This window comes from Scandinavium sp., assembly GCF_032012665.1.
GTDB lineage: Bacteria > Pseudomonadota > Gammaproteobacteria > Enterobacterales > Enterobacteriaceae > Scandinavium.
This window is the reverse complement of sequence record NZ_DALZVG010000004.1, coordinates 192,148-248,552: the sequence shown is the minus strand read 5'-3', so window position 1 is coordinate 248,552 and position 56,405 is coordinate 192,148. Positions and strand designations below refer to the sequence as shown.

The following is a 56,405-nucleotide window of genomic DNA, read 5'->3' as shown; positions in this document are numbered from 1 at the left end:
GGTGTACCGGTGCTGATCCGTGAACTGCTGAAAGGCGGCCTGCTGCATGAAGATGTTGAAACCGTTGCCGGTCATGGCCTGAAGCGTTACACCATGGAGCCGTGGCTCAACAACGGCGAGCTGGACTGGCGCGAAGGCGCTCAGGCCTCCCTGGATGAGGCGGTAATCGCCTGCATCGACAAACCTTTTTCCCATCACGGTGGCACAAAAGTGCTGAGCGGCAACCTGGGCCGCGCGGTGATGAAAACCTCTGCCGTACCGGTGGAAAACCAGATTATCGAAGCGCCTGCGGTGGTGTTTGAGAGCCAGCACGACGTCCTGCCTGCATTTGAGGCGGGCCTGCTGGACAAGGATTGTGTTGTGGTGGTGCGCCTTCAGGGGCCAAAAGCGAACGGCATGCCAGAATTGCATAAACTTATGCCGCCATTAGGTGTATTATTGGACCGTTGTTTCAAAATTGCGTTAGTGACCGATGGTCGTCTCTCTGGCGCATCCGGTAAAGTGCCGTCAGCAATCCACGTCACGCCTGAAGCTTACGACGGTGGGCTGCTGGCAAAAGTTCACGATGGCGACATGATTCGCGTCAACGGCCAGACCGGCGAGCTGACGCTGCTGGTGGATGAAGCCGAACTGGCTGCACGTAAGCCGCATCTGCCGAATCTGAGCGCATCACGGGTTGGAACCGGGCGCGAGCTGTTCAGCGCACTGCGCGAGAAACTCTCCGGTGCAGAGCAGGGCGCGACCTGCATCACTTTTTAATACGACAAGATTACTCATTCTGGCGAGAGAAAAACTCTGATGAAAAACTGGAAAACAAGTGCAGAAGCAATCCTGACCAACGGCCCGGTAGTGCCGGTAATTGTGGTGAACAAACTGGAACACGCAGTGCCAATGGCAAAAGCGCTGGTTGCCGGCGGCGTACGCGTGCTGGAAGTGACCCTGCGTACCGCCTGTGCAATGGACGCTATCCGCGCTATCGCCAAAGAAGTGCCTGAAGCCATTGTCGGTGCAGGCACCGTGACCAACGTTCAGCAGCTGAAAGAAGTCACCGAAGCTGGCGCGCAGTTCGCTATCAGCCCTGGACTGACCGAGCCTCTGCTGAAAGCAGCCACCGAAGGTACCATTCCGCTGATCCCGGGTATCAGCACCGTCTCTGAACTGATGCTTGGCATGGACTACGGTCTGAAAGAGTTCAAATTCTTCCCGGCTGAAGCCAACGGTGGCACCAAAGCGCTGCAGGCGATTGCAGGTCCGTTTGCACACATCCGTTTCTGCCCGACTGGCGGCATCTCTCCGGCCAACTACCGTGACTACCTGGCGCTGAAAAGCGTGCTGTGCATCGGTGGCTCCTGGCTGGTGCCAGCGGATGCGCTGGAATCCGGTGATTACGAACGCATTACTAAAATCGCTCGTGAAGCGGTGGAAGGCGCGAAGTAATATCCGTACTTATGCGCGGCTGCCTGATGGCGGCTGCGCCTAATCAGGCCTACAAACCCCGTAGGCCTGATAAGCGAAGCGCCATCCGGCGCTTTTTTTATGCCCTAACGCTCACGGCACCAGCCGCAGCTTTCGCCCGTTCCACCGCCGTTACTACCTCTTCTGCTGTAGCTAATGCCACGCCAAGACGACGCGTGCCGTTGATATCTGGCTTACCAAATAAGCGAATCTGAACGCCCGCGCCCACGGCGGCATCAAGGTTGCCGAAACGGACATTGCTGCTGGTCAGCTGTGGCAAGATTACCGCCGAATCGGAAGGGCCATACTGGCGAATTGCGCCAATGGGCAGCCCCAGGAAAGCGCGGACGTGCAGCGCGAACTCTGACAAATCCTGTGAAATCATTGTTACCATGCCGGTGTCGTGCGGGCGAGGAGAGACTTCGCTGAAGATGACCTCATCGCCGCAGACAAACAGCTCTACGCCAAACAGGCCATAGCCGCCGAGCGCCAGCACCACCTCACGGGCAATGGCTTCGGCACGCTCCTGCGCCAGCGCGCTCATCCGCTGGGGTTGCCAGGATTCGCGGTAGTCGCCATCTTCCTGCCGATGACCAATCGGAGCGCAGAAATGGACGCCGTCTACAGCGTTGACGGTCAGCAGCGTGATTTCGAAATCAAAGTTAACTACGCCTTCAACAATCACACGGCCTGCGCCTGCCCGACCGCCCTGTTGAGCATAATCCCAGGCGGCGGAGAGCTGCGCTTCGCTACGAATAAAGCTCTGCCCTTTGCCGGAGGAGCTCATAACCGGTTTGATGATGCAGGGCAGGCCGACTTCCTTTACCGCCTTGCGAAAACTCTGCTCGCTGTCGGCGAAACGGTAGCTGGAGGTTGGCAAGCCAAGCTCTTCCGCTGCCAGGCGACGAATGCCTTCGCGGTTCATGGTGAGTTTTGCTGCGCGTGCGCAGGGCACAACATGTTGGCCAGACTGCTCCAGCTCAATCAGCATATCAGTGGCGATAGCTTCAATTTCTGGCACGATAAAGTCAGGTTTTTCCTGCTCAACCAGGGTTTTCAGCGCTTGCCCGTCGAGCATGTTGATCACGTGGCAGCGGTGCGCTACTTGCATCGCTGGCGCATCTGCATAGCGATCGACGGCAATCACCTCCATGCCCAAACGCTGGCATTCAATAGCCACTTCCTTACCCAGCTCGCCAGAGCCCAGTAACATGACGCGAGTTGCTGCCGGACGCAGCGCGGTGCCTAGTTGAGTCATAACGCATTTCCACAGTAAAAAGAGGGTCGCAGTATACACGAAAACGTTTGCGTGTGTCTTCTGAGGGCGTACGTCCGATACTTTGCGCATCTTTAGTTGTCACAGACATTTCCTGACATCGCCTCGCTTAGTCTGAGAGAATTCTTTGCAATGCCGGGAGGGCAATATGGCAAACTGGCTCAATCAACTTCAGTCTCTGCTTGGACAATCTTCTGCTAAATCGCCGGGTGATTCGGGGCTTAACAAACTGCTGGTGCCTGGCGCGCTTGGTGGGCTTGCCGGGCTGCTGGTCGCCAGTAAATCCTCACGTAAGCTGCTGGCAAAATACGGCACCGGCGCGCTGCTTGTTGGCGGCGGTGCCGTTGCTGGCAGCGTGTTATGGAACAAATACAAAGAGAAAGTTCGCGCTGCGCATCAGAGCGAACCTGAGTATGGTCTGCATACCAGCCCCGTGGATCTGCGGACAGAGCGTCTGATCCTGGCATTGGTTTTTGCGGCCAAAAGCGACGGCCATATCGACGACAAGGAGCGGGCCATTATCGATCGGCAGCTGCGTGAGGCCGGTGTGGAAGCGCAGGGGCGAGAGCTGGTGGAAAAAGCGATTGCTCAACCGCTGGATCCTCAGCGACTTGCAAAGGATGTTCGCAACGAGGAGGAAGCGCTTGAGCTCTATTTCCTGAGCTGTGCAGCCATCGACGTTGACCACTTTATGGAGCGTAGCTATCTGAACGCGCTGGGTGACGCGCTGGCGATCCCGCAGGAGGTACGCGACGGCATCGAAACGGACTTAAGGGCGCAAAAACAGGCACTTTAATCCTTTCTGAGCATGTTTCGCTTGCATCGCACTGCACTTTTGCCACCCTTAGAGGAGGTAATTTGCAGAAGAACAACGACATGCCACCAAAAGCAAAACGAATTCCACACGCCATGACGCTTCATGGCGATACCCGCATCGACAACTACTACTGGCTGCGCGACGACGACCGCGTGCAGCCCGCCGTGCTCGACTACCTTAAGCAGGAAAATGACTACGGGCACGAGGTAATGACCTCGCAGCGCAGCTTGCAGGATAAAGTGCTCAAGGAGATTGTCGATCGCATTCCTGAACGTGAAGTCTCCGCGCCCTATAGCAGAAACGGCTACCGTTACCGACGCGTTTACGAACCCGGATGCGAATACGCTATTTTTCAACGCCAGTCGGTGCTGAAAGAAGTATGGGACGATTGGGACGTGCTGCTCGATGGCAATCAGCGAGCGGCTCATAGCGAGTTTTATACGCTTGGCGGGATCCTGGTTTCACCGGACAATACGCTGCTCGCAATCACCGAAGATTTTCTCTCCCGCCGCCAGTACGGCTTACGCATTCGCAATCTGGAAAACGGGAACTGGTATCCGGAAACGCTGGAAAACGTGGAGCCGGATTTTGTCTGGGGTAACGACTCGCAAACGCTGTATTACGTGCGTAAGCATCCGACTACGCTGCTGCCTTTCCAGGTCTGGCGGCATACCGTCGGGATGCCGATGTCGGCAGATGAGCTGGTGTATGAGGAGCAGGACGACATGTTTTACGTCAGCCTGCACAAAACCAGTTCAAAACATTACGTGATCGTTCATCTTGCCAGTGCGACGACCAGCGAAGTGCTGCTGCTGGATGCGGAGCTGCCGGATGCGCAGCCGCTGTGCTTCCTTCCTCGCCGTAAAGATCATGAATACAGCCTTGACCATTTCCAGCATCACTTTTATCTGCGCTCGAACCGCGAGGGAAAAAACTTCGGTCTTTATCGATCGTCAGTCCGCGACGAAAGTCGCTGGGAGGCGCTTATCCCTCCGCGTGAGGAGGTGATGCTCGAAGGCTTTACGCTGTTTACCGACTGGCTGGTGGTGGAAGAGCGTCAGCACGGCTTAACCAGCCTGCGCCAAATCAACCGCAAAACCCGGGAGTCGTTCGGAATTGCCTTCGACGATCCGGCGTACGTTACCTGGCTTGCCTATAACCCCGAACCGGATACACCACGGCTTCGCTACGGCTATTCGTCGATGACGACGCCGGACACGCTGTTTGAGCTGAACATGGATACCGGCGAACGTACGGTGCTTAAGCAGCAGGAGGTGAAAGGGTTCGATGCCAGCCGCTATCGTAGTGAGCATCTGTGGGTTAAAGCCCGCGACGGCGTTGAGGTGCCGGTCTCACTGGTGTATCACCGCGAGCATTTTCGTCAGGGCAATAATCCGCTGCTGGTCTACGGCTATGGCTCCTATGGTGCCAGCATGGATGCCGACTTTAGCAGTAGCCGCCTGAGTCTCCTCGATCGCGGCTTTGTCTTCGCCATTGCCCACGTTCGCGGCGGCGGGGAGCTTGGGCAGCAGTGGTATGAAGACGGCAAGTTCTTGTTGAAAAATAATACCTTTAACGACTATCTCGACGTCTGCGATGCGCTGCTGGCGCAGGGCTATGGCAACCCGTCGCTCTGCTACGGCATGGGCGGCAGTGCGGGTGGTATGCTGATGGGCGTGGCGATTAATCAACGACCGGAGCTGTTCCATGGTGTCATTGCCCAGGTGCCGTTTGTGGACGTGGTGACAACCATGCTGGATGAGTCTATCCCGCTCACGACCGGAGAATTCGAGGAGTGGGGCAATCCGCAGGATCCGGAGTATTACGAGTATATGAAAGGTTACAGTCCCTACGATAACGTCGGACCGAAAGCCTATCCGCATCTGCTGGTGACCACCGGGCTGCATGACTCACAGGTACAATACTGGGAGCCGGCAAAGTGGGTGGCGAAACTAAGGGAGCTGAAAACCGACGATAACCTGCTGTTGCTTTGTACCGATATGGATTCCGGGCACGGCGGGAAATCGGGGCGCTTTAAAAGCTATGAAGGTGTGGCGCTCGAGTACACGTTCCTGATCGCGCTGGCCCAGGGGACGCTGCCGGGCCAGGCGCCGCGCTAGCTATTCTCCCAGCCAGTGTTTCAGCGTCAGGCGGAGCTCCGGGCTCATTGAGTTGAGATTATTGAACAGCCAGCGGAGGTAGCCGGGATCTTTCTTAGCAATCTCCGCCACCGGTTTACCGCGGTACTTGCCGAAGGTGAAGGTCGTCATTAATGCAGGTCGTCCGGTGATATCGACCATTTGATCCGCGTTCCAGCCGGAGACGTTCATAATATCAATCAGCAGCGCTGCCGTGATATAGCAGTCATACAGGGCGCGGTGATGATGCAGGCCCGGCGGTGTGGAGACGCTTAGCTTGCGGGATTTGTACAGCGCCATATTGCTGTACTTGATGCCTGGCCACAGGCGACGAGCGAGCTTCATGGTGCAAATCCACTCCCCGTTCATTTCCGGCAACACGCGGCGATCGAAACTGGCGTTATGTGCCACGTACCACGCACTGCCCTGGTAATGCGGCACCACATCCTCAATCCACGGCTTATCGGCGACCATCTCCTCAGTAATGCGATGGATTGCCATCGCCTGCGGGCTGATGGGTCTGTCCGGTCGCACAAGATGGCTCATGGGGTTGGTTATCTTACCGTCAACAATGTCTACCGAGGCAATTTCAACGACGCCTCCCTGTAAATCACAGGTTTCCGTATCGATAACGCGTAACATGGTGCTCTCCCGGCTAAAAAGAGGCAGGTTATGCGTCGCAGCGGCTTTCGTCAATGGCGTAAAGGCTTTCCCGCATGGGAATGATCTCTCCTTCCCATCCACCCTCGTATTTGCGTCCGGTCAGCAGCAGTTCACCGCTATCGGCGCGTACGATGAGCTGACCGTGTTCATCCCATAGGGCACTTCCGCCGGCAAAATTAGATTTCAGCACGGCGATGGCGTATTTGTGTGCCAGCCGTTGCAGCTGCTGAACTGATTGCTGTTGCTGAAACTCCCGGGTGCAGGTGCCTGCAGCAAGCAGGGAGGCCAGCGGATCCAGTTCGTTGTCTTCGGCCTCTGGGGCAAGAATACTGATGTGGCGCGCCTGCGGCGTCTGGCAGGTGCCCTGACACAGCATGAGAGGGGCGGTATTTCCGGGGACAAACACGGCCACGCCTTTATGCCGTTCACCGTTTTGTTCCACCGGGAGGCCGGCGAAAATCGTTATGCCGTGGCGAGAGGCGGCATAGCTCAATGGCTCAAGCAGTTCTCTGTCGGGCGGAGGGGGAAGGGGCGACGAGGTATCCGGGCCAGTCAGCGACAGCTCCGGAAAGACGATAAGCTGGCAGGTGAGTTTTGCTGCCGCTTCGATAAACCGTAAATGATGGGCAATATTTTCCGCAACGTTCCTGTTGCAGGCCGTGTACTGTGCAGCGGCAATAGTCCATGCAGGCATAGTGGCTTCCTTAACACTTTCCTGACTCAGCGTCCGTGAGTCGCACTTAAGAATTTTCCATTGAAGTGTAGCAGGGTAAATGTAAGGAAGTGTAACTCTCAGTAAGGCTTATTTGGCTTTGGGCTCGTACGGCAGGCGAGAGAGGTTGACCGACGCCAGACGATGGGCGATCAGGCGCTCGCGAAACCAGTCGCGCAGATGGGCAGGCTGTTCACGTTCAACCACTTCGGCGACGATCGGCATATTGTAGCGCTCTTTAAAAGCGACCCCGGCAGCGGCCAAATCGACATTCACTTTGTCCATTTCGTCCTGGGGGATTTTTGCCAGATTGGTGTGCATCATGGTCTCCTTCTGTTATCGCGGCTGAAAGTACTAAGCGTGTCGGGAAAAAGCAAGTACGACGGCGTGGAATCTCGACGTAAACATTATACAGCGTTATCCTTTGGGCCAGATAAATAACAAAAGGGAATGAAGAGAATGAACCTGACCGCTTCCCGTGCCTTGCGCGCTGGTGTGTTACTGACTTGCCTTTTCTCCACAACTGCCGCATTCGCTCACGCACATCTCAAACAGCAATCTCCTGCTGCTAATGCGCTGGTGACAACGGTCCCACAGGCGCTGACGCTCAGCTTCTCCGAAGGCATTGAGGTGAAATTCAGCGGCGTCACCGTCACTGGCCCACAGCAGATCAAAGTCCCATTAGGAGCCGTGAAGCTCAACGAGAAAGACAGTAAGCAGCTGATTGTCCCGGTAGAGCAATCTCTTAAGCCAGGTGATTACACCGTCGACTGGCATGTGGTGTCCGTCGACGGGCATAAAACTCAGGGCCAGTATCACTTCAGCGTGAAATAAGCGTGCTGGCCGCTGCGTATGTCGGGCTGAGAGGCCTGCATTTTATCGCCGTGATGCTGGCGTTTGGCGTCGTGTTGTACGGTGCCTGGTGGGCCATGCCGTCATTACGTCGCCTCATTATGCAGCGTTTCAGCATGGTTCTCCGCTGGGCTCTGCTGGTGAATGCCGTTTCTGTCACGCTGATACTGATGGTGCAGGGCGGCCTGATGGGTAACGGCTGGCGTGATGTGGTGCGCCCGGATATCTGGCTGGCGGTGCTGGAGACGCGTTTTGGCAGCGTCTGGCTGTGGCAAATTCTGCTGACGTGGGTTGCGTTGCTGGTGGCGCTGATTCGGCCTGCGAAACTGGCTCCGTTGCTGCTTATCCTTTGCGTCGCTCAGTTTTTACTGATGGCGGGCACAGGACATGCCGCGATGCATGATGGTATTGTCGGCGCGTTGCAGCGCACCAATCATGCGCTGCATCTGCTCTGCGCCGGGGCCTGGTTTGGTGGGCTGCTGCCGTTCCTGTACTGCCTGCGATTGACTCGGGGGCACTGGCGAGCGTCGGCAATACACACCATGATGCGCTATTCGCGCTACGGCCATGTGGCTGTCGCGGGCGTCGTACTGAGCGGGATTACCAACGCCTTGCTGATTCAGGGGCAGCTTATTGCCGATACCGCTTATGGACGGCTGCTGTTGGTGAAATGTGCGTTAGTGGCGCTGATGGTGGTAATCGCGCTGGCGAACAGGTATGTTCTGGTGCCGCGGCTGAAGGCCGATGGGGCGTACATGCAGGCGCTATTTTTGCGCACCACTCAGGCTGAAATGATCTTAGGGGCTCTGGTATTAGCGGCGGTTAGTCTGTTTGCAACCTGGGAACCGTTTTGAAAAAAGTGGCTTTATTATGAAAAAACTCGTTCTTTCTATGCTGTTATTGGCAACTTCTGGAGCTGCTCTCGCGGCACCGCAGATTATCACCGTCAGCCGCTTTGAAATCGGCAAAGCGCAATGGGCGTTTAATCGTGAGGAAGTCATGCTGACCTGCCGCCCAGGCAACGCGCTGTATGCCATTAACCCGAGTACGCTGGTGCAGTATCCGCTGAATACCGTTGCCGAGCAGGAAGTGAAAGCAGGTAAAACCACGGCTCAGCCCATTTCGGTGATTCAGAATGACGATCCGGCAAAACCGGGTCAAAAGATGAGCCTGGTGCCGTTTATCGCCCGCGCAGAGAAGCTCTGCTGACCGAAGCGCTAACCGTTTGACTGGCAATAAAAAACCGCAACGTTTTCAGCTGAAAACCTGCGGTTTTTGTGTTTTGTGACGCTTTGCTCACGGTTTTTTTCTGACCACTTTCGTCGCGGACTGGAAAACCTGGCATGGTCATCTATTCTTAAAGGGCAAGGCGACTTTAGCCTGCATTAATGCCAACTTTTAGCGCACGGCTCTCTCCCAAGAGCCATTTCCCTGGACCGAATACAGGAATCGTATTCGGTCTTTTTTTATTTGTAAGTCATATCAGCAACTTACAAAGACCGTATCGAAATTTTATCGAAATCCCGTATTCGGTCTTTTTCCGTTATACCACAACAAAATCGGCCTTAACATTTTTTTTACACGAAAAATTCAGATCGTCACGCATTGGTTGTGGCCTATGAAAGGTACATTTATGTATGCCATTTTCAGGGTTTGTGGCCGAAGAGTTGGTGGGGGATCGTTTGCGGTAGGCAACTTCATAAAGTCGCGCTGTGAGTTGATAGTTTGCTTAATGGTAGGATAAAAACTGGGTTCCAGCCCTTACGTACAAAAAGTTAATGCAGTTCATAATGCGGAGTTACATAAAAATAGACTGCTAAACAAAGCAATTCAGCAGATTGATGTGCTGCAGGATACCGTAGAACTCGGTGGCAACTGATTAAGAAGTTTCAAATTGAAGTTATGGAAGTAATGTAGGGTACTATTGAATCGAATTGACACTAATAGCCCCCGATGTTAATCAACGTGCATTAAATTTTTGAACGTGAAACTATCTCGTTAACCTTTTTTGTATATACCGTGCAGTTATCGGGGATGTCTTTATTAATAAAGCTCATTGCACCAATAATTACATTATCGCCAATGGTAAGGTTATCTCCGATAACGCAGCTATTAGAGCCAAGATAAAAATTATCGCCAATTTTTATGATACCATCAAGTCCATTTCCAGAGCTGCCAATTACACAGTTTTGCGTTAGTTTCATGTTCTTACCGGCAACAACTCGTTTCGTAACTACTACGCCAACATGATGGGCAATTGTTAGGCCTGGGCCGATTGTTGCACCTAACATAAGGTCGCAAGTAAATTTTTGTTTAATTTTTGAGTGTATTTTATACGCGATTCGTTTATGTCCTTTTCTGAATAAATAATCTGCGAGGCGCCACCAGAAAACAAATTTTAAACCGGGTTTATTCCTCAGTCTTGAAAATATTCTTAGGTATGAGAATTTTTTACTTTCTCCGATGACTTCAATATGCCAGTATTTTTTTAATTCAGAGTATGAATACATTTCACAGCGTTCCTGTTTTTTTTGATGCTCCAGTGTCGCACGTTTTTTTGAGCGCTCGATTCAGTTCCTCTTCCTCAGGGCCGGTTATACAGCCATAAAAAGGATATAAGGTGAAATAGCACGCGGTAATACTTCGCCGTTGTACTTTCACTACTGATTGTTACATGCAACACTGACTGAATCTGCAAGTTGGGTGCCAGTGTTGCCAGAACTGTACTTTAAAGTTTCCGGCTCTTCCGGCGTTGATGGCGAGTCCTTGTCAATCGGCTGCATTATGCCACAATAAAATCGGGTTTAATATTTTTTACAGGAAAATTCGCGGGTGGTGGCGCAGATGTTGCGTGGCTATCTGACGTTGAGGCAAAAAAATCCCCTTCACTTAGCAGGGGAAAGGGGACAAAGCTTGCAATGAATATTATATCGGATTCACTTTGGCGATTTCAGAGGGATATGCAGTGCCGCCAGTGCCTGGTCTGAACATCTCTCATCAAGGGGATGGATTCAGACTGACTGGAAACGAGCCGTTTTTTGCGTCACGTTTCGCTATGCATAATAGGGATTGCCGCTGAAGGCTTCAAACATCAATTTGTTTATTTTTTAACAGGTTACGCAGTGATTATTCGGGTGTGACGATGTCGGGATAGATCAGCGTTTCAAGGTAGCTTACCAGCACCCAGATTTGATCGCTGAAGATAAACCAGATGCCGACGATCAGAATCACCAGGATCAGTAGTATGAGGAAGATTTCAGTTTTGCTCATAGCCTGGAGGCACCGCCAGCGGGGAATCGGAATGTTATCAGCAAGATGATAGCGGATCACCACGGGGCACGGCAAACGCGGAGCACTAAGCTTGTGCCTGATTACAGGTACAAGCTCATTTTATGGGGGTCAGGCCAGTGGAAAAAGAGTCTTAAACTGTATGGCCATTTCATCAAGTAGAGCAAAGCGGCGGCGGTATTCTGCACGCTTTTTGCTCGCAATCTCTTGAATGGACTTTCGTTCCTGCTGAAGCGGCAGCTGCCAGCGGAATTCGCTGGTCTTGACGCCTTCGATGGAGGCCCAGAACTCGTCATAGCTGGCATGGAAATGCCGGCCTTTGCTGAAGCGATAGCGCAGGGCGCGGAAAACATGCCCGTTATCACTCACGCCGGTGATGCGGACAATGTCACATTCAGCGGCCAACAGGCCAAAGAATTCAACCAGAATGCGTTTCGGGAATAAGCCATAGCAGGCGCGAGTTGCGGATTTTATAACCTCATGTGAAACGGAGCGGCGTGGGCCCTGCAGCCCGCCGACGATCAATTCCCATCCTTCTGAATCGCGCCTGATACAGAAAGTGGTGCTGGCGAGCACGGTATTATCTTCGCTACAGAACCAGAGTGTGCTTTCACCTTCACGCTCAGCTTTGCACGCGCAGGAAGCGTACAGCGTGAATTTAGCTTCATCTTTACCCGTAAATGTCAGTAAGGGCGTCGGGTCTATGGCGGTCAGGGCAGCGGCAAGCGTTGGGCTTTTCAGTGAATCAATAAACTGATAGTGACCCACAATGGCTTCTGCGCGCTGCGTGGAAGAGAGACCGCGAGTGAGATATTGGCGATGTGTTTTACTCGGCAAAGTCACCTGAGCATTCAGCAGGCGCATAAAATCGGGACGCTGCCCGAGGCTGTCGAGCATGAGCCGGGTCGAACGATAATAAATTAGCGTGCGCAGCAAAAATTTAAGACGGTAATCTGCTTTTTTCCAGATAGGTGCCGGAGCAAGGTTGCCCTTGATCAACTCGGAAATAATGTGGGCCTGTGGCGTTGGCGATAGCAGGGAGTGCAGGGAGTTGTCGGTCACGATATTAACCTCATTTTGTTTCAGAGGCTATTTTAGCGGCAACAATGGCTGGCTCTAACGCATCCGCAGGTTTTATTCCCGGCGTGTTTAGCCTTTATTTAAGTTTACGGAAAAAGCCCTGAGCGTATTCAGCGTTCTATACTTTGTAGAAGGGGGAAAATATGTATCAGCGCGTGGAAGGTAATACGTGGCAACATATCTGGCTAACGGGCGATCTGCATGGCTGCTTTGCTTTGCTGATGTCTGCGCTGAAGGCCCGAAAGTTCAACCCTTATAAGGATTTGCTCATTTCTGTTGGCGATCTGATCGACCGCGGCCCGGACAGCCTGAAATGTCTTGAACTCCTTGAGGAAAAATGGGTGTTGGCCATTCGCGGCAACCACGAACAGATGGCGATGGATGCGCTGACGCATCAGCAGCTATCGCTGTGGGAGCTTAACGGCGGGGAGTGGTTTGAGCGCTGTTCGCCGTCTGAACGTGCCGCCGCCCGGCGGCTGTTGCAGGCCTGCGAAGCGCTGCCTTTCATCATTGAGATAGTCACTGACTCGGCGACGCACGTGATTGCCCATGCGGATTACCCGGGGGCACACTACCGTTGGCAGCAGACCGTTGACTGGCATCGGGTGCTTTGGGACAGACAGCGCCTGAGCGATCATCTTGCGGGTCAGCATCATCCCATTGATGGGGCCGATCATTTTTGGTTTGGCCACACGCCGCTCAGGCACCGTTACGATGCGTTGAATCAACACTATATCGATACCGGCGCCGTCTTTGGCGGCAAGCTGACGCTGGTGCAGCTTCAGTAATTACAGATTGCTGTACGCCTGTGCAGGTTGCCAGAATCCATCAATAAAATCCTCTATCGGAAAGCAGCCACCATGGCGAATACGCTGGTCGTGCATGGCCCGAACGCATTGAGGTTCGGTGTTATAGACGTCGACAACGATATCTTCACAGCCGCCATCGAGGTAACAAATAAACAATACCAGAGCGAACATGACTTCCCCACACCTGAAGAGCGAACTTTAAGTGTAAGAGAGATAAGCGAAACGGGAAATAATTAACCCGCCTGCAGGCGGGTTACATTGGCATCAGGCTAAGCGCATGACCCAAGCGTCGGACTGACGATCGTAATGCTGGCGGTAGAGGACGGAGTGCTCGCCGTCGAGAATGGCTGGCACGCTGGTTTCGGCATCCCATGCATCAAGCTGCATGCACAAATCAGGATCGGATTTACAGGGAATACTTAACGTTCGCTCGCCCTGTTGGTCGCCATGCAGTTCGGCGTCATCAATTTCAAATGCGCCGATTCGTACGCTGGTTTTAGTCATAATGCTCTCCGGTTGTCTGCTCTGTTGTGGTACGACCAGTTAAGCCGCCCATTTTTCAGCGTAGACAACGACGAGCATTTTGCCAGTCAGAACGTGCTTATTTTTTATTCCCCGCTACGCCTTGCCAGCAAAGAGTTTACCGTCGCGGACCAGTTCACGCGGGTAGCTGTTTTTTAGCCGCGAGCCGACTTTTTTTGCCAGCCCCAGCGGATGTCCCTGAAAGGTCACGATAACGTCGTCGCGGGACGGTGGGTTTTCTGGCCAGACGTCGCGGCCACGATACCACTCTTCCGCTTCGGCAAGCGTTAACTCAAAGCGTGAACTTTTTTCACCCGCCAGCGCGATAACCGCTTCATGCTGCCAACGATAACCTTTGTTAAAGGTTTCTGCGAGGCGCATGCCGATGCGTGAAAAACGCACTTTACCAATCAGCGGTTCGATTTCAGCCGGGAACAGCCAGATCTCTTTATCACGCTGCCACAGGTGCAGGTTTTCATTCCATTCCAGACCCACGGCGGCAGCGGCCTGGATAACGGCTGAAGCCTCACGGCCTTTCATTGGCGTGAACGGGAATTTGCCAACCTTATAGCCCGGGGCAGGCAGTGCTTCTATGGCGGCTGTTTTACGTAAACGAGCCACGAAAAAACCTTCGCAGTCGTAAATTTGCGGGAACACGTGCAGGAAACCTTCCGGCGTCAGCGCCAGTTCAGCCCCGCTGAAAAGCGCATTGAGCGGTGTGACTTCCACCGCCTGTGGATAGCGTGCCAGCAGCCAGGCCAGCACGTCTTCGTTCTCTTCCCGGTTGAGCGTACAGGTAGAATAAACCAGCGTTCCTCCGGTTTTCAGCGCATGAAAAGCGCTGTCGATCAGCTCCCGCTGAGTGCCGGCTATCTCGCTGTTGCTTTCGGGTGACCAGTTTTTCAGCGCGTCCGGATCCTTACGTACCACGCCCTCACCGGAGCAGGGCGCATCCAGCAGTATTGCATCAAAACTTTCTGGCAGGGCTGCGCCAAATACGCGACCGTCGAAGTGGGTGAGGGCGACGTTACCGATCCCGCAGCGGCTGATATTAGCGTGAAGAACTTTGACGCGGCTGGCGGAAAATTCATTGGCAAGGATCGCACCCCGGTTCCCCATTCGTGCGGCAATTTGCGTTGTTTTGGAACCCGGTGCGGCTGCCACGTCCATCACGCGCTGCGGCTGATTGTCGTCGGCGAAAAGCGCCGTTACCGGCAGCATGGAGCTGGCTTCCTGAATATAAAACAGCCCGCTCAGGTGCTCGGCTGTGCTGCCAAGCGGGAGAGAATCTTCGTCATCGCGTTCGATCCAGAATCCTTCTTCGCACCACGGCACTGGCGTCAGCTGCCAGCCGTAAGGCGCGACCAGCTGCAGGAATTCCGCAACGGAAATTTTAAGCGTATTCACGCGAATGCTGCGACGCAGAGGACGCTGACAGGCAGCGATAAAGTCGTCGAAGGAGAGGTGAGACGGCATTGCTGCACGCATCACCTCGAGAAAGGAGTCAGGAAGATAAGCCACGAAACGCACCAGATTCAGAAACGGGCGCGCAGTTTACCACAGCGACGCCAGCTTCTTACAGCCAGCGTCGCTGAGGGTTATCGCGGCAGGGCCGTGCCCCAGTCGCGCCACTCTTTCGGTTCAGAATCCTGTAACAGGAAATGCTTGTTATCCTGCGCCTTCGGCGCGAGCGGCGTGCCCGGAGGCGTCGCGAAGGCAATACCGCCGCGAATGAACTGGTTAAATGTCCCGGTTTTCACTACGCCGCCGATGATGCCGAAATCGAGGTTGTAGCCTGAAGCCAGCCAGAAGACCGAATTATTACGCACCAGATGCTGATAGCGCTGGCTGATACGCAGCGCAACCATCACGCGGTCGGAGAGAGAACCCAGCTGCAGCCCGGTGACGGTACCGACCTCAATGCCGCGGAACAGCACCGGTGTACCGATGCTGAGCGATCCGGCTTCCGGCGCTTCGACGATGATGCTCAGGCCGTCGAGGTAGCGGGAATCGGTAATCGTGGCTTCCTGTAATTCAAAATCACGGCGTGGGTTGCCACCACGACCCGGTTCGACGTTGATATACGGTTGCAAAATGGTGTCCAGGTGTTCCACGCCTGCGGCTGAAATCTGCGGGGTGACGACCGAGAAACGGGTCCCGCCCCGGGCAAAGGTGTTGACGTATTCCGGATAGAGCACGGCTTTTGCCTGAACTTCGTTGCGGGCAGTGATCAGCTCCAGCGTCTGGATCTGACCAATATCAATGCCCAGATAACGAATTGGCATGCCTGCCGACAGCTTCCCGGCGTCAAAAGCATGTAGCGTGATTTGCCCGCCCACGGCGCGCGCAGCCGTCTCGGAAGAGTAGAGAATGCGTTTGTCGCCTTTACGCGCCCCGGCCCCGGCACCGCTCAGATTATCAAAGCTAATCGCCCCGCGCAGCGCCCGGGAGAGCGGGGAGGCCTGTACCGTTAAGCCACTGCCGTTGAGCTGCACTTTCGCGCCGCCCTCAGCCCAGAACACGCTGTTTGGCGTCAGCAGCTGGCGATACTCCGGTTTAATATGCAGATCGATATCAAACGCATTTGCGCGTGGACGCACGGTGATCACTTCACCTACTTCAAACTTGCGATACAGCACCACGGAACCCGCCTGTACGTCCGGGAGCGTGTCCGCCGTCAGCGTCAGCGTCGTTGTGGGCAAATCTCCGAGGCTGTTTTCCAGCGCTTTCTCCAGATTGGCATACAGCGGGTATTCCTGCTTCATCGGGCCTTTCTCACCGGGCAGAATGCGGATCCCACCGCTCAGCCACTCGGTGGCGCTGGCTCCGAGGAATTCAACGCCGTCGAGGCCCACTTTGACGTCAACACGGCTGTTCACCACGAACTTCGTATCACCGTGAACGAGGTCACGGTATTGTGGGTCGATAGCAACAGAAAGCGACACGCCTTTGCCCGTCAGCGTTCTCTCCAGTACCTGACCAATCTTAATACCGTGGAGGATAATCGGCTGGCCCGCATCGATGCCGTAGGAGTCCGGAGCATTCAGCGTCAGCGTGGCAACGCCGGGCTCCTGCAGCAGGGTTTTGTCGGCAGGGACGACGACGAAACGATCGCGCGGCTCGCCTTCACCTGGTACCAGCTCAAAGGTGCTCCCGGTCAGCAGGGAACTGAGGTTGGTGTTATCGAGCGAGAGCTTAGGATTGCGCAGTTCGATGCGGGTTTTCTCGCGCAGCAAATTGACGACGCTCGGGTCAACCGTCATCTCTCCGCTTACGGCGCCGCCTGGATTGAGATCCAGTTTGGTAAGCTGACCGACTTCCAGACCCTGATACATCAGCGCCGTTGAGCCTGCTTTCAGGCCGTTGCCATCTGGCAGATCCAGTTTGACGATGACGCCGCGCTGGCTGTGTGCCAGGTCTTCGTACAGGCCAAATTCGTCGTTCTGGGTCGCCACTGCCGAGTTGTCCGGCGAATCGAAGGCAATTGCGCCGTTAACCAGCGCGGCAAGGCTCTCAAGCTGAACTTTGGCGCCGCTCAGTCCGACATCCGCTTTGATTCCCGATACGTTCCAGAAGCGGCTGCCTTTTTTCACCAGGTTGGTGAAACGCCTGTCGATGAGAATATCAATGGTCACGCCCTGCTTATTGGCGTTAATGGCGTAATCGTAGACGCGCCCAACGGGAATTTTGCGGAAGTAGACCAGCGACCCGCTGTTGAGTGAGCCTAAATCCGGAGCGTGAAGGTGGATCATCAGCTCGCCGTTGTTCAGGCGATATTTCGGCTGTGTATCCAGCGCGGTGAAATGATCTTTGGCTTCACCTTTACCTGGCATCATGCCGATGTAGTTGCCGCCGACCAGCGCATCAAGGCCAGAAACCCCGGCCAGAGAGGCCTTCGGCGTAACGAGCCAGAACTGCGTTTCTTCGCGCAGTGCGTCTTTCATGTCGCCTTTAATGCTGGCCTTGACCTCAATATGGTTGAGATCTTTGGCAAGATTAATGGATTCCACCGTGCCCACTTCCACGCCCTGGTAGCGTACGGGCGTACGCCCAGGGACGATGCCGTCCGCCGAGATGAAGTCGATGGTAATGGTGGTGCCGCGATCTTCAAAGCTGCTCCAGATAAGCCAGCCAGCTATCAGCAATGCGATGACCGGCAGGAGCCAGAAAGGAGAGATACGGCGTTTGGTTTTAATTCTCGCTTCAGTCGGTGAAGCGGGCGTTTCCTGACTCATGTGCATCCCAAAGTAAGCGGCTGTCCAGCCATTCAACAGCAAGAATAGTCAATATTACCGCAGCGCCGAAATAAAACGCAGCGGGTCCCATAGTAAAAGCCAGCAGCTGGTCGCGGTTGATAAGCGACGTCATCAGCGAAATCACGAACAGATCCAGCATCGACCAGCGGCCGATCCAGGTCACGAAACGCAGCAGCAGAATGCGGGTTCTGAGGCCCTGTTCACACTTAAAGTGAATGGATACCAGCAGCGTCAGCAGCACCAGCACTTTCGTAAACGGCACCAAAATACTGGCGATAAATACAACGGCCGCCACCGGAATATTACTGTTACCAAGCGACATAATGCCGGAAAGAATGGTGTCTTCCTGACGAGCGCCGTTGACATAAATAATCGAGATAGGCAGCAGGTTCGCCGGGAACAGGAAGATCAGCGAGGCAATCAGCGCCGCCCAGCATTTTTGCAGGCTGTAAGGGCGACGGTGGCGCAGCGGCACGTGACAACGGCGGCAGCGACCGCGTGAATCAGAGAAGCCAGTGTGATGGCAGCCGAGACACACCTGCAGGCCTGGATCGGGCCGCTGGGCCGGGCGCTGTGGGTAGAAACGGTCCCAGAGTTGTTCCACGTTCAGATGAATCAGCGTCAGGATGCTCAGCAGCACGAGGGAGACAAAGGCGATCAGACCCACGCCAGGCTGAAGAAAGGCGTAGTCCTGCACCTTTATTGATGCCACGCCGACGCCAACCAGATAGATGTCGAGCATGACCCACTCTTTAAGCCTCTCCAGCATCAGCAATACCGGGCGAAGATTCATGCCAAGAATATTTCCGAGCCACAGCCAGGCGATGGCAACCACCAGAACCAGCGGTGCAGCCACGCTGCAAAAAAGCACCATCGCTGCGGGGATGGGATCGCCCTGATCGGTCATCTGCCAGATACCCTGCAGCAGATTAGCGTCAATGCGAATGCCGAGCAGGTGCAGACGTAGCAGCGGCTCACTCCAGGCAAAGGGCATCAGCAGCATCATCGTAATTGCCATGGCGGCCAGACGCGTTAATGACCAGTCGCGCCCGTCGCGAATTTTTGCGTCACAGCGAGGACAATAAGCGCTCTGGGAGGCCTTTACCACGGGCAAGCTGAACAGAATGTCGCACTGCGGGCAGCGATGGTACTCCGCGGGTGATAACGGACTACCTATCGCATGAATACTGATTTTTTTGCCAGGCGTTATTTGAGAAGCTCGTAGTGCCATTTATTCGCTTTAGAAATGAATGTATAACTCTATCTTAACCTATGAACCGATACATCTTGAGCCCGAACGCATTTAATGTTTATTTTAACAGGTTATGCGTCGGCGATGACCGGCTTCGAAGTAAGACAATAAGCGATTGAATAATGAACAAATCAGAGTTTTACGCGGACCTTAACCGCGATTTTCAGGCATTAATGGCAGGTGAACCCAGTTTTTTAGCCACACTCTCCAACACCAGTGCGCTGCTTTTTGAACGGCTGGCAGACGTTAACTGGGCCGGCTTTTATCTCCTTGAAGGTGACACTTTGGTACTGGCACCGTTCCAGGGAAAAATCGCCTGCGTTCGTATTCCTGTCGGGCGCGGGGTTTGTGGCACTGCCGTGTCGCAAAATCGGGTGCAGCGCGTGGAAGATGTTCACGCCTTTGATGGTCATATTGCCTGTGATGCGGCCAGCAATTCAGAAATTGTCTTCCCGCTGACCGTGAATGGCCAAATCATCGGCGTGCTGGATATCGACAGCCCCGAGCATGCCCGCTTCACGCCTGAAGATGAGCAGGGTCTGCAAACGCTGGTCAGCCAGCTTGAGCAGCTGCTTGCGGGTACCGATTATCACAAATTCTTTCAGCCTGTCGCAGGATAATCAACGGATAACGTAGCAATTACCGATGGCGTCATTATAATGACGCCTGTTCATGCCTGCGGTATGTTGGCTACGTCCGTTGTAATCAGGAAATTTCATGGAAAATCAACCTAAGTTGAATAGCAGTAAAGAAGTTATCGCATTTCTGGCCGAACGATTCCCTCAGTGTTTTAGCGCTGAAGGCGAGGCGCGCCCACTGAAGATTGGTATTTTTCAGGATCTGGTGACGCGCGTTGAGGGGGAAATGAACCTCAGCAAAACCCAGCTTCGTTCCGCCTTACGTCTTTATACTTCCAGCTGGCGCTATCTGTACGGTATTAAAGCGGGCGCGACCCGTGTCGATCTCGACGGTAATCCGTGCGGCGAGCTGGACGAACAGCATGTGACCCATGCACGCCAGCAGCTTGAAGAAGCGAAGGCTCGCGTTCAGGCACAGCGTGCAGAACAGCTGGCTAAAAAACGCGAAGCTGCCATTGCGGCAGGCGAGCCGGTAGATGCACCACGTCGTGAGCGTAAACCACGTCCATCTGCACCTCGTAAAGAAAACGCGAAGCCGCGTAACACGGCTAAACCAGCAGCGGCAAAAGCATCACGTCCAGTACGTGAAGAGCGTCTGACGCCGGTTTCAAACATTTCCGAGCTGAACGTTGGCCAGTCTCTGAAGGTGAAAGCGGGCAACAACGCAATGGATGCCACTGTACTGGAAATCACCAAAGATGGCGTTCGTGTACAGCTGACTTCTGGTCTGTCAATGATTGTACGCGCGGAACATCTGGTGTTCTGAAACGGAGGCCGGGCCTGGCATGAACAACTTTTTTAAGGTCACTGCGCTCGCTGGCATGCTGTTACTGGCAGGCCAGTCGTTCGCCGTGGACGACATCACTCGTGCTGACCAGATTCCAGTTCTTAAGGAAGAGCCTCAGCATGCAACGGTCAGCGAGCGTGTAACGTCTCGCTTTACCCGTTCTCATTATCGCCAGTTCGATCTCGACAATGCGTTCTCGGCGAAGATTTTCGACCGCTATCTCAATCTGCTGGACTACAGCCACAATGTGCTGCTGGCCAGCGACATCGCGCAGTTTGAATCGCGTAAATCGCAGGTCGGTGACGAACTGCGCAGCGGCAAACTGGACGTTTTTTACGATCTCTACAATCTGTCGCAAAAACGCCGTTTTGAGCGCTATCAGTATGCGCTTAAGGTGCTTGAGCGCCCGATGGACTTCACCGGCAATGACACCTACAACCTTGACCGCAGCAAAGCGCCGTGGCCGAAGGACGAGGCAGAGTTAAATGCGCTGTGGGACGGTAAAGTCAAATATGACGAGCTGAGCCTCAAGCTTGCCGGAAAAGATGAAAAAGAGATCCGTGACACGCTGACTCGCCGCTACAAGTTCGCGATTCGTCGTCTGGCGCAGACCAACAGCGAAGACGTGTTCTCCCTGGCAATGACGGCATTTGCCCACGAAATCGACCCGCACACCAACTATCTCTCCCCGCGCAATACCGAACAGTTCAATACCGAAATGAGCCTGTCTCTGGAAGGTATCGGTGCGGTACTGCAAATGGATGATGACTATACGGTCATTAACTCCATGGTGGCAGGCGGCCCTGCGGCGAAGAGCAAAGCGATAAGCGTTGGCGATCGTATCGTTGGCGTCGGCCAGACCGGCAAAGCGATGGTTGATGTGATCGGCTGGCGCCTGGACGACGTGGTTGCGTTGATCAAAGGTCCTAAAGGCAGCAAGGTGCGTCTGGAAGTGCTGCCTGCTGGCAAAGGAACCAAAACCCGTATCGTGACGCTGACGCGCGAACGTATTCGTCTTGAAGACCGCGCCGTGAAGATGTCGGTGAAAAACGTCGGCAAAGACAAAGTTGGCGTGCTGGATATTCCCGGCTTTTACGTGGGCCTGACGGACGACGTGAAAGTTCAGCTTCAGAAGCTGGAAAAACAGAACGTAAGCAGCATTGTTATCGATCTGCGCAGCAACGGCGGTGGTGCACTGACGGAAGCCGTTTCGCTTTCCGGCCTGTTCATTCCATCTGGTCCCGTAGTGCAGGTGCGTGATAACAACGGTAAAGTGCGTGAAGACAGCGATACCGATGGCGTGGTGTATTACAAAGGCCCGCTGGTGGTGCTTGTTGACCGCTTCAGCGCCTCGGCATCAGAAATCTTTGCTGCGGCAATGCAGGACTACGGCCGTGCGCTGATCGTCGGTGAACCAACCTTCGGGAAAGGCACCGTGCAGCAGTATCGCTCGCTTAACCGTATCTACGATCAGATGCTGCGCCCTGAGTGGCCGGCGTTGGGTTCCGTACAGTACACCATCCAGAAGTTCTACCGTATCAACGGCGGCAGTACGCAGCGTAAAGGTGTTACGCCGGATATCATGATGCCGACAGGCAGCGAAGAGACGGAAACCGGCGAGAAGTTCGAAGATAACGCTCTGCCGTGGGACAGCATCAATGCTGCAACCTACGTCAAAACGGGTGATATGACGCCGTTTGGTCCGGAACTGCTGAAGCTGCATAACGATCGTATCGCCAAAGATCCGGAGTTCCAGTACATCATCAAAGATATTGCACGCTTTAACGCGCTCAAAGCGCGTCGCAATATCGCCTCACTGAATTACGCTCAGCGTGAGAAAGAGAATGAGGAAGATGACGCAACTCGCCTGGCGCGCATCAACGATCGCTACAAGCGTGAAGGTAAGCCGCTGCTGAAAAAACTCGACGATCTGCCGAAGGATTATCAGGAGCCGGATCCGTATCTGGATGAAACCGTTCATATTGCCGATGACCTCGCCGGTATGGAAAAAGAGAGTCCAGCGGTAACCCCTCCCGCAAGTAAATAACCTCCTACAGGCACAAGAAATTGTGCCTGTTTTTTTATCTGCCTTTTAAACGCGTCAGCGAGTTGCAACATAATGTAAAGTTGTGTCTTTCTCGTGACTTAGCGCCCTCTGATAGTTGAAAATCCTCGTAAGACCCATACGATATGGGTACTCGCATAGTGCGTTTTGTTACAACGAGGTTAAAGAATATTATGATGCGAATCGCGCTTTTCCTGATGACTAACCTGGCGGTTATGGTCGTCTTCGGGCTGGTGCTAAGCCTGACAGGAATTCAGTCAAGCAGCATGACGGGGCTGCTGATTATGGCGCTGCTTTTCGGTTTTGGCGGCTCGATTGTGTCGCTGATGATGTCGAAATGGATGGCGCTGAAATCGGTCGGCGGCGAAGTTATCGAACAGCCACGCAACGAAACTGAGCGCTGGTTAATGAATACCGTCGCACAGCAGGCCCGCCAGGCGGGGATTGCCATGCCGCAGGTTGCGGTATATCACGCGCCGGATATCAACGCTTTTGCAACCGGCGCACGCCGTGATGCATCGCTGGTTGCGGTCAGCACTGGCCTGCTGCAAAACATGAGCCGTGACGAAGCCGAAGCGGTTATCGCACACGAAATCAGCCACATCGCCAACGGTGACATGGTGACGATGACCCTGATCCAGGGCGTCGTGAACACCTTTGTGATTTTCATTTCCCGCGTTATCGCCCAGATTGCCGCAGGTTTCCTTGGCGGAAACCGCGATGATGGGGAGAGCAGCAATGGTAACCCGCTGATTTATTTCGCGGTCGCCACGGTTCTGGAACTGGTGTTCGGTATCCTGGCCAGCATCATCACCATGTGGTTCTCCCGTCATCGTGAGTTCCATGCGGATGCAGGCTCGGCTAAGCTGGTAGGCCGTGAGAAAATGATTGCTGCCCTGCAGCGTCTGAAAACCAGCTATGAACCGCAGGAAGCCAGCAGCATGATGGCGTTTTGCATCAATGGTAAAGCGAAGTCCATGAGCGAACTGTTTATGACGCACCCGCCGCTGGATAAACGTATCGAAGCACTGCGCAGCGGCGAATACCTGAAATAACCGAATTCACAGCACGACACTAAAGCAAAGCGCCTCAATTGAGGCGCTTTTTTTACGTTTTTATTCAGGCAGATACGCGGGGTTGAGTGACGCGCAGCCCGCTGACAATTGCCGCGACAACCGCAAGCGTTCCCGCGAGCAAAAGCGATGTGTGTGTACCATGAGTACCAAACAGGTTGAACATCAGCGCCACCAGCGCTGCGCCGGTACTCTGTCCTAACAATCTCGCTGTACCGAGCATACCGCTGGCACCGCCGCTGCGATGGCGCGGCGCGGCGGAGACAATCGTGTGATTGTTCGGCGACTGGAACAGACCAAAGCCTGCGCCACAGAGCATCATGCGCCAGATGATATCCACATCGTGCGGCGAAGCGGGCAGAAGCGCCAGGGCAAACAAACCGCTCGCCATCACCGCCAGTCCCAATGCGCCGAGCAGGCCCGCGTGCACTTTTTCGATGAGATACCCGGCAAGCGGAGCCATCACCATCGTCGCGAGCGGCCATGGCGTCAGCAGCAGGCCGGTTTCGACTTCGCTTCGTCCCATCACGGATTGCAGGAAGAAGGGCAAAGAAACCAGCGCCAGCATTTGTGCACAGAAAGAGCAGATTGAGGTACAAATTGAAAGCGAGAAAAGCGGGATGCGCAACAGATCTACCGGCAACAGTGGAACGGGGAGCCGTAGCTGGCGGCGAACGAAGAAGAATCCGACAATCAGCATCACGGCCAGTTCGCCCAGAACCAGCGCTTTTGACTGACCTTGAGCAAATCCGCTCAGCGCAGAGATGAGCAGCCCGAATGTCAGGGCGTTCATAATGGCGCTGGGCAGATCAAAACGTGAGGCCTGGCTGCGGGCCGGGTTGGCGGGCAAAAAACGTACCGCCAGAATAAACGAGACGATCCCCAGCGGCACGTTAATCAGAAACAGCCACTGCCACGATGCCACAGAGAGGATCGCAGCGGCGATAGTCGGCCCTGCCGCTGAGGAGACGGCAACGATAAATGAGTTGATGCCCATCCCGCGGCCCAGAAAGCGCTGCGGATAAATCAGGCGTATTAGCGCGGTATTCACGCTCATCAGCGCAGCACCGCCGAAACCCTGCGCGACTCGAGCCAGGGTCAGCATTTCAAGCGAATGCGACAAAGCACAAACAAGCGAGGTACAGGTAAACACCACCAGGCCATATTTATAGATGCGCCGGTAGCCAAACATATCGCCGAGAAAAGCGAGACTCAGAAGCGATATAACAATCGCTATCTGATAGGCGTTCACAATCCAGATTGACGCTGCAGGAGACGCGTGTAAATCGCTGGCGATCGTGGGAAGCGCAACGTTGGCGATAGCGCCATCGAGAACCGCCATCGAAATACCGAGCACGATCGTCAGAATGGCACCATAACGTTGCGGCAACGGCAGGCCATCAGGGGCTGTTTTATCCATGTGAAAAATACATCTTCGATGAAATCATTATGCAGGTAATGATTTTAGCATTGATTATTCGGCAGTATGTCGCAGATTTGTAACGAAGTGACAGAAGAGTGATTGCGGTGGAAGGGGCGTGAAATTATAATAAAAACCAGTTCTGATTTTTATAAAACAGTCACGGTGAGGTGATTAATGGCAGTTGCAGATTTGGATAAACAGCCAGATTCTGTCTCTTCTGTATTGAAGGTTTTTGGCATTCTGCAGGCGCTTGGTGAAGAGCGTGAGATAGGGATTACTGAGTTATCGCAGCGCGTGATGATGTCGAAAAGTACGGTTTATCGCTTTTTGCAGACCATGAAGTCTTTGGGTTACGTGGCGCAGGAAGGCGAGTCTGAAAAATACTCCCTGACGCTTAAGCTGTTTGAGCTGGGTGCTCGTTCACTGCAAAACGTCGACCTGATCCGCAGTGCGGATATTCAGATGCGTGAGCTCTCACGCCTGACTAAAGAGACGATCCATTTGGGCGCGCTGGATGAAGACAGCATTGTCTATATCCATAAGATCGACTCAATGTACAACCTGCGTATGTATTCGCGCATTGGTCGTCGTAACCCGCTTTACAGCACGGCTATCGGCAAAGTGCTGTTGGCCTGGCGTGACCGCGAAGAAGTGAAGCAAATTCTTGAACATGTTGAGTACAAGCGCAGCACTGAGCGCACCATTGCCAACACTGAAGAGCTGCTTCCGCTGCTGGATAAAGTTCGCGAGCAGGGATACGGTGAAGATAACGAAGAGCAGGAAGAAGGGCTGCGCTGCATTGGGGTGCCGGTCTTTGACCGTTTTGGCGTGGTGATTGCCGGGTTGAGTATTTCATTCCCGACGCTGCGCTTCTCCGAAGAACGACTGCACGAATATGTCGGCATGCTGCACACGGCGGCGCGTAAAATTTCTGAACAAATGGGATATAACCACTACCCGTTCTGATTCGCAGGCAGAATGCAAAAACGCCGCAGTGAGCGGCGTTTTTTTAGGGATAGCGATGACGATTAACCGTTATCTACCACAACTTTGCTCTTGCGCAGTAATGGGCAATCGGTCAGGCCGATGATACCGCTGTCGCTATGAACATACTGCGCAGTGCTGGTGCCGCGAGCCGTCAGGTATTTACATTGCAGACCCAGACCGCCCACATTTTCATTGCTGCCAATCAATATGCCGTAGCCAGTTAACAGTAAGCCGATCCAGAGTATTGCCAGTACAATAATTGTACGAAGAGTAAAGCGCATCATTAGCCTCAGTATTAGTGCTGTTTATGGGCATTAGGTTAGTTTGTTCACGCTCTGAAACAAGTCGATGATTCCGAAAATGAACTGACTCCTTTACAGTTAGCCGCCGTTTAAGGTTAGCGTGCTAATCTGTTCACAAACAGGTAAAGCGGAGCGTGGAGTGAAAAAATTAAGGTGGGCTGTTCTGATTGTTGTTGTTCTGGTTGTTTGTCTTTTGCTGTGGACTCAGACGATCAACGTGCTTTGCGATCAGGATGTCCAGTTTTTCAGCGGTATCTGCACCATCAATAAATTCATTCCATGGTAAGCTTTTTTCTTACAGGACATTTCCTTCCTCAGGCCGAGTGATAGAATGATGGCTCCAATTTGAGGTGGTGAAATGGTTGATCTAATGAATGCCGGAATGTTGAATCTGGCCTCCCTGGCGGTCTCTCTGCTGGTGCTGGTTGTTGGCCTGGTGCTATGGTTTTTTGTTAACCGGGCGAGCTCGCGAACGAACGAGCAGATTGAACTTCTGGAAGCTCTGCTGGATCAGCAGAAACGTCAAAACGCCTTACTGCGTCGTCTTTGTGAAGCAAATGAACCGGATAAAGAAGAGCCGGTGAAAGCGGTGGAACAGGATAAGGCGCAGGACGAGGATGATGATTTTATCCGTCTGGTGGCGGAGCGCTGATCGTCTTCCCGGCGGCAGCGCAGGTTACTGCCGGGATACTCATCTGCTATAACCGTTTATTATGAGCTAGCACAAACTCATCTCACACTTTCCTTGCTATTTGCTCCCGAAAGTTGTCAAAAAAATTTAATTCTTTAAAGAATCATCTGACAATCTCTTCCGGTAAATCAGCGAAACGTTTTTATTGCCTCATGATGAGGCAGCACCAGCAGATTTTCATTATTCTGGTGCAGCGTCATTTATATTTAATATTCACGACCAGACTGCCATTTATAAGCTATTGGTTCTTCAGATGAAGCATAGTTATGCACAAAAAGCCTGAGTTTAGAAAAATCTTGCGTTTAAGCGCCTGTAATCTGGCGGAAGCGAAGCCGTTGAGCTATCGTAAAAAAGTCGCAAAAGTAACCAGCCTGCGTGGTATTTACTCTGGGCATTAGCAGGCAGGCGGGGCCTGAACGTTCGCATAATTGTGCAGGCGATCGACACTCCGTTCGGCGATCTGTGCGACCGATCGAGACATGTTTAAAAATGGCTTGCCATTATTAACGTTGTATGTGATAACACGTTTTGGGTTAAACGAGGTACAGTTCTGTCTATGTGTGGCATTTTCAGTAAAGAAGTCCTGAGTAAACACGTTGTCGTTGAATACCGCTTCTCTGCCGAACCTTATATTAGTGCCTCATGCAGTAATGTCTCAGTTTTATCTCTGTAAGTGCCCACGGGCGAAGAAAACACTCTAAGGAATTTTGCAAATGGCAAAGATTAAAGGTCAAGTTAAGTGGTTCAACGAGTCTAAAGGTTTTGGTTTCATTACTCCTGCTGACGGCAGCAAAGATGTGTTCGTACACTTCTCTGCAATCCAGGGTAATGGCTTCAAAACTCTGGCTGAAGGCCAGAACGTTGAGTTCGAAATTCAGGATGGCCAGAAAGGCCCTGCAGCGGTTAACGTTACTGCTATCTGATTACGAATCCACTGATCTCATTTGACATCAGCCATAAAGCCTCGCATCTGCGGGGCTTTTTACGTTTATAACAAAATGTTTCCGTATCCCTTCCTGGTCGCACCTGGTTGCAAAACCACATCATTATTAGCATTGTTTCGCGGTTATCCCGGTCTCTTTTCGCGTTAAATCATCAGGTTGTAATTCAAAATCTGGAGCCGGAGTGCAAAACCATCGCCGTCATTTCACCCCCGTCCGTTTTGGACTGGTGTGCTTAGGTATTTGTTGTTGTCTGGGGCTGCTGTTGGCCCGTGTGGGCTGGCTGCAAATTATCTCCCCCGATAACCTGGTGAAGCAGGAGGATATGCGTTCACTTCGTGAGGAGCCGATTGAAGTACCGCGCGGAATGATTACCGATCGGGAAGGGCGACCTTTAGCCGTCAGCGTACCCGTCAGCGCGATATGGGTAGATCCCCAAACGCTTCTGTCAAAAGGTGGCGTCGGCTACGACGACCGCTGGCAGGCTCTTGCCACCGCGCTGCACACCTCGCTTGCCGATCTGACGACCCGCATTTCGCAACACCCGCATTCCCGGTTCCTGTATCTCGCCCGCCAGGTCGATCCGCAGCAGGCGGACTGGATCGATAAGCTGCATTTGCCGGGCATTAATCTGCGCGATGAATCCCGTCGCTTCTATCCCGCCGGACATGTGGCGGCAAACCTGATTGGCTTTACCAACATCGACGATCAGGGCATAGAAGGGGTCGAGAAAAGCTTCAATACCCAGCTCCAGGGCAAGCCCGGGCTTCGGCTGGTGCGAAAAGATCGCCACGGAAGCGTGATTGAGAATCTTACTGAGCAGGCCGCTGTCCCCGCGCATAATCTTCAGCTCAGTATCGATGAACGTCTGCAAACGGTCACGGAAGATGCGCTCGATAATGCGGTGCGCTGGAATAAAGCGGAATCCGGCGCGTCGGTGCTGATTAAAATTGATACGGGCGAAATTCTCTCCATGGCGAGCTATCCCGACTTCAACCCGAATAACCGGGAGAAAGCCACGCTGGACGATTTCCGCAATCGTGCCATCAGCGATACGTTCGAACCGGGCTCAACGGTGAAACCTCTGGTGATCATGACGGCACTTCAGCAGGGCATCGTTCAGCCGGACAGCGTGGTCGATACGCATCCTTATACTCTCGATGGTCATCGCATTCGCGACGTCGGTTTCTACCCTGAACTGAGCCTGACGGGGATCCTGCAAAAATCGAGCGATACCGGCGTGTCGCATTTGTCGCTGGCCATGCCGATTCAGCGCCTGCTGGACACGTATCAGGGCTTTGGGTTTGGGCAACCAACGGGGTTAGGATTGACCGGCGAAAGCCAGGGGCTGTTGCCGCAGCGCCGGTACTGGGGGCAGCTTGACCGCGCTACGTTCTCTTTCGGCTATGGTTTAATGGTCACGCCACTCCAACTGGCACACGTATACGCGACGATTGGCGGCTTCGGCATTTCTCGCCCGCTGTCGATTACCCGTATCGACCCGCCAGTGTTGGGGCATCGCGTGATGTCGGACGAAATCGTGCATGAAGTTGAACACATGATGGAAAGTGTTGCACTTCCGGGCGGCGGCGGTACCAAGGCGGCGGTTCATGACTATCGCGTCGCCGTGAAAACCGGAACAGCGAAAAAAATTGGCCCTGATGGCAAATATATCGATAAATACATCGCCTATACGGCAGGTGTGGCACCGGCCAGTAACCCGAAATATGCGCTGGTCGTGGTGATTAACGATCCTGAAAACGGTAAGTATTACGGTGGGGCTGTATCTGCTCCGGTATTCAGCCAGATCATGGGGGATGTTCTGCGCCTGGAAAATGTTATGCCGGACGGCATTGCTCCGGGCTCTGACAACTTAATCGTCATGCACCATAACGACTCGCTCGCTCCAGCGCTGTAATTCATTCACCTGAAGGGCGAATAGCGTTACACTTTCGCCCTTTCAATCAGACCGGAGTCATCATGTCCTGGAGTTGTCCTCTCTGTCACGCGCCCCTTGCTCGCCATAACAACAGCTATATTTGCCCTCAGCGTCATCAGTTTGATCTGGCGAAAGAAGGGTACATTAATCTGTTGCCTGTGCAGCATAAGCGGTCGCGCGATCCGGGTGACAGCGCAGAGATGATGCAGGCGCGCCGTGCGTTTCTCGACGCCGGTCATTATCTGCCGCTGCGGGAAGCCATCTGCGAAATACTCAGAGAGGCTGAGCCTGAATCGGTGCTGGATATTGGCTGCGGGGAAGGCTATTACACTCACGCTTTCGCGGCTATTGCCAAACAAACGTGGGGGCTGGATGTGTCGAAGGTCGCCGTGCGCTATGGCGCGAAACGTTATCCGCAGGTCGATTTTTGCGTGGCCTCAAGCCAGCGCCTACCTTTCAGCGACGCCTGCATTGATGCCGTGGTGCGAATTTACGCCCCTTGCAACCCGCAGGAGCTTGAGCGCGTTGTCAAAACGGGCGGAGTGGTCATCACCGCAACGCCTGGGCCGCGCCATCTGATGGAGCTGAAAGGACTGATTTATGATGAAATCCGCCTGCATGAGGAGAACAGCGAAACGTTGCCCGGGTTTGAAAAAGTCGCACAGCACCAGGTGGCGTATCCGATGCGATTAACGGGCAGCGAGGCGGTGGCACTATTGCAGATGACGCCTTTTGCATGGCGAGCAAAACCAGAAGTGTGGGAAAAGCTGGCAGGGCTTGAGGCGTTTGACTGCCAGACCGATTTTCTTATTCAGGTCTGGCAGAGAAAGGACTAACCGTAGAAGTGGCTCCAGAGGATCTGCACGCCAATCCCAATCAGTACCAGACCACCGAGAATTTCGGCGCGTTTACCCAGTAGCGGGCCGATAAAACGGCCGACCATCATGCCGATGGTCGTCATGATAAGCGTCGCACAGCCAATCATCAGCGCGGTGAAGATAATATTGACCTGCAGGAAGGCAAGGCCGACGCCCACGGCCATTGCATCCAGGCTGGTGGCGATGGCCGTGGTCACCAGTAGCCAGAAACCGTGACGGCTTGGGGCTTTTTCTTCTTCATCTTCGTTACCGCGCCAGCCCTCAATCAGCATTCGCCCGCCGAGGAAGACCAGTAACACGAAGGCAATCCAGTGGTTCCACTCCAGGATGAACTGGCTGGCCAGCATGCCAAGACCCCAGCCGACAAGCGGCGTGATGGCTTCTACTGCGCCGAAAATCAGGCCTGTACGCAGTGCTTCGGAGAATTTGGGTTTGTGCAGTGAAGCGCCTTTGCTTATCGAGACGGCGAACGCGTCCATCGACATACCGAGGGCTAAGAGGATAGTGGCTGAGAGATTCATCGCTTGTCCTGACCGGGGAAATATCCATATGACATACCGCTGCCCCCAGTAAAAATACGTCACATCCGACGTATAGCAGTGATATGTCTATGGTCTCGCCTGCTCATCTTGTGATGAACCGTACGTGCCACGTTTTGCAACGAGTATGTTGACACGTACATTTCCGGGAAAGGAAATCGGCTACTCCCCAACGACGGGCGCAACCTTAACATAATTTGAGAAAATAAAACAATAACAAAAAACGGTTATTAAAATTGTCAAGTGATAACGATTTTCATTTGAATTTAACGGTGATGAAAACGTTAATTAATATGAGGTGGAAAAAGGAGGGGATATAGCCATGGCTATAATACGCGCTGCGCACAATAACGGCATATATAGCCATTGCTATAATTTTAATTTACTGATTTGAAACAAGTTTGTAAATTCTGTCGAGGTCGTCGATATTCCTTACACGTACCAGTAAACGACGCTGTTCTAATTGCATCACCAGAACACCGTCTTCAGATAAATTCATTGCTTTGACGCGTGGCCACGCAATCCATGCGCTGGAAAAGAAAAAGCCATCCTGTTTAAAAATGATTTTTGGCGTGCGGATCCAGAACAGATATAACCCCATTAACGCCAGCGCACATAATAACCATGTGGTTATTAATTGACCGTGGGCATTAACGTTCTGATAAATAAGAATCGCCACCAGGCCGACAAAAATAATCCCGTCGACGCGGCCGCGGCGGAGCAGGGGGATTGCCAGCAGAACGGGACCTTTCAGACGCGGCATGATGAATTGATCGTAAATGGCCCAGGCCAGCAGCGCCACGATAAACAGGACAAGCACCCAGTCCGTGATAGTCATTACCCCTCCAGAAATGAAAACCGGGGCCAAAAAGGCCCCGGTTATGGACAGAAGAATTACAGACCCAACAGGCCTACAGCATAGCCCGCGATACCGATGATGAAGAAGCCAACGATAATCCACAGCGGGTTCACTTTCTTACGCAGCAGCCACATGCAGGCGAAGGTCAGCAGCAGCGGCACCAGGCCCGGCATCAGCTGGTCAAGGATAGTCTGCACGGTGGTCACACGAGTTTGCCCATCCTGGCCGGTGATGGTCGACACCACCAGCGGAATGTTCACGTGCGTCCACTTGTTAACCAGGGCCCCCATGACAAACAGGCCGAGGATTGACGCCCCCTCAGTCAGCTTCTGCAGGAAGCCGCCGCCCATATCTTTAACGATGTCCACACCTTTACGGTAGCCGTAAGCCACCCCGTAGTAACGGGTTGCCAGACGGACAACGTTGAAGAGGATGAAGAACAGCAGAGGACCGAGCAGGCTACCGCTCATCGCGATACCCGCACCGAGCGCGGCGAAGACCGGACGCACGGTACCCCAGAAGATAGGGTCACCCACGCCAGCCAGCGGACCCATCAGACCGACTTTGATACCGTTTATGGCACCATCGTCAATCTCTGCGCCGTTAGCACGCTGCTCTTCCATCGCGAGTGTTACGCCGAGAACCGGCGCGGCAACGTACGGATGGGTGTTAAAGAATTCCAGGTGACGCTTAATTGCCTGACGACGCGCTTCGTTGTTTTCCGGATACAGGCGTTTGATAGCCGGCACCATGGAGAAGCAGAAGCCCAGCGCCTGCATACGTTCGAAGTTCCATGAGCCCTGGAAAAGGTTAGAACGAATGAACACGCCACGGATATCGCTCTGAGTCAGTTTTTTCTCAGGAGTCGTTTTTGTCATATCAACCATTTCGCTCACCTGTTAGTCCAGTTGGTTATCGAGATCGTTGTTAGCAGCCTGTACCGGGCCACCTGCAACACGATTGTATTTCGGGCTCAGCTGGATATACAGAATTGCCATAACTGCACCAATCACACCCAGAGCAACCAGGTTGAAGTTGGTGAATGCCGCGGTAACGAAGCCGAGGTAGAAGAACGGCATCAGGTAGCCGGCACGCATCATATTGATAACCATTGCGTAACCAACAACCACGATCATGCCGCCTGCGATGTTCAGACCGCCGGTCACGACTTCAGGGATCGCATTCAGCATGCTCTGAACTTCGCTGGTACCGACAGAGATAGCGACGATAACTGCAGGGATTGCAATACGCATCGCCTGCAGGAACAGGGATGATACGTGGATCCAGGAAAGGGCCGTGAGGTTGCCGTTATCTGCTGCTTTATCCGCCGCGTGCTGGAAGGCAACGGTGATAGTACGCACGATAATGGTCAGAACCTGGCCTGCTGCGGCCAGTGGGATAGCCAGCGCGATACCGGCACCGATGCTTTGGTGACCCGCGATAACCAGAACGGTAGAGATGATGGACGCCAGTGCTGCATCCGGCGCAACGGCTGCACCGATGTTCATCCAGCCCAGGGCGATCATTTCCAGGGTACCACCGATGATAATACCGGTTTTCATGTCACCTAGGACTGCACCAATCAGGGTACAGGCCACCAGCGGACGGTGGAACTGAAATTCATCGAGTACGGATTCCATACCTGCGATACACGCGACGACGAACACCAGCACAATCTGAAGAGTGGTAATCTCCATTGTACTTCTCCTATAACGTAAGCCTTAAGTGAGAAAATTCAGCGAGCGACAGGGCAGGTTATTTGCCAACCTTGCCAATCAAATCCATCATTTTCAGTCTCTGGTCGGTAGACACTTTACGTGCTTCGAGCTCAATGCCACGGGCATTCAGCTTCTTGAACGCTTCGATATCTTTCTCATCAACCGAAATGGCGTTGTTGACCTGCGTTTTGCCCTGGCGGAATGCCATCCCGCCGATGTTGACGGAGGTGATTTTCACACCCTGCTCAACGATGCGTTCGACGTCAGTCGGGTTAGTAAACAGCAGCATCACGCGCTCACCGGCATACTGCGGGTTGTTGTATACGCGGATCATTTTCGCGATATCAACCACGTGTGCCGTCACGCCTGGAGGCGCAACCTGAGTCAGCAGCGTTTTACGCACTGTGTCGGCGGCAACTTCATCGCTGACAACGATAATGCGGGTCACATTGGTTTCTTTGGTCCAGCGGGTCGCAACCTGTCCATGAATCAGACGGTCATCGATACGCGCAAGGCCAATGACCATGTAGTCATTCGGGCCCATCGGTTTAGCTGGCACGTTCGCTTTCGGGGCCGCAGCCACAGGTGCTGCTTTCACCGCCGGTTTTGCCTTCAGCGCTTTCACGCCTTCCCGGCCGGTTTCGACCGCCAGCGCCACCAGTTCGTCGAAGCTTGGGTTGTCGTCACGCGCCATCAACGTTTCGACCAGCATAGGAATGTTTACGCCCGCGATAACTTCATGATGCTCTTTATCGACGACAATACGGCTTGCAGCGTTGAACGGGCTGCCACCCCATGTATCGACGAGAAACAGCACGCCTTTACTGGTATCCAGTTTTGCAAGCTGCGCGTTGTACTTCTCGATCAGCGTTTCTGCATTCTCGCCTGGAACGAAGTCGATCCAGCCGATGTTTTCCTGCTCGCCCAACAGCATTTCTGCCGTTTTCAAAAGCTGTTCTGCAGCCCAACCATGTGTGCCTATTACAATAGCAATCGTCACTTGCTACCTCCTTTATTATCGTTACGACAAAACCACTGCCGTTTAATGAACCGCTGGCTTTCACCGAATCGATTCAGATAGGGGTTAGAGATGAATAACTCATTACATCCGTGAATTATTTTAGATAGTGAAAAAATAATTAATGTGATGAAGATCCGTAATTTACTCATCCGGAAACGATAATTTTGGAGCGCAAAAAATCATCGCGTAAACCCTTCGGATGAATGCAAAAAGACGTAAATATTTTTCCAGTTATCCGGTCTGTCTGATATGTTTACGTTCCGTTTAAACACTCAGGAGTATAGGGCATAGCCCGCAATATGGACCGTCACCGACGCCAGCTTCCCTTCAGGCACGCTGCTGCCACGCATTCACCCCTTTTTTACCGCACCGAGATAGTCACGTCTGTTTTTGACAGGGCGATGACAGGCATTGCCTTTAGCAGGAGTCATTCATGGAACTGATAATGGATCCTTCAATCTGGGCTGGCCTGCTGACGCTGGTCGTCCTCGAGATTGTGCTGGGTATTGATAACCTGGTGTTTATCGCCATTCTCGCCGACAAGCTGCCGCCAAAGCAGCGTGATAAAGCGCGCCTGATCGGCCTGTCGCTGGCGCTGGTCATGCGCCTGGTTCTGCTGTCGGTTATCTCGTGGATGGTGACGTTGACCCGGCCGTTGTTCAGCGTCTGGGACTATGCCTTCTCGGGGCGTGATTTAATCATGCTGTTCGGCGGTATCTTCCTGCTGTTCAAAGCCACAACGGAGCTGCACGAACGGCTGGAAAACCATCAGCATGACGCTGGCCACGGCAAAGGCTATGCCAGTTTCTGGGTGGTTGTGGCGCAGATTGTGGTGCTTGATGCGGTGTTCTCCCTCGACGCGGTGATTACGGCTGTCGGCATGGTGAACCATCTTCCGGTGATGATGGCGGCGGTCGTGATCGCAATGGCCGTGATGCTGCTGGCCTCGAAGCCGTTGACGAACTTCGTCAACCAGCATCCGACGGTGGTAGTGCTCTGTCTGAGCTTCCTGCTGATGATTGGCCTGAGCCTCGTTGCGGAAGGTTTTGGCTTCCATATTCCGAAAGGCTACCTGTACGCGGCGATTGGCTTCTCGATCGTCATCGAGCTGTTCAATCAGATTGCCCGTCGCAACTTTATTAAGCACCAGTCGAACGTGCCGCTGCGTGCCCGCACTGCAGATGCAATCCTGCGCCTGATGGGCGGCCGCAAACAGACCGTTGTGCAGCATGATGCTGAAAACCCGGTCGCGGTACCCGTGCCGGAAGGGGCGTTTGCCGATGAAGAACGTTACATGATTAACGGCGTGCTGACCCTGGCTTCCCGTTCACTGCGCAGTATCATGACGCCACGCGGTGAAATCAGCTGGGTGGACATCAGTCTCAGCGACGATGAAATTCGCCAGCAGTTGCTCTCCTCTCCGCACAGTCTGTTCCCGGTATGTCGCGGTGAACTGGATGAAATTATCGGTATCGTACGCGCCAAAGAAATGCTGGTAGCGCTCGAAGCGGGTGAAGATGTTGCCGCGATGGCCTCTGCAACGCCTGCGATTGTGGTGCCGGAAACGCTGGATCCGATTAACCTGCTTGGCGTGCTGCGTCGTGCCCGTGGAAGCTTCGTGATCGTCACCGACGAATTCGGTATGATTCAGGGGCTGGTGACGCCGCTGGACGTCCTGGAAGCCATTGCCGGTGAGTTCCCTGATGCCGATGAAACGCCTGAGATCGTCACTGACGGCGATGGCTGGCTGGTGAAGGGAGGAACGGATCTCCATGCGTTACAGCAAACACTGGGTCTGGACACGCTGCTCAGCAATGACGATGACATTGCCACCGTGGCGGGCTGGGTGATTGCCCACAACGGCCATATTCCCCAGGTGGGCGATGTGCTGAGTCTGACCCCGCTGGACATCACCATCGTCGAAGCGAACAACTACCGCGTGGATCTGGTTCGGGTGGTGAAACAACCTTCGTTGTACGACGAAGAAGAGTAATCCTCAAAGAATAACGGGCAGCACATGCCCGTTATGCTCCTTCGGCGGCGGAGTTCCGCCTGCCAGCCAGTGCGGAAACTCCGCCAGCGGCATGGGCTTCGCATAAAGATATCCTTGTAAAACATGCACGCCGTGCAGACGCAGATAATGTGCCTGCTGCGGCGTTTCCACACCTTCTGCTACCAGCTCGATATTCAGGCGTTGGCCGAGCGAAATAATAATATCCGTTACCGTGGAATTCACCGCATCGGTGCCAATCGCGTTGGTAAAGGATTTATCGATTTTGAGGATGTCGGGGCGCAGCTGTTCCAGCCACGACAGGGCGCTGTTCCCGGTGCCAAAATCGTCGATCGCCAGACGCACGCCTTTGCGGTGTAGCTCGCGTACAAGTCGGTAATCAACGCCCTGCAGGCTGTCACGTTCGGTAACTTCCAGAACCAGCTGTTGTTTGGGATGAGCGGTAAACCAGTACTGGTTCACGTCGCGCAGCAGCACCCCTTGCAAAAAATGGCTGGAGGCGACGTTAATACTGATATGAAACTGCGGGTCGGCCGGAAAATAATCGATCTGACGAATCGTTTCCACGAACACATAGCGGGTCAGTGGTGCAATGAGGTTCTCGCGTTCGGCGACAGGAATAAAAACCTCTGGTGAAATCCAGCCAAGACGTGGGTTTTTCCAGCGCAGCAGAATTTCCACGCCGGTGCACTGCTGGCTACGGGTATCCAGCTGCGGCTGGCAATAAAGCTCAAATTCGCGCTGTGCCATGCCATGGATGATTTCACGGGTAAAGCTGAGCCGTCCGGCGGTGGCAATCCATGCTACGGAACTCAAAAGCAGGGCAAGGATCACCGCCAGCGGCGCCTGGGAAGGAAGGTCTTCAAGTGCGAGCATGCCCGCACCGGGCGTGGTCACGCTGATGCTGAAAGGAAAAAGTTCAGACTGACGTGTGACCATCTGCTCGTCATCGGCCAGCCGAAACGTGTCGCTGATGCCCTGTGATTCGCTGTAATAGCGGTGTCCAACGGACACTACCACCCGACGGATTATCGGCTCCTGGGGTTCCAGCAGCAGCGAGCTCAGCAGATGAATATTGATAGTCAGCATGACGCCATCTTCGCCGTCCTGCGAGGCGGGATACCACTGAATAAGAATAGGGGAGTTTTTAAGCAGCGTTTCATCCGTTGCCAGCAGCAGTCTGGGTTGCGGATCGGGCAGCGAAAGCTGGCGCTGACGCAGGACGACGTCCCGGTCGCCAAACACGCTGGAGCAATAGAGAACGCCGGATTTAACCAGCGCAATGGAACGCAGCGTTTGCATGGCTGCCGCCTGTTTACGAAGCGGCAGATGAACGTTGTCGCAGGGCTGACCGACGAGGCTGACCAGCTCATGGCGTTTGCCTGCAATCGGCATCAAAATCTTGTCGAAGCTGTCTACGGCATGACGTGCGTATGCATCAATGCGCAGCTGATTTAAGTCGCGCTGTGAAATAAATCGCAGGCCAAACGTCAGCAGCAAAACGATCAGCGCCACCATCAGAGAGATGATGATTCGCTTGCGGCGGTATCCCTTAATCAGATTCTGGGCTGTATGCATGACTGACGCTCACTCGGCGACCGCCAACTCAATTGTTAGCGTCAACAGAGCAAGTGTAGTGCTCTGCGGATAAAAAAAGAGGGGAGGGTAAAAAAATCGCCCATCTGTAGGAGATGGGCGAGGAGGGATTAGTCACACTGTACTTTGATGGCCAGGCCGCCCCGCGACGTTTCGCGGTATTTGGCGTTCATGTCTTTGCCGGTTTCGTACATGGTTTCGATGACCTTATCGAGCGAAACGCGCGGCTCACTCGTACGGCGCATTGCCATACGCGCGGCGTTAATTGCCTTCACGGAGGCGATGGCGTTACGTTCGATGCACGGCACCTGAACCTGCCCGGCAACCGGGTCGCACGTCAGGCCGAGGTTGTGTTCCATCCCGATTTCAGCCGCCACGCAAACCTGTTCAGGGCTGGCACCCAGCAGCTCGGCCAGACCTGCAGCGGCCATTGAGCAAGCGACGCCCACTTCACCCTGACAGCCAACTTCAGCACCAGAAATAGAGGCGTTCATCTTGTACAGGGCACCGATCGCTCCGGAGGCCAGGAAGTAGCGAATATAGCTTTCCGGGCTGACGGGTTCGATAAAGTGATCGTAATAAGCCAGCACGGCCGGAACGATGCCGCAGGCGCCGTTGGTCGGGGCCGTTACTACGCGGCCACCGGCGGCATTTTCTTCGTTCACCGCCAGCGCGAACATATTGACCCAGTCGACCACCGTCATCGGATCGCTGTTAGTCTTGTCCTGGCTCACCAGCATACGGCGCAGTGCAGCGGCGCGACGCGGTACGCGCAGCGGGCCAGGCAACACGCCTTCCGTATTCAGACCGCGATCGATACAGGCCTGCATGGTCTGCCACACGTTCGCAAAATAGTCTTCAATCTCTTTCTTACTGTGTAGCGCCAGTTCGTTCTGCATCACCATGCCGGAGAGCGACAGGCCGGTTTCTTTGCAGTAGTCGAGCATCTCTTTGGCGGAGTTGAACGGGTAAGGCACGGTGACATCACCGCTGGTATCCTTGCCGAAATGCTCTTCGTCGACGATAAAACCGCCGCCGATGGAATAGTAGGTTTTGCTGTAGATAACCTTATCGCCCGCGAAAGCGTGAATGGACATGCCGTTCTCATGCAGCGAAAGGTTGTCACTTCGAAAGCGCATGCCGTCGTCCTGCGGAAAATCAACTTCGCGGCGACCGTTCGCCAGCAGCAGACGTCCGCGGGTTTCCACGTCGCGAATAAACGCCGGAATAGCGTCGATATCTACGGTGTCCGGCATGTTGCCCGCCAGACCCATAATGATGGCGATATCAGTATGGTGGCCTTTACCGGTCAATGACAGTGAACCATAAACGTCAACCGCTACGCGGGTCACGTCATCGATCATTCCCTTTTCGACCAGATCATCGACGAACTGCTTCCCGGCCTTCATTGGGCCAACAGTATGGGAAGATGAGGGGCCAATCCCCACCTTGAACATGTCGAATAGACTAATCACTTTAACACTCCTGACAGGGTTACCGGAAAGCTCCGATAACGATGTAATAACTGCGCATAGTGTAAGAGGGAACCGGTAATGCAGCTTAACTATTCACATGAATTAAACTAATGCTTCACCCCGATTTTACTAATAGCGTGGGGTGGATCGCATAAGCCGTTATCCACAGTATAGTTAAGGTTTCATGCCAATTTGTACGGCCAGCTCACGAATAATCCCGGCGGTCATTCCCCAGACAAAATAATGCTGATACCAGGAGAGCCAGACGCGATGTGAGTTACCGCGACGGTGGATATCGAGCGGATGATAGCGCCCAAGGCGCAGGGCTTCGGCCAGCGGCATTTCGAAGACGGCAGAAACTTCATCGACGCTGGCGTGATAGTGCAAATCGGGCGGAATAATGCCGACGACGGGGGTCACCTGAAACCCCGTCACGCTGTCTACGGGTGGCAGTACGCCAAGGATTTCAACCGATTCCGGGGGAATTGCCACTTCTTCCTGCGCCTCGCGCAGGGCAGCTGCGATCAGGGAGGCGTCACCGCTGTCAACGGCTCCGCCGGGAAAGGCAACCTGTCCGGCATGCTTGCGCAGCTGCGAGGAGCGTTTGGTCAGCAGCAGGCCCGGTACCTCACGACGCACTATTGGGATCAGCACCGCGGCTTTGCGCTGATTTAGCGAGGCTTTCGTTGGCTGTGGGCGCAGAAGCTGAAAGCGGGAGATAAAATCGTCAAGCTTAAGGTCCGGGTGTGCCATCGGTTACGACTCCAGTTGCTGCAAAATGCGGTTCACTTTATCAAAAGTTTCCTGATATTCCGCCTGCTCGTCGCTGTCAGCCACAATGCCGCCGCCCGCGGAACAGACGATTCTGCCGCCTGTTGCCGTCAGTGTACGAATGGTGATGCTGGTGTCCATATTGCCGCACAGGCTGATATAGCCAATGCTGCCACACCAGGCATTGCGGCGATGGGGCTCGAGTTCATCGATGATTTCCATCGCCCGGACCTTAGGCGCGCCGGTGATGGAGCCGCCGGGAAACGCCGCGCGCAGCAGATCGGTGGCGTGGAGCGATTCCGGCAGTTTGGCGGTAATTGTACTCACCAGATGATGCACTGCCGGGAACGGCTCAACCACGAAGAGCTCCGGTACTCGCACGCTACCGGGTACCGCCACGCGGCCAATATCGTTGCGCATCAAATCGACAATCATCAGGTTTTCGGCCCGATCTTTTGGCGATGAGCGAAGTTTTTCAGCCTGCTCAGCATCTGCACCGGGATCGGCCTGGCGCGGCAGCGTGCCTTTGATGGGGCGTGTCTGAATTTGCTGACCTTCAAGCTGAATAAAGCGCTCAGGGGAAAGGCTCAGAATGGCACTCTCCTTCAGGCGAATAAAGGCGCTGAATGGCGCCCGGTTGGCCTGATTGAGCCGGCAAAACGCCTGCCATTCGTCACCGGAATAACGGGCTTCAAAGCGCTGTGCCAGATTGACCTGATAACAGTCGCCGCTTTGCAGATACGCTTGTACCTGGCGAAATTTCTCGCCGTAGGCTTCGCGCGTCATGTTTGAGCGCCAGGCCGAGGTCAATGTAAACGGTTTAGCATCGGTGACTTGCTGTGCTTCAAGCCATTTGAAGCGGGCATGAGGGTCATCGTGACTCAGCAGCGACACGCTCTGACGCTGATGATCGACAATCAGCGCCCAGCGATAAATGCCGACGGCCATGTCCGGCACGTGAATATCAGCCTCTGCGCTTTCAGGCAGCGTTTCGAAACGTCGGCCAAGATCGTAGCCGAACAGGCCCAGCGCGCCGCCCTGGAAGGGGTGCTCGGGATGTGAGGCAACCGGTAATTCGCAGGCTGCCAGCGTCTGTTTTAACAACGCTAACGGATCGGCTGGCGACTCTGTTTGCTCTCCATCGTGGGTAATCAGCGTGAGTGCTCCTCGCGTTACCAGCGTGACAACCGGATCGGCAACGAGAATATCAAACCGGTTATGAGCGTGTTCGGCAAACCCTGAGTGCAGCAGCATCGCCCAGGGCTGAGCGGAAAGGGGAGTGAAATAGTGTTCAGCGGCGTCGGCACGCCAGGGCAGCGTAATCACAGCAGGGGACAACATCGACCTCAATCCATCTGACGCCGCCCGCTGGCTAATGTGCAGGCGGCATGAAATAATAAGCGCCCACAATGTATCAGGAGTTCACCATGTTTGCAGGATTACCTTCACTGAGTCACGACCAGCAGCAGAAAGCGGTCGAACGTATCCAGGAGTTAATGTCTCAGGGGATGAGTAGCGGACAGGCAATTACGTTAGTGGCCGAAGAGCTACGCGCCAGCCACACCGGTGAGCGGATAGTGGCGCGCTTTGAGGACGAAGACGAGTAGTTGGATGGATTGCCTGGCGGCGCTGTGCTTGCACAGGCCTGCGTGTTGTGTAGGCCCGGTAAGGCAGAGCCGCCACCGGGCAACAGCGTCATCAAACCGCAGCAACAATCTTAATCTCAACCTTATACTGTGGCTTCATCAGCCCGGCCTGCACGGTGCAGCGCACTGGCGCATGCCCGGCAGCCACCCACGCGTCCCAGGCCTTGTTCATTGCAGCGAAATCCGCTTTATCGGCGAGAAAAATGGTCGCATCCAGAATGCGTGATTTATCGCTGCCCTGTTTTTCCAGAATCGCATCAATCTGCGCCAGGGTATTGGCGGTCTGTTCGAACGCATCGGCGTCGAGATTTTCCGGCACGCCGGTGTAGTAGAGAGTCTGGTTGTGGATCACCACGTCAGACCAGCGGGCTTCGGCATCAATTCGTACGATTGTCATCTTAGTTTCCTTCGTCGGTTTTCCTTCAAACGCCCGCAAGATTGCCACAATGTCGACATCACGTCATCCTTCAGGCTGGTACAACTCGCCCCGCGCTGACATAATCACTGTCCAGATTTACAGGGGGCAGTGTGACGGACGATTTTGCAACAGACGGGCAGTTAGCCAAAGCGATACCCGGTTTTAAACCGCGTGAACCGCAGCGTCAGATGGCGCAGGCAGTGGCGGAGGCCATCAAAGAAACGCGTCCGCTGGTGGTGGAAGCGGGTACCGGCACGGGCAAAACCTACGCCTATCTGGCCCCTGCGCTGCGCGCAAAGAAGAAGGTCATTATCTCCACTGGCTCTAAAGCGCTACAGGATCAGCTCTACAGCCGCGATCTGCCAACCGTCGCCAAAGCCCTGAAATTTACCGGCAGGCTGGCCCTGCTGAAAGGCCGCTCCAACTACCTGTGCCTTGAGCGTCTCGAACAGCAGGCGATTGCCGGGGGCGATCTCCCCGTCCAGACGCTGAGCGACGTCATTATTCTGCGAAGTTGGGCGAACCAGACCGAAGACGGCGACATCAGCACTTGCGTCAGCGTGGCGGAAGATTCCCAGGCGTGGCCGCTGGTGACCAGTACCAACGACAACTGCCTCGGCAGCGACTGCCCACTGTATAAAGATTGCTTTGTGGTCAAAGCGCGTAAAAAGGCGATGGATGCCGACGTGGTGGTGGTCAACCATCATCTCTTCCTCGCCGACATGGTGGTGAAAGAGGGGGGCTTTGGTGAACTGATTCCCGAAGCGGAAGTGATGATTTTCGATGAAGCCCATCAGCTGCCGGACATCGCCAGCCAGTATTTCGGTCAGTCGCTCTCCAGCCGTCAGCTGCTCGACATGGCGAAAGACATCACTATCGCTTACCGCACCGAAGTGAAAGACACCCAGCAGCTGCAAAAATGTGCCGATCGTCTGGCCCAGGCGACGCAGGATTTCCGCCTGCAGCTCGGCGAACCGGGCTATCGCGGCAACCTGCGTGAACTGCTGGCAGATAGCGGCATTCAACGCGCACTGCTGCTGCTCGATGATGCGCTTGAGCTCTGCTATGACGTGGCAAAACTCTCACTTGGCCGTTCGGCCCTGCTCGACGCCGCCTTTGAGCGAGCCACGCTGTACCGCGCCCGCCTCAAGCGACTGAAAGAGATTAACCAGCCGGGCTACAGCTACTGGTATGAGTGTACGTCCCGGCATTTCACCCTGGCGCTCACGCCGCTCACGGTGGCCGATAAATTCAAAGAAGTGATGGCGCAGAAAGAGGGGAGCTGGATCTTCACCTCGGCAACCCTGTCGGTAAACGACGATCTGCACCATTTCACGGCGCGCCTGGGGATTGATGAGGCTGAATCTCTGCTGTTGCCGAGCCCGTTTGATTACGAAAAACAGGCGCTGCTCTGCGTGCCGCGAAATTTGCCGCTGCCTAATCAGCCCGGCGGTGCGAAACAGCTGGCGGCGATGCTGCGTCCGATGATTGAGGCCAACAACGGCCGCTGCTTTATGCTCTGCACCTCGCACGCCATGATGCGTGACCTTGCTGAACAGTTCCGTTCAATACTCGATCTGCCTGTGCTGTTGCAGGGGGAAACCAGCAAGGGTCAGCTTTTACAGCAGTTCGTCAGCGCGGGGAATGCCCTGCTGGTGGCGACCAGCAGCTTCTGGGAAGGGGTGGACGTACGCGGCGATGCGCTGTCGCTGGTGATCATCGACAAACTGCCGTTTACCTCGCCGGAAGATCCGCTGCTGAAAGCGCGAATGGAAGATTGCCGTCTGCGGGGCGGCGATCCGTTCGATGATGTGCAGCTTCCGGATGCGGTGATTACCCTCAAGCAGGGCGTCGGGCGCCTTATCCGCGATATTGACGACCGCGGCGTACTGGTCATCTGCGATAACCGCCTGGTGATGCGCCCCTACGGCGCGGTGTTCTTATCCAGCCTGCCACCGACCCCGCGCACCCGCGATATCAGCCGGGCCGTGCGTTTTCTCGCCGGTCTCTCTGTGGGGTAATTTGCGGCGAACTGTGATAAGATGCGCGCCATTTTGTTGACCCGCTATTGCGAGAGCGCGACGTCCTATGCGAATTCTGGCTATTGATACCGCCACAGAAGCCTGTTCTGCGGCTTTGTGGAATGACGGTGCCACCACGGCTCACTTCGAGCTTTGCCCCCGCGAACACACTCAACGTATTCTGCCGCTGGTGCAGGATATTCTCACCGAAACCGCTACTGCCCTGACCGACCTCGACGCCCTGGCGTTTGGCCGTGGGCCAGGCAGCTTCACCGGCGTCCGTATCGGTATCGGCATCGCCCAGGGACTGGCGCTGGGTGCAAATTTGCCGATGATTGGCGTGTCGACGTTGGCGACTATGGCGCAGGGTGCATTCCGTAAAACGGGGGCAACCCGCGTGCTGGCTGCCATTGACGCCCGCATGGGTGAAGTCTACTGGGCCGAGTATCAGCGTGATGAACAAGGCGTCTGGCACGGCGAAGCGACCGAAGCCGTGCTGAAACCTGAAGCCGTTAACGCCCGGTTGAAGCAGCTTGACGGCGAGTGGGCTACAGTGGGTACAGGCTGGCAGGCCTGGCCGGATATGGCGAATGACACCCCTGTGACGCGGGTAAACGGCGATACGCTGTTGCCGGAAGCAGAAGACATGTTGCCGCTGGCTTGTCAGCTTTTCGCCGCGCACAAAACTGTTGCCGTCGAACAGGCTGAACCTGTTTATTTACGTAATGAAGTGGCGTGGAAGAAACTTCCCGGTCGGGAATGAATCTTAGTGACATAAGCACTGAGAAATAAAGGAGTCTCATCATGGCGAGTCGCAAACAGGTAGTACGTGGGTTACTGGCTGGGCTGGTCATTGCCGCGCTAAGTGGATGCGTGTCGGTACCGGATGAAATCAAGGGCACGAGCCCGACGCCACAGCAGGATTTGGTTCGCGTAATGGCTGCGCCGCAGCTTTATGTCGGCCAGGAAGCCCGCTTCGGTGGCAAAGTGGTGAATGTTAAAAACGAGACCGGTAAAACCCGTCTGGAAATTGCCACCGTGCCGCTCGATGAAGGCGCGCGCCCGGGCCTGGGAACCCCTTCCCGTGGCCGTATTTATGCGGACGTAAACGGCTTCCTCGACCCGGTTGATTTCCGCAATCAGCTGGTCACCGTCGTCGGACCGATTACCGGCACCGCGAAGGGTAAAATTGGCGACACGGAATACACTTACATGGTGATGCAGGCGAACGGCTATAAGCGCTGGCGCGTGACGCAGCAGGTCGTGATGCCACCTCAGCCGATTGACCCCTACTGGGGCGGCGGCTGCTATCACCATCGCTGTGGTTACGGCTACGGCGGCTGGGGCTGGTATAATCCGGGCCCGGCGCAGGTGCAGACCATCGTTACTGAATAATTCATTGTTTTTAAATCGTTTTGAGACAGCGGCTGGTCCGCTGTTTCTTTTTGTCGGGCAGGACTCCCGTTCATAAGAAAAATAAATAGTGACGCGCTTCGCAACCTTAAATCCGATTAATTAATAAACTGGTACGATAAGTTAATATGTTGTTAACGACTTGTTTATTAACAGGGGTTGTGATGACGACGAATTCTCATTTCAGAGGTGATGCATTGAAAAAGGTTTGGCTTAACCGTTATCCCGCCGATGTCCCGGCGGAGATCGATCCTGACCGCTATCAATCCCTGGTAGATCTGTTTGAACAGGCGACAACTCGTTTCGCCGATCAGCCCGCGTTCGTGAACATGGGTGAAGTCATGACCTTCCGCAAGCTCGAGGAGCGCAGCCGCGCCTTCGCCGCTTATCTCCAGCAGGGCCTGGGGCTGAAAAAGGGCGACCGCGTCGCGCTGATGATGCCCAATCTGCTGCAATATCCCGTTGCGCTGTTCGGTATTTTACGTGCCGGCATGATCGTGGTGAACGTCAACCCGCTGTATACGCCACGTGAACTGGAGCATCAGCTCAACGACAGCGGCGCCAGCGCGATTGTGATCGTCTCCAACTTTGCCCATACCCTGGAAAAAGTGGTCGGGAAAACCCAGGTTCGGCACGTTATTCTTACGCGCATGGGCGACCAGCTCTCCACGGCAAAAGGCACGTTGGTTAACTTTGTCGTCAAATACGTTAAACGCCTGGTGCCGAAGTACCATCTGCCGGACGCCATCTCCTTCCGCCGTGCCCTCCAGCAGGGCTACCGAATGCAGTACATCAAACCGGAAGTGGTGACGGAAGATCTGGCATTCCTGCAATACACGGGCGGCACCACCGGCGTGGCGAAGGGCGCAATGCTGACACATCGCAACATGCTGGCGAACCTCGCGCAGGTACATGCTACCTACGGTCCGCTGTTCCAGCCGGGCAAAGAGCTGGTAGTCACCGCGTTGCCGCTGTACCACATTTTTGCGCTGACCATGAACTGCCTGCTGTTTATTGAACTCGGTGGACAAAACCTGCTTATTACCAACCCGCGTGATATTCCGGGTCTGGTGAAAGAGCTGGCAAAATACCCGTTCACCGCGATGACCGGTGTGAATACGCTGTTTAACGCGCTGCTGAATAACAAAGAGTTTCAGCAGCTCGATTTCTCCTCGCTGCGTCTCTCCGCAGGCGGCGGGATGCCGGTACAGCAGGCGGTGGCCGAACGTTGGGTTAAACTGACCGGCCGCTATCTGCTGGAAGGCTATGGCCTGACCGAGTGCGCGCCGCTGGTGAGCGTTAACCCGCACGATATTGATTATCACAGCGGCAGCATTGGCCTGCCGGTGCCGTCCACGGAAGTGAAGCTGGTGGACGACGATAATAACGAAGTGCCACCGGGCGAACCGGGTGAACTTTGCGTCAAAGGACCGCAGGTGATGCTGGGCTACTGGCAGCGCCCGGATGCCACCGATGAAATCATCAAAGACGGCTGGCTGCATACGGGTGACATCGCAGTGATGGACGAAGAGGGCTTCCTGAAGATTGTCGATCGTAAAAAAGACATGATTCTGGTGTCCGGCTTCAACGTTTATCCAAATGAGATCGAAGACGTGGTGATGCAGCACTCCGGCGTGCAGGAAGTGGCCGCCGTTGGTGTACCGTCCGGCAGCAGTGGCGAAGCGGTGAAGATCTTCGTGGTGAAAAAAGACCCGTCGTTGACCGATGAGGCACTGATCACCTTCTGCCGCCGTCATCTGACCGGATACAAGGTGCCGAAGCTGGTTGAGTTCCGTGATGAGCTGCCAAAATCGAACGTTGGAAAAATTTTGCGACGAGAACTGCGTGACGAAGCGCGCGCTAAAGTGGACAATAAAGCCTGAACTACGCGTGAGTCGCCTTCAGACGCCGGTTAAGCCGGCGTTTTTTATGGGCGCAAACCATAGAGAATACAGATTGAATTATCAGATGATCACCGAGGACGCTGCGCTCAGGACCGCCTGTGATGAGGCCCGCAACGTACCCGCCATTGCGCTGGACACCGAATTTGTCCGCACCCGTACCTATTATCCGCAGCTGGGCCTGATTCAGATGTTCGACGGCAAGACGGTGGTGCTGATCGACCCGCTGACCATCACCGACTGGGCACCGTTCAAAGCGTTGATGCGTGAGAAAACGGTCACCAAATATTTGCATGCCGGCAGTGAAGATCTTGAAGTGTTTCTGAATACTTTTGGAGAATTACCGGAACCGCTTATTGATACCCAGATTCTGGCGGCATTCAGCGGCCGCCCGCTGTCGTGGGGTTTTGCGGCGATGGTTGAGGAGTACACCGGCATTGCGCTCGATAAAAGCGAGTCCCGCACCGACTGGCTGGCGCGTCCGTTGACCGAGCGCCAGTGCGACTATGCGGCGGCGGATGTCTGGTATCTGTTGCCGATTGCTAAAAAACTGCTGGCGGAAGCTGACTCCAGCGGCTGGCTGCCCGCGGCACTCGACGAATGCCGCCTGATGCAGCAGCGCCGTCAGGAAGTGGTTGATCCGGCGGACGCCTGGCGCGATATCACCAACGCCTGGCAGCTGCGTACCCGCCAGCTGGCGTGTTTACAGCTTCTGGCAGACTGGCGTCTGCGTAAAGCCCGCGAGCGTAATATGGCAGTCAATTTCGTGGTACGTGAAGAGCATCTCTGGAGCGTGGCTCGCTACATGCCGGGTAGTATGGGCGAACTCGACAGCCTTGGGCTTTCAGGCAGTGAAATTCGCTTCCACGGTAAAACGCTGCTGAGCCTGGTTGAGAAGGCCAAAGCGTTGCCGGAAGAGGCACTCCCTGAGCCGCTGCTGAACCTGATGGATATGCCGGGCTACCGAACGCTGTTTAAAGAGATCAAAGCGCTGGTGCAGGATGTCAGCAAAGAGAAGGGCGTCAGCGCGGAGCTGCTGGCTTCCCGTCGCCAGATTAACCAGCTGCTGAACTGGCACTGGAAGCTAAAGCCGCAAAACGGTTTGCCGGAGCTGGTGGCGGGCTGGCGTGGGGAAATGATGGCCGATCGCCTGAATGCGCTGCTGGCGAATTATCCCAGGTAAACAGTCAGTGCTTTTTTCAGAAAAGCGCTTTCGTGTTTGCCCCTTCTCCCTGTGGGAAAGGGCAGGGAAGAGGGTATCAGGCCACAGAGTTGTACCAATTGCCGGGGGGCTGCGTTTGCCCGCCCTGCGGTTTATGGCCGAGACTGTAGCCCCGATAAGCAAAGCGCCACCGGGGAATGATCCGGATACAGAATCCAATAAAAAACCCGCCGAAGCGGGTTTTCACATCAGGACTTAGACTCTTCCGTTTCAGGAAGCGTCACGTTGAGCTCAAGAATCGAGATATCCCCGTCTTTTTGCTCCAGCTGAACGGTCACCATTTCCGGGTCAATCTGAATGTATTTGCAGATCACTTCCAGGATGTCTTTACGCAGCTGCGGCAGATAGTGTGGCTCTGCATCACTGCGGCGGCGTTCCGCGACGATAATCTGTAAACGTTCTTTCGCGATGTTGGCGGTGTTCTTTTTTCGTGAGAGAAAAAAGTCGAGTAATGCCATAACTTATCCTCCGAACAGGCGTTTGAGGAAACCTTTCTTCTCTTCTTCGATGAAGCGGAAAGGACGTTCTTCTCCCAGCAGACGATCAACCGTGTCGGCGTAGGCTTTGCCTGCGTCGGCTTCGGCATCCAGAATAACCGGCTCACCCTGGTTAGAGGCGCGAAGGACTGACTGATCTTCCGGGATCACGCCAACCAGTTTAATGCGCAGAATTTCCAGCACATCTTCCATGCTCAGCATGTCGCCTTTGCTGACGCGGCCCGGATTGTAGCGGGTGAGCAGAAGATGTTCTTTAATCGGATCTTCGCCTTTCTCGGCGCGGCGAGATTTTGACGCCAGAATGCCCAGAATACGGTCGGAGTCACGAACGGAAGAGACTTCCGGGTTAGTGGTAATCACGGCTTCATCGGCGAAGTAAAGCGCCATCAGCGCGCCGGTTTCAATGCCCGCCGGAGAGTCACAGACGATGAAATCGAATTCCATCTTCTTCAGCTCTTCGAGCACCTTTTCCACACCTTCGTAAGTCAGTGCGTCTTTGTCACGAGTCTGAGAGGCCGGGAGAATATAGAGATTTTCGGTACGCTTATCTTTAATCAGCGCCTGGTTCAGCGTGGCATCGCCCTGAATGACGTTCACGAAATCATAAACCACGCGGCGTTCACAGCCCATGATCAGGTCGAGGTTACGCAGGCCGATGTCAAAGTCGATAACGACTGTCTTCTTTCCCTTCTGGGCCAAACCAGTAGCGATGGCCGCGCTGGAGGTGGTCTTGCCAACGCCCCCTTTACCCGAAGTCACAACAATAATGCGTGCCATAAAAATTCCTTGTTAAAAGGGATCAGTTTAACGGTTCAATTGCCAAAGCCGCTTCGTCCAGACGCAGACGAACCGCTTTGCCATAATAGTCGGCGGTGATGTTTTCACTCAGCCAGTAAACACCCGCGATAGACACCAGCTCTGCCGCGAGGTGGGTACAAAATATTTGTGCTTCCCGGTCACCGCTGGCACCCGCCAGTGCGCGTCCACGCATCATGCCGTAAATGTGAATGTTCCCGTCGGCGATAAGCTCCGCGCCCGCACTCACATGACTTGTGACAATCAGATCACAGTTTGGTGCATAAATGCGCTGACCGGAACGAACCGGTGTATCAATCAATCGCGTTTTTGTGACGGGAGTAGCAATTGGTGCCGGAGCAGGGGGCTCAACAGGGGCTGCCCGAACCGCTTTTTCTTTCCCTTCAGTCAGTAAGGGAATGCCGACCAGCTCGATTTCGGCCTTCAGTGCGGGATTTTTACAGCCGCTGACGCCCATAATGCGCAAGCCCGTAGCGGAAATGGCCTGCTGCAATGGTTTCCATTGGGTCACATTATCCAGACTGCTGATATTGACCACTACCGGTGCGTGTTTCAGAAAAGCGGGAGCCTGGGCGATTTTGTCTTCTAACGCCTGACGAATAACCTCGGGTTTTGCCTCGTGCAAATGAACCACTGATAACGTGAAGCTACTGCCTTTAAGTTCGATGGGCGTGTTTGACATCCTGGCCTTACTCAATTTTCAATTTATCAGCCGCACGGCTGCGGTGATATTCCGAAGACTACCGGGCATGTTATAGTCACTAATATAGAGTGGCAAGTCGCCACCGTCTAATTCAGAGTAAAAGTGATGTTTTGTGTGATCTATAAAAGTAATAAGCGCGACCAGACCTACTTATATGTCGAAAAAAAAGACGATTTCTCCCGCGTGCCGGCTGAATTAATGCAGGGGTTTGGTCAACCGCAGCTGGCCATGATTCTGCCCCTGGACGGGCGTAAGACATTAGCCAATGCCGATCTGGAAAAAGTAAAAAAAGCCTTAACTGAACAAGGCTATTATTTGCAACTGCCGCCTCCGCCGGACAATTTACTTAAGCAGCATCTCCAGGCGAGCGGAAAACAATAACGCAACGACAGGAGCAGGCATGTATCAACATCATCACTGGCAGGGCGCGTTACTGGATTACCCGGTCAGTAAAGTGGTTTGTGTAGGGAGTAATTACGCCAAACATATTCAGGAGATGGGCAGCGCCACGCCGGAAGAGCCGGTGCTGTTTATTAAACCTGAAACGGCGCTGTGTGATATTCGCCAGCCGTTAGTGCTGCCGGAAGGCTTTGGCTCGGTGCATCATGAAGTTGAGCTGGCGGTGTTGATTGGCGGCACGCTGCGTCAGGCCTCTGAGGAGCACGTGCAAAAAGCAATTGCCGGCTACGGCGTGGCGCTGGATCTCACGCTGCGTGACCTGCAAGGCAAAATGAAGAAAGCGGGCCAGCCGTGGGAAAAAGCCAAAGGCTTTGATAATGCCTGCCCGATCTCCGGCTTTATTCCGGCAGGCGATTTCCAGGGCGATCCGCAAAACACGCCGCTCAGTCTGAAGATTAACGGTCAGGTGCGCCAGCAGGGCTCCACCTCAGACATGATCCACAAAATTGTGCCGCTGATTGCCTACATGAGTCGTTTCTTTACCCTCAAAAGCGGGGATGTGATCCTCACCGGCACGCCGGAAGGCGTCGGCCCGCTCGCCAGCGGCGACGAGCTGGAGGTCAACTTCAACGGTCATTCGCTTACCACCCGCGTACTGTAAGCATCTTTTGCCGCCACCATCGGGCGGCAAAACTTGCATCCACATGCCAGACTGGTTATAAGGTGCCCCTGGTTTTTAATGGCGGATTTTCTTATGAGCGACACACCCTTCTGGCAGAGCAAAACGCTCGAGCAAATGACCGACGCCGAGTGGGAGTCGTTGTGCGATGGCTGCGGCCAGTGCTGCCTGCATAAGCTAATGGACGAAGACAGCGACGAAATTTATTTCACCAACGTCGCCTGCCGCCAGCTGAATATTAAAACCTGCCAGTGCCGCAACTACGAGCGCCGCTTCGAATACGAACCGGACTGCATCAAATTGACCCGCGATAATCTCCCGACTTTCGAATGGCTGCCGCACACCTGCGCCTATCGTCTGCTTGCAGAAGGTAAACCGCTGCCAGCGTGGCATCCGTTGCTGACGGGATCGAAAGCGGCGATGCACGGCGAACGTATTTCCGTGCGCCACATCGCGGTGAAAGAGTCTGAGGTGGTGGACTGGGAAGATCACATCATGAATCATCCTGGCCGGGGGTAATTTCCGCCAGGATGCAGAAGAAGCCACCGCAGTTAGCGGTGGCTTTTTTGTATCAGAAGAGTACCGAGTAGTTCAGGCCAAACGTTCTGCCACGGCCCTTATAAGTGTACAGACCTGGTGCGCCATACGTCGGGCTGTAAAGCCCCGGCGCGCGTTGGCCCCAGACGGTGGTGTATTCCTTATCCAGCAGGTTTTCGACGCTGAAGCTGACTTTACCCACCGGCAGGGTGTAGCTACCGAGGAAGTCTACCGTGTTGTAGCCGTCAATTTTGTTGCCGTCGGCATCGGAAACGTCAAACGTCTGGGTGCTCTGCACGCGTAAACCCCAGTCGCCCGGAGCCCAGTTAACCCACGCGCTGACCTTCGATGGGCTGGCGCTGTCAACCGTCAGCTTTTCCCATTTGCCGTTCTCGCGGGTTTCCGACTTGATGGCGTTAAAGTTGGAGCCAAGGCTCCAGTCGCTGGCGTTGAAGTAGTAATCGACCTGGCCCTCAACACCGTAGATCCGACGTTTGTCATCATCCATGGTAATGGTCATGTCAGATTTATTGATGTTGATGGTTTTGTCGGACAGCGAGTAATAAGCCGCAACCTGGGTGCGCAGGTTGTCGCCGGTGAATCGCCAGCCCAGCTCGTAGGCGTCGACCTTAATGCCGTCGAGCTTCGAGTCATTCACGTTGACGCTATTGTTGAGCTGATAATGTCCGTTTGCCAGGGTGTAGTTACCGGAGCCGTAATATTTCGCCAGATCCGGGATCTCAAAGCCCTGAGAGAAGTTAAACCATAGCTGCTGGCGGTCGGTCAGATGGCCAAGAATACCGGCGTTGAACAGTAGATTGTTGTAGTCCGTTTTGCCGCCGGGCACCGCGTCGGCTGAGGTCGCTTTCCCGGTAGCGATGGCCTGCTGCTGCGCGTAGCCGATAAAATCGTCGACCTTATTTTCCGTGTACTGATAGCGCACGCCGCCGCTCAGGGTAATAGCGCTGATGTCATAGCTCGCCTGCAGGAACGGGGCGAGGTTCGTGATGCTGTAATCCGGATAGCGGCCAATGTTGTAAGCATTGTCGAGCGTCATCCCGCCGCTGGCTGCGGCCGTGTTCAAATCGAAGAACTGCTGGTTAGCATTGAAGGTTTCATGATCGGCGTCGACGCCCCAGGTCAGATTGAGATCCTCCAGTGGCTTGCTGTTGAGGGTTAACTTGCCGCCGTAAAAATCGGTTTTCTGCTGGGAAGCGCCAATACTGGTGACCTGACCCTTGCTCAACGTCGGGAACGGGTAGAAGGTCAGGCTCTCGTCACGATAATAAACTTGCGCCACCAGTTCCTGGCCCCAGACGTCAGTGTTGGAGTATTGCAGGTTAATAAGATGACGCTCCGTCCCCGGCAGACGATCGGAGTCGAGATTGTCTTTGTTATACGCCCGGCCATCGCCGGTCACCGCCGAAAAGTTCTCGCCAAGGAACAGACCGTGTTTGCCATCGGACTGGCTTTTGAAGTACTGCGTGGTCAGCTGAAGCTGCTGGTGATCGTCAATGTCCAGCGTACCGGTGCCCATTACGTCGATGCGGTCGGAATACTGCAGCCCGGTCTGAGTGTTGTCGATGATGACCTCATCGCCGTTGCCGTCATACCAGCCGCCGTAGCGCTGATACGCCACGGAGAGGCGCCCTGAAGCCTTATCGTTGCCGCCGCTGACGGAGGCCGCCACGTTTTCATCATGATCGTTATGGCTGGTGAAGCCGCTTTTGGCCCCGGTCTGGAACTCCACTTCGGTGTCCGGCTGGCCTTTTTTGGTGACGATGTTAATCAGTCCGCCGGTACTGCCGCCGCCGTACAGTGACGTGGCGCCGGAGATAACCTCGATGCGTGAAATATTAAACGGATCGATGGAGTCGAGCTGTCGGCTGTCGCTGCGTGAGGAGTTCAGGCGCACGCCGTCCACCATCACCATCATCGAGCGGCCACGCATGTTCATACCATAGTTAGTACGACCCTGGCTGCTGACATCCATACCCGGAATCAGCTGCGCGAGCACGTCTTTTAGCTCTTTCCCACCCTGAACCTGCTGTTCAATATCTGCCTGTTCAATCACCCAGGTCGTTTGCGCCATATCCGCCACCGCATGATTGGCACGGCTGGCAGACACGACGACCGTTTCTTCTTTTCCTTCTTCCGCCCACGCAGAGGCAGACAATATAGCCAGTAAACAAGGATTTAAAACCCAAAGGCAAGCGCGCTTCATTGTTAGTATTTTCCCAATTGTGTGTGTCAGTATTCAGTGGTTTTTAGGGCCTGAGGAACCTCGCGTGTATCGCGGCTGGCGTCGCTTCGCCAGTGGATCACGCCAGGGGTGCCAGACAGCTCAAACGGCGTATCGGGGTGCGCGCTGTTGAGAATGCGCGCGGCCCGCCAGGCCATCAGGCTGAGCTGGGGTTCTGCGATGCCGAGACTGCACATCCCGGCATTGACGGCGTACAGGCGGTTACCCGCCGGGCCGCTCCAGTCAAGGGAGAAATCGGTATTCACCCGCAGCGACTCATCGCCGTTCAGGCGTAGCTGTTTCGCGAGCGGCGCGAGGAAGGCCGGGTTCGCCGGGCGATAGCCCGTGGCGAAAATCACCACGTCGCAATCAAGCTGCTCTTCGCCTTGATCCAGATGGTGGTGCAGCGTCAGGCGCTGAGCAGAACCTCTGCTGGCTACGTGGCTCACGGAACGGGAAGGCAGCAGCCGCGCCCAGGGTTTTTCACGCAGTACTTCAAAGCGGTGATACATAGCGCGGTAGATAGCCAGCAGCGATTCGGTCGTAATGCCGTCGGAGGTCATTTTTTGCTCCGCCAGCAGCCGTTCGCGAGTGCCTTCCCCGAGGGTGGCAAAGCTTTCCAGATACTCCGGCGTGAAATATTCATTCGCGAAAGCGGCCTCATCCAGCGCGTTGTAGTTATTGCGCCGTGACACCCAGTTCAGCATCGCGGGCTGTCCCCATTCGCCGCTGAAGATATTGAGGAACAGATCGGCACCGCTCTGGCCACCGCCAACTACCGTCACGCGCTTGCCGCTTAAGTCCGGCGTGCGGAGCATCATTTCGCTGGCGTGGAAGCAGCGATCGCTCTGCTCATTGACGCAGGCGGGGAGATTAACTTGCTTGCCGATGCCAAGGCAGACATGGCGCGCCAGGAAGCGATCCCGCTGGGTGGTAATTTCAAACAGGCCCTGCTGCTCGTCGTAGCGCACCTGCTGTACCTGCTCGCTGAACGCCAGGTTGCTGAGGTTTTCCGCCGCCCAGCACAGGTAATCAGCAAACTCTTCCCGCGATACGGTGCGCAGCTCTGTCGTCAGG

Annotated in this window: 57 protein-coding genes, 1 pseudogene and 1 riboswitch (2 of these 59 only partly in view); of the genes and pseudogenes, 29 read left to right on the top strand and 29 right to left on the bottom strand. The window is 54.6% G+C overall.

Annotated elements, in window-relative coordinates; genetic code table 11:
* Nucleotides 1–759, top strand: partial view of a phosphogluconate dehydratase gene (gene edd / locus RTU33_RS06015; protein ID WP_312625966.1) — the 3' portion only. 1,053 nt of this gene lie to the left of the window's left edge; the window shows 759 of its 1,812 coding nt (coding positions 1,054–1,812); its start codon lies off the left edge, out of view; the stop codon is at nt 757–759.
* A 39-nt stretch (nt 760–798) separates the two neighbouring features.
* Nucleotides 799–1,437 carry a bifunctional 4-hydroxy-2-oxoglutarate aldolase/2-dehydro-3-deoxy-phosphogluconate aldolase gene (locus RTU33_RS06010; RefSeq protein WP_312625965.1) on the top strand — a complete coding sequence of 213 codons (639 nt, stop codon included), beginning with the start codon at nt 799–801 and terminating at the stop codon, nt 1,435–1,437.
* 97 nt (nt 1,438–1,534) lie between these two features.
* Here the strand turns inward: RTU33_RS06010 and purT are convergent, their stop codons facing one another.
* Nucleotides 1,535–2,713, bottom strand: a complete 1,179-nt coding sequence (purT, locus tag RTU33_RS06005) for a formate-dependent phosphoribosylglycinamide formyltransferase (protein ID WP_312625964.1) — start codon at nt 2,711–2,713, stop codon at nt 1,535–1,537.
* Between the two features lie 166 nt (nt 2,714–2,879).
* Here purT and RTU33_RS06000 point away from each other — a divergent pair, with 166 nt between their 5' ends.
* Complete coding sequence (locus RTU33_RS06000) at nt 2,880–3,527, top strand: tellurite resistance TerB family protein (protein ID WP_312625963.1); 648 nt, start codon at nt 2,880–2,882, stop codon at nt 3,525–3,527.
* Nucleotides 3,528–3,607: 80 nt separating this feature from the next.
* Nucleotides 3,608–5,668, top strand: a complete 2,061-nt coding sequence (ptrB, locus tag RTU33_RS05995) for an oligopeptidase B (RefSeq protein ID WP_312625989.1) — start codon at nt 3,608–3,610, stop codon at nt 5,666–5,668.
* Here the strand turns inward: ptrB and exoX are convergent, their stop codons facing one another.
* From exoX to RTU33_RS05980, 3 genes are all read right to left on the bottom strand, one after another.
* Complete coding sequence (gene exoX / locus RTU33_RS05990; protein ID WP_312625962.1) at nt 5,669–6,328, bottom strand: exodeoxyribonuclease X; 660 nt, start codon at nt 6,326–6,328, stop codon at nt 5,669–5,671. It lies immediately after the preceding gene.
* A gap of 28 nt (nt 6,329–6,356) precedes the next feature.
* Nucleotides 6,357–7,043 carry a carbon-nitrogen hydrolase family protein gene (locus tag RTU33_RS05985; RefSeq protein WP_312625961.1) on the bottom strand — a complete coding sequence of 229 codons (687 nt, stop codon included), beginning with the start codon at nt 7,041–7,043 and terminating at the stop codon, nt 6,357–6,359.
* Between the two features lie 108 nt (nt 7,044–7,151).
* The gene (locus RTU33_RS05980) at nt 7,152–7,382 is read right to left on the bottom strand and encodes a DNA polymerase III subunit theta (RefSeq protein ID WP_312625987.1); all 231 of its coding nucleotides are present in this window, start codon (nt 7,380–7,382) and stop codon (nt 7,152–7,154) included.
* Between the two features lie 138 nt (nt 7,383–7,520).
* On the opposite strand from RTU33_RS05980, the gene yobA reads away from it, so the two are divergent.
* From yobA to RTU33_RS05965, 3 genes are read left to right on the top strand one after another with little or no spacing between them, the layout of a single operon-like run.
* Nucleotides 7,521–7,895, top strand: coding sequence for a CopC domain-containing protein YobA (yobA, locus tag RTU33_RS05975; protein ID WP_312625960.1), 375 nt, complete (start codon nt 7,521–7,523; stop codon nt 7,893–7,895).
* A 2-nt stretch (nt 7,896–7,897) separates the two neighbouring features.
* Entirely contained in the window at nt 7,898–8,767 is an 870-nt protein-coding gene (copD, locus tag RTU33_RS05970; protein WP_312625959.1) for a copper homeostasis membrane protein CopD, read from the top strand.
* A gap of 16 nt (nt 8,768–8,783) precedes the next feature.
* On the top strand, nt 8,784–9,122 hold the full coding sequence (locus RTU33_RS05965) for a YebY family protein (RefSeq protein WP_312625958.1): 339 nt from the start codon (nt 8,784–8,786) through the stop codon (nt 9,120–9,122).
* Between the two features lie 761 nt (nt 9,123–9,883).
* Here RTU33_RS05965 and RTU33_RS05960 read toward each other — a convergent pair.
* From RTU33_RS05960 to RTU33_RS05950, 3 genes are all read right to left on the bottom strand, one after another.
* Entirely contained in the window at nt 9,884–10,423 is a 540-nt protein-coding gene (locus tag RTU33_RS05960; RefSeq protein WP_312625957.1) for a serine acetyltransferase, read from the bottom strand.
* A 616-nt stretch (nt 10,424–11,039) separates the two neighbouring features.
* Nucleotides 11,040–11,183 carry an Ecr family regulatory small membrane protein gene (locus tag RTU33_RS05955; protein WP_312625956.1) on the bottom strand — a complete coding sequence of 48 codons (144 nt, stop codon included), beginning with the start codon at nt 11,181–11,183 and terminating at the stop codon, nt 11,040–11,042.
* A 129-nt stretch (nt 11,184–11,312) separates the two neighbouring features.
* Nucleotides 11,313–12,263: a VirK/YbjX family protein gene (locus RTU33_RS05950; RefSeq protein ID WP_312625955.1), complete on the bottom strand. Its 951-nt coding sequence runs from the start codon at nt 12,261–12,263 to the stop codon at nt 11,313–11,315.
* Nucleotides 12,264–12,424: 161 nt separating this feature from the next.
* Here RTU33_RS05950 and pphA point away from each other — a divergent pair, with 161 nt between their 5' ends.
* A complete protein-coding gene (gene pphA / locus RTU33_RS05945; protein WP_312625954.1) occupies nt 12,425–13,069 on the top strand; it encodes a protein-serine/threonine phosphatase in 645 nt (214 codons plus the stop codon).
* On the opposite strand, the gene RTU33_RS05940 is transcribed toward pphA, so the two are convergent.
* From RTU33_RS05940 to yebS, 5 genes are all read right to left on the bottom strand, one after another.
* Complete coding sequence (locus RTU33_RS05940; protein WP_312625953.1) at nt 13,070–13,261, bottom strand: YebW family protein; 192 nt, start codon at nt 13,259–13,261, stop codon at nt 13,070–13,072.
* 93 nt (nt 13,262–13,354) lie between these two features.
* The gene (locus RTU33_RS05935) at nt 13,355–13,594 is read right to left on the bottom strand and encodes a YebV family protein (RefSeq protein ID WP_312625952.1); all 240 of its coding nucleotides are present in this window, start codon (nt 13,592–13,594) and stop codon (nt 13,355–13,357) included.
* A 114-nt stretch (nt 13,595–13,708) separates the two neighbouring features.
* Nucleotides 13,709–15,133, bottom strand: a complete 1,425-nt coding sequence (rsmF, locus tag RTU33_RS05930) for a 16S rRNA (cytosine(1407)-C(5))-methyltransferase RsmF (RefSeq protein ID WP_409438226.1) — start codon at nt 15,131–15,133, stop codon at nt 13,709–13,711.
* A gap of 77 nt (nt 15,134–15,210) precedes the next feature.
* Entirely contained in the window at nt 15,211–17,847 is a 2,637-nt protein-coding gene (locus tag RTU33_RS05925) for an MlaD family protein (protein ID WP_312625951.1), read from the bottom strand.
* A complete protein-coding gene (yebS, locus tag RTU33_RS05920) occupies nt 17,816–19,099 on the bottom strand; it encodes a membrane integrity lipid transport subunit YebS (protein ID WP_312625950.1) in 1,284 nt (427 codons plus the stop codon). The genes RTU33_RS05925 and yebS overlap by 32 nt, the downstream gene beginning before the upstream one ends.
* A gap of 143 nt (nt 19,100–19,242) precedes the next feature.
* Here yebS and RTU33_RS05915 point away from each other — a divergent pair, with 143 nt between their 5' ends.
* The 4 genes from RTU33_RS05915 to htpX all read left to right on the top strand — a co-directional run bounded on the left by RTU33_RS05915 (nt 19,243) and on the right by htpX (nt 23,665).
* On the top strand, nt 19,243–19,740 hold the full coding sequence (locus RTU33_RS05915) for a GAF domain-containing protein (RefSeq protein ID WP_312625949.1): 498 nt from the start codon (nt 19,243–19,245) through the stop codon (nt 19,738–19,740).
* A 97-nt stretch (nt 19,741–19,837) separates the two neighbouring features.
* A complete protein-coding gene (gene proQ / locus RTU33_RS05910) occupies nt 19,838–20,524 on the top strand; it encodes an RNA chaperone ProQ (RefSeq protein WP_312625948.1) in 687 nt (228 codons plus the stop codon).
* 19 nt (nt 20,525–20,543) lie between these two features.
* Nucleotides 20,544–22,592 (top strand): carboxy terminal-processing peptidase, encoded by a 2,049-nt coding sequence (gene prc / locus RTU33_RS05905; protein ID WP_312625947.1) that lies wholly within the window; start codon nt 20,544–20,546, stop codon nt 22,590–22,592.
* A gap of 191 nt (nt 22,593–22,783) precedes the next feature.
* Complete coding sequence (gene htpX, locus RTU33_RS05900; protein ID WP_312625945.1) at nt 22,784–23,665, top strand: protease HtpX; 882 nt, start codon at nt 22,784–22,786, stop codon at nt 23,663–23,665.
* Between the two features lie 64 nt (nt 23,666–23,729).
* Here htpX and RTU33_RS05895 read toward each other — a convergent pair whose 3' ends face one another.
* Nucleotides 23,730–25,103: an MFS transporter gene (locus RTU33_RS05895; protein WP_312625944.1), complete on the bottom strand. Its 1,374-nt coding sequence runs from the start codon at nt 25,101–25,103 to the stop codon at nt 23,730–23,732.
* A 177-nt stretch (nt 25,104–25,280) separates the two neighbouring features.
* Here RTU33_RS05895 and kdgR point away from each other — a divergent pair, with 177 nt between their 5' ends.
* A complete protein-coding gene (kdgR, locus tag RTU33_RS05890; RefSeq protein WP_312625943.1) occupies nt 25,281–26,072 on the top strand; it encodes a DNA-binding transcriptional regulator KdgR in 792 nt (263 codons plus the stop codon).
* Nucleotides 26,073–26,134: 62 nt separating this feature from the next.
* Here kdgR and RTU33_RS05885 read toward each other — a convergent pair whose 3' ends face one another.
* Nucleotides 26,135–26,374 carry a YobH family protein gene (locus tag RTU33_RS05885; protein WP_312625985.1) on the bottom strand — a complete coding sequence of 80 codons (240 nt, stop codon included), beginning with the start codon at nt 26,372–26,374 and terminating at the stop codon, nt 26,135–26,137.
* Nucleotides 26,375–26,534: 160 nt separating this feature from the next.
* Here RTU33_RS05885 and mgrB point away from each other — a divergent pair, with 160 nt between their 5' ends.
* The 6 genes and pseudogenes from mgrB (at nt 26,535) to rlmA (ending at nt 30,802) form a co-directional block, all read left to right on the top strand.
* On the top strand, nt 26,535–26,681 hold the full coding sequence (mgrB, locus tag RTU33_RS05880) for a PhoP/PhoQ regulator MgrB (protein WP_312625942.1): 147 nt from the start codon (nt 26,535–26,537) through the stop codon (nt 26,679–26,681).
* A 72-nt stretch (nt 26,682–26,753) separates the two neighbouring features.
* On the top strand, nt 26,754–27,047 hold the full coding sequence (locus RTU33_RS05875) for a YebO family protein (protein ID WP_312625941.1): 294 nt from the start codon (nt 26,754–26,756) through the stop codon (nt 27,045–27,047).
* A gap of 595 nt (nt 27,048–27,642) precedes the next feature.
* Nucleotides 27,643–27,787 (top strand): annotated as a pseudogene (locus tag RTU33_RS05870) (DUF2627 domain-containing protein).
* A gap of 12 nt (nt 27,788–27,799) precedes the next feature.
* Entirely contained in the window at nt 27,800–28,009 is a 210-nt protein-coding gene (cspE, locus tag RTU33_RS05865; RefSeq protein ID WP_001062678.1) for a transcription antiterminator/RNA stability regulator CspE, read from the top strand.
* Nucleotides 28,010–28,211: 202 nt separating this feature from the next.
* Nucleotides 28,212–29,945, top strand: a complete 1,734-nt coding sequence (gene ftsI / locus RTU33_RS05860; protein WP_312625940.1) for a peptidoglycan glycosyltransferase FtsI — start codon at nt 28,212–28,214, stop codon at nt 29,943–29,945.
* 62 nt (nt 29,946–30,007) lie between these two features.
* Complete coding sequence (gene rlmA / locus RTU33_RS05855) at nt 30,008–30,802, top strand: 23S rRNA (guanine(745)-N(1))-methyltransferase (protein WP_312625939.1); 795 nt, start codon at nt 30,008–30,010, stop codon at nt 30,800–30,802.
* Here rlmA and mntP read toward each other — a convergent pair.
* The 5 genes from mntP to manX form a co-directional block, all read right to left on the bottom strand.
* On the bottom strand, nt 30,799–31,365 hold the full coding sequence (gene mntP / locus RTU33_RS05850) for a manganese efflux pump MntP (RefSeq protein WP_312625938.1): 567 nt from the start codon (nt 31,363–31,365) through the stop codon (nt 30,799–30,801). The two genes, rlmA and mntP, sit on opposite strands and share 4 nt — an antisense overlap.
* A gap of 5 nt (nt 31,366–31,370) precedes the next feature.
* Nucleotides 31,371–31,566: riboswitch (yybP-ykoY riboswitch) on the bottom strand.
* 199 nt (nt 31,567–31,765) lie between these two features.
* Nucleotides 31,766–32,221 carry a DUF986 family protein gene (locus tag RTU33_RS05845; RefSeq protein ID WP_312625937.1) on the bottom strand — a complete coding sequence of 152 codons (456 nt, stop codon included), beginning with the start codon at nt 32,219–32,221 and terminating at the stop codon, nt 31,766–31,768.
* 56 nt (nt 32,222–32,277) lie between these two features.
* Nucleotides 32,278–33,129 carry a PTS mannose transporter subunit IID gene (locus RTU33_RS05840; protein WP_312625935.1) on the bottom strand — a complete coding sequence of 284 codons (852 nt, stop codon included), beginning with the start codon at nt 33,127–33,129 and terminating at the stop codon, nt 32,278–32,280.
* Between the two features lie 12 nt (nt 33,130–33,141).
* Nucleotides 33,142–33,939 (bottom strand): PTS mannose/fructose/sorbose transporter subunit IIC, encoded by a 798-nt coding sequence (locus RTU33_RS05835; RefSeq protein WP_312625933.1) that lies wholly within the window; start codon nt 33,937–33,939, stop codon nt 33,142–33,144.
* Nucleotides 33,940–33,997: 58 nt separating this feature from the next.
* Entirely contained in the window at nt 33,998–34,960 is a 963-nt protein-coding gene (gene manX / locus RTU33_RS05830) for a PTS mannose transporter subunit IIAB (protein ID WP_312625931.1), read from the bottom strand.
* 454 nt (nt 34,961–35,414) lie between these two features.
* Between manX and yoaE the strand changes: the two genes are divergently transcribed.
* Nucleotides 35,415–36,974: a CNNM family cation transport protein YoaE gene (gene yoaE / locus RTU33_RS05825; RefSeq protein WP_312625930.1), complete on the top strand. Its 1,560-nt coding sequence runs from the start codon at nt 35,415–35,417 to the stop codon at nt 36,972–36,974.
* Nucleotides 36,975–36,977: 3 nt separating this feature from the next.
* On the opposite strand, the gene RTU33_RS05820 is transcribed toward yoaE, so the two are convergent.
* From RTU33_RS05820 to pabB, 4 genes are all read right to left on the bottom strand, one after another.
* Nucleotides 36,978–38,570 carry an EAL domain-containing protein gene (locus tag RTU33_RS05820; RefSeq protein WP_312625929.1) on the bottom strand — a complete coding sequence of 531 codons (1,593 nt, stop codon included), beginning with the start codon at nt 38,568–38,570 and terminating at the stop codon, nt 36,978–36,980.
* Nucleotides 38,571–38,698: 128 nt separating this feature from the next.
* Nucleotides 38,699–40,063 carry an L-serine ammonia-lyase gene (gene sdaA / locus RTU33_RS05815; RefSeq protein ID WP_312625928.1) on the bottom strand — a complete coding sequence of 455 codons (1,365 nt, stop codon included), beginning with the start codon at nt 40,061–40,063 and terminating at the stop codon, nt 38,699–38,701.
* A 174-nt stretch (nt 40,064–40,237) separates the two neighbouring features.
* Nucleotides 40,238–40,816, bottom strand: a complete 579-nt coding sequence (locus RTU33_RS05810; protein ID WP_312625927.1) for a CoA pyrophosphatase — start codon at nt 40,814–40,816, stop codon at nt 40,238–40,240.
* 3 nt (nt 40,817–40,819) lie between these two features.
* Complete coding sequence (pabB, locus tag RTU33_RS05805) at nt 40,820–42,175, bottom strand: aminodeoxychorismate synthase component 1 (protein ID WP_312625926.1); 1,356 nt, start codon at nt 42,173–42,175, stop codon at nt 40,820–40,822.
* Between the two features lie 86 nt (nt 42,176–42,261).
* Between pabB and RTU33_RS05800 the strand changes: the two genes are divergently transcribed.
* Nucleotides 42,262–42,441 (top strand): YoaH family protein, encoded by a 180-nt coding sequence (locus tag RTU33_RS05800; protein ID WP_312625925.1) that lies wholly within the window; start codon nt 42,262–42,264, stop codon nt 42,439–42,441.
* A 91-nt stretch (nt 42,442–42,532) separates the two neighbouring features.
* Here the strand turns inward: RTU33_RS05800 and RTU33_RS05795 are convergent, their stop codons facing one another.
* The gene (locus RTU33_RS05795) at nt 42,533–42,877 is read right to left on the bottom strand and encodes a RidA family protein (protein ID WP_312625924.1); all 345 of its coding nucleotides are present in this window, start codon (nt 42,875–42,877) and stop codon (nt 42,533–42,535) included.
* 131 nt (nt 42,878–43,008) lie between these two features.
* Here RTU33_RS05795 and RTU33_RS05790 point away from each other — a divergent pair, with 131 nt between their 5' ends.
* From RTU33_RS05790 to rnd, 5 genes are all read left to right on the top strand, one after another.
* Nucleotides 43,009–44,919 (top strand): ATP-dependent DNA helicase, encoded by a 1,911-nt coding sequence (locus RTU33_RS05790; RefSeq protein ID WP_312625922.1) that lies wholly within the window; start codon nt 43,009–43,011, stop codon nt 44,917–44,919.
* 67 nt (nt 44,920–44,986) lie between these two features.
* Nucleotides 44,987–45,682 (top strand): tRNA (adenosine(37)-N6)-threonylcarbamoyltransferase complex dimerization subunit type 1 TsaB, encoded by a 696-nt coding sequence (tsaB, locus tag RTU33_RS05785; protein WP_312625921.1) that lies wholly within the window; start codon nt 44,987–44,989, stop codon nt 45,680–45,682.
* A 41-nt stretch (nt 45,683–45,723) separates the two neighbouring features.
* Nucleotides 45,724–46,314 (top strand): Slp family lipoprotein, encoded by a 591-nt coding sequence (locus RTU33_RS05780; RefSeq protein WP_312625920.1) that lies wholly within the window; start codon nt 45,724–45,726, stop codon nt 46,312–46,314.
* Nucleotides 46,315–46,529: 215 nt separating this feature from the next.
* Nucleotides 46,530–48,215 carry a long-chain-fatty-acid--CoA ligase FadD gene (fadD, locus tag RTU33_RS05775; RefSeq protein ID WP_312625919.1) on the top strand — a complete coding sequence of 562 codons (1,686 nt, stop codon included), beginning with the start codon at nt 46,530–46,532 and terminating at the stop codon, nt 48,213–48,215.
* 73 nt (nt 48,216–48,288) lie between these two features.
* Nucleotides 48,289–49,416, top strand: coding sequence for a ribonuclease D (gene rnd, locus RTU33_RS05770; protein ID WP_312625918.1), 1,128 nt, complete (start codon nt 48,289–48,291; stop codon nt 49,414–49,416).
* 227 nt (nt 49,417–49,643) lie between these two features.
* Here the strand turns inward: rnd and minE are convergent, their stop codons facing one another.
* Genes minE through minC form a run of 3 tightly spaced genes read right to left on the bottom strand, consistent with a single transcriptional unit; the run spans nt 49,644 to nt 51,450 of the window.
* A complete protein-coding gene (minE, locus tag RTU33_RS05765) occupies nt 49,644–49,913 on the bottom strand; it encodes a cell division topological specificity factor MinE (RefSeq protein WP_312625917.1) in 270 nt (89 codons plus the stop codon).
* Nucleotides 49,914–49,916: 3 nt separating this feature from the next.
* A complete protein-coding gene (minD, locus tag RTU33_RS05760; RefSeq protein ID WP_097163774.1) occupies nt 49,917–50,729 on the bottom strand; it encodes a septum site-determining protein MinD in 813 nt (270 codons plus the stop codon).
* Between the two features lie 22 nt (nt 50,730–50,751).
* Nucleotides 50,752–51,450, bottom strand: coding sequence for a septum site-determining protein MinC (minC, locus tag RTU33_RS05755; protein ID WP_312625915.1), 699 nt, complete (start codon nt 51,448–51,450; stop codon nt 50,752–50,754).
* A 126-nt stretch (nt 51,451–51,576) separates the two neighbouring features.
* On the opposite strand from minC, the gene RTU33_RS05750 reads away from it, so the two are divergent.
* From RTU33_RS05750 to RTU33_RS05740, 3 genes are all read left to right on the top strand, one after another.
* Nucleotides 51,577–51,852, top strand: coding sequence for a YcgL domain-containing protein (locus tag RTU33_RS05750; protein ID WP_312625914.1), 276 nt, complete (start codon nt 51,577–51,579; stop codon nt 51,850–51,852).
* Nucleotides 51,853–51,871: 19 nt separating this feature from the next.
* The gene (locus RTU33_RS05745; RefSeq protein ID WP_312625913.1) at nt 51,872–52,531 is read left to right on the top strand and encodes a fumarylacetoacetate hydrolase family protein; all 660 of its coding nucleotides are present in this window, start codon (nt 51,872–51,874) and stop codon (nt 52,529–52,531) included.
* A gap of 93 nt (nt 52,532–52,624) precedes the next feature.
* Nucleotides 52,625–53,068, top strand: coding sequence for a YcgN family cysteine cluster protein (locus tag RTU33_RS05740; RefSeq protein WP_312625911.1), 444 nt, complete (start codon nt 52,625–52,627; stop codon nt 53,066–53,068).
* Nucleotides 53,069–53,120: 52 nt separating this feature from the next.
* Here RTU33_RS05740 and RTU33_RS05735 read toward each other — a convergent pair whose 3' ends face one another.
* The gene (locus RTU33_RS05735) at nt 53,121–55,310 is read right to left on the bottom strand and encodes a TonB-dependent siderophore receptor (RefSeq protein WP_312625910.1); all 2,190 of its coding nucleotides are present in this window, start codon (nt 55,308–55,310) and stop codon (nt 53,121–53,123) included.
* 26 nt (nt 55,311–55,336) lie between these two features.
* Nucleotides 55,337–56,405, bottom strand: partial view of a SidA/IucD/PvdA family monooxygenase gene (locus tag RTU33_RS05730; RefSeq protein ID WP_312625909.1) — the 3' portion only. 254 nt of this gene lie beyond the right edge of the window; 1,069 of the gene's 1,323 nt are visible here — the last part of the coding sequence; its start codon lies beyond the right edge, outside the window — the gene reads right to left on this strand; it ends in the stop codon at nt 55,337–55,339.

Bases quoted from the DNA above. Each gene is read 5' to 3' on its own strand.
- prc (WP_312625947.1), top strand. From the start codon at position 20,544: ATGAACAACTTTTTTAAGGTCACTGCGCTCGCTGGCATGCTGTTACTG.
- yobA (WP_312625960.1), top strand. From the start codon at position 7,521: ATGAACCTGACCGCTTCCCGTGCCTTGCGCGCTGGTGTGTTACTGACT.
- RTU33_RS05740 (WP_312625911.1), top strand. From the start codon at position 52,625: ATGAGCGACACACCCTTCTGGCAGAGCAAAACGCTCGAGCAAATGACC.
- mntP (WP_312625938.1), bottom strand. From the start codon at position 31,365: ATGAATCTCTCAGCCACTATCCTCTTAGCCCTCGGTATGTCGATGGAC.
- htpX (WP_312625945.1), top strand. From the start codon at position 22,784: ATGATGCGAATCGCGCTTTTCCTGATGACTAACCTGGCGGTTATGGTC.
- RTU33_RS05935 (WP_312625952.1), bottom strand. From the start codon at position 13,594: ATGACTAAAACCAGCGTACGAATCGGCGCATTTGAAATTGATGACGCC.
- minC (WP_312625915.1), bottom strand. From the start codon at position 51,450: ATGTCAAACACGCCCATCGAACTTAAAGGCAGTAGCTTCACGTTATCA.
- RTU33_RS06000 (WP_312625963.1), top strand. From the start codon at position 2,880: ATGGCAAACTGGCTCAATCAACTTCAGTCTCTGCTTGGACAATCTTCT.
- pabB (WP_312625926.1), bottom strand. From the start codon at position 42,175: ATGTTGTCCCCTGCTGTGATTACGCTGCCCTGGCGTGCCGACGCCGCT.
- RTU33_RS05925 (WP_312625951.1), bottom strand. From the start codon at position 17,847: ATGAGTCAGGAAACGCCCGCTTCACCGACTGAAGCGAGAATTAAAACC.
- RTU33_RS05745 (WP_312625913.1), top strand. From the start codon at position 51,872: ATGTATCAACATCATCACTGGCAGGGCGCGTTACTGGATTACCCGGTC.
- ptrB (WP_312625989.1), top strand. From the start codon at position 3,608: ATGCCACCAAAAGCAAAACGAATTCCACACGCCATGACGCTTCATGGC.
- RTU33_RS05750 (WP_312625914.1), top strand. From the start codon at position 51,577: ATGTTTTGTGTGATCTATAAAAGTAATAAGCGCGACCAGACCTACTTA.
- rlmA (WP_312625939.1), top strand. From the start codon at position 30,008: ATGTCCTGGAGTTGTCCTCTCTGTCACGCGCCCCTTGCTCGCCATAAC.
- minE (WP_312625917.1), bottom strand. From the start codon at position 49,913: ATGGCATTACTCGACTTTTTTCTCTCACGAAAAAAGAACACCGCCAAC.
- proQ (WP_312625948.1), top strand. From the start codon at position 19,838: ATGGAAAATCAACCTAAGTTGAATAGCAGTAAAGAAGTTATCGCATTT.
- exoX (WP_312625962.1), bottom strand. From the start codon at position 6,328: ATGTTACGCGTTATCGATACGGAAACCTGTGATTTACAGGGAGGCGTC.
- RTU33_RS05940 (WP_312625953.1), bottom strand. From the start codon at position 13,261: ATGTTCGCTCTGGTATTGTTTATTTGTTACCTCGATGGCGGCTGTGAA.
- RTU33_RS05915 (WP_312625949.1), top strand. From the start codon at position 19,243: ATGAACAAATCAGAGTTTTACGCGGACCTTAACCGCGATTTTCAGGCA.
- RTU33_RS05960 (WP_312625957.1), bottom strand. From the start codon at position 10,423: ATGTATTCATACTCTGAATTAAAAAAATACTGGCATATTGAAGTCATC.
- RTU33_RS05885 (WP_312625985.1), bottom strand. From the start codon at position 26,374: ATGCGCTTTACTCTTCGTACAATTATTGTACTGGCAATACTCTGGATC.
- RTU33_RS05895 (WP_312625944.1), bottom strand. From the start codon at position 25,103: ATGGATAAAACAGCCCCTGATGGCCTGCCGTTGCCGCAACGTTATGGT.
- RTU33_RS05780 (WP_312625920.1), top strand. From the start codon at position 45,724: ATGGCGAGTCGCAAACAGGTAGTACGTGGGTTACTGGCTGGGCTGGTC.
- pphA (WP_312625954.1), top strand. From the start codon at position 12,425: ATGTATCAGCGCGTGGAAGGTAATACGTGGCAACATATCTGGCTAACG.
- kdgR (WP_312625943.1), top strand. From the start codon at position 25,281: ATGGCAGTTGCAGATTTGGATAAACAGCCAGATTCTGTCTCTTCTGTA.
- RTU33_RS05840 (WP_312625935.1), bottom strand. From the start codon at position 33,129: ATGGTTGATATGACAAAAACGACTCCTGAGAAAAAACTGACTCAGAGC.
- RTU33_RS05820 (WP_312625929.1), bottom strand. From the start codon at position 38,570: ATGCATACAGCCCAGAATCTGATTAAGGGATACCGCCGCAAGCGAATC.
- cspE (WP_001062678.1), top strand. From the start codon at position 27,800: ATGGCAAAGATTAAAGGTCAAGTTAAGTGGTTCAACGAGTCTAAAGGT.
- RTU33_RS05735 (WP_312625910.1), bottom strand. From the start codon at position 55,310: ATGAAGCGCGCTTGCCTTTGGGTTTTAAATCCTTGTTTACTGGCTATA.
- yoaE (WP_312625930.1), top strand. From the start codon at position 35,415: ATGGAACTGATAATGGATCCTTCAATCTGGGCTGGCCTGCTGACGCTG.
- RTU33_RS05980 (WP_312625987.1), bottom strand. From the start codon at position 7,382: ATGCACACCAATCTGGCAAAAATCCCCCAGGACGAAATGGACAAAGTG.
- tsaB (WP_312625921.1), top strand. From the start codon at position 44,987: ATGCGAATTCTGGCTATTGATACCGCCACAGAAGCCTGTTCTGCGGCT.
- RTU33_RS05845 (WP_312625937.1), bottom strand. From the start codon at position 32,221: ATGACTATCACGGACTGGGTGCTTGTCCTGTTTATCGTGGCGCTGCTG.
- yebS (WP_312625950.1), bottom strand. From the start codon at position 19,099: ATGGCACTACGAGCTTCTCAAATAACGCCTGGCAAAAAAATCAGTATT.
- RTU33_RS05985 (WP_312625961.1), bottom strand. From the start codon at position 7,043: ATGCCTGCATGGACTATTGCCGCTGCACAGTACACGGCCTGCAACAGG.
- RTU33_RS05965 (WP_312625958.1), top strand. From the start codon at position 8,784: ATGAAAAAACTCGTTCTTTCTATGCTGTTATTGGCAACTTCTGGAGCT.
- RTU33_RS06010 (WP_312625965.1), top strand. From the start codon at position 799: ATGAAAAACTGGAAAACAAGTGCAGAAGCAATCCTGACCAACGGCCCG.
- RTU33_RS05875 (WP_312625941.1), top strand. From the start codon at position 26,754: ATGGTTGATCTAATGAATGCCGGAATGTTGAATCTGGCCTCCCTGGCG.
- minD (WP_097163774.1), bottom strand. From the start codon at position 50,729: ATGGCACGCATTATTGTTGTGACTTCGGGTAAAGGGGGCGTTGGCAAG.
- RTU33_RS05800 (WP_312625925.1), top strand. From the start codon at position 42,262: ATGTTTGCAGGATTACCTTCACTGAGTCACGACCAGCAGCAGAAAGCG.
- RTU33_RS05835 (WP_312625933.1), bottom strand. From the start codon at position 33,939: ATGGAGATTACCACTCTTCAGATTGTGCTGGTGTTCGTCGTCGCGTGT.
- RTU33_RS05795 (WP_312625924.1), bottom strand. From the start codon at position 42,877: ATGACAATCGTACGAATTGATGCCGAAGCCCGCTGGTCTGACGTGGTG.
- purT (WP_312625964.1), bottom strand. From the start codon at position 2,713: ATGACTCAACTAGGCACCGCGCTGCGTCCGGCAGCAACTCGCGTCATG.
- RTU33_RS05810 (WP_312625927.1), bottom strand. From the start codon at position 40,816: ATGGCACACCCGGACCTTAAGCTTGACGATTTTATCTCCCGCTTTCAG.
- RTU33_RS05955 (WP_312625956.1), bottom strand. From the start codon at position 11,183: ATGAGCAAAACTGAAATCTTCCTCATACTACTGATCCTGGTGATTCTG.